This is a genomic window from candidate division KSB1 bacterium (assembly GCA_034506335.1).
Classification (GTDB): Bacteria; Zhuqueibacterota; Zhuqueibacteria; order JANLFK01; family Oleimicrobiaceae; genus Oleimicrobium.
The window spans coordinates 1-56,560 of the sequence record JAPDPR010000010.1; the positions used below are offsets into that span (position 1 = coordinate 1).

Consider the following 56,560-nt stretch of genomic DNA (forward strand, 5'->3'; position numbering starts at 1 on the left):
GATCTCCTCGAACTTGCGGATGTTGTCGTCCATCTCCGCAGGCGCGGCCATCAACGGCCACAACTCCCGGATCCTGTCCTTGCGGACGTAGAGAAACCCGGTGCCATGCGGTGCACAAAGCCACTTGTGCAGGCTGGTAGCATAAAAGTCGCAGTCCAGGTCCGCATGGCTGAAATGGAGGTGGGCAAAGGCGTGCGCACCATCGACAATCACCGGTATCCCCTTGCCGCGGGCCATCTGCACGATGGCCTTCACAGGGAGGATTTGCCCTGTGAGATTGATCACGTGGCAGATAAGGATCGCCCTTGTCTTCGCCGTGATATGCTGGGCAAAAAGGCTGACGATCTGATCCGGGTCCTCCGCAGGCACCGGAAGGGAAAACTGGCGCAAGACGATTCCTTCGCGCCTCTCGCGTTGTCTCCAGGTCGTGATCATGCGGGGGTAGTCCTGGTTGGTGGTGAGCACCTCATCCCCTCGTCGGAGGTCCAGTCCAAACTGGCATATCTCCAGCCCCTCAGACGCATTCCTTGTCAGCGCGATCTCTTCCGCATCACAGCCGAAGGCCGCGGCGATTTGGCGCCTCACCGATTCGCGCTGCGGCTCCAGCACCTGCCACATCGTGTAACACGGCGCCTTGTTGCCGAAATCCCAGTGCCGATGGAGGGCTTCGAGGACGGGCGCCGGTGAGGGCGATACCGCACCATTGTTCAAGTTGATGATGGTGCGGTCCACGGCGAAGGCCTGCTGCACCTCGAACCAGAGGGCCTCATCCTCTGCAGCTTCTTGAGGAGTGCCGGTATAGCCAGCCAGGGCCGTCAGGGCACGCCTTACACCCAACGGGTCCAAGCCGACCACCGCCGCCGCTGCGGGCACAGTGATCGCCCCCAAGAACTCGCGTCGTGTATACATAGCGATTCCCTCCGAAAGAGTCGGCACCGGAACCTCATGCGGTTATTGTGCTGGTGCTTTCCATGTCTCGCGCGCCAAAAGTCGCGCCACGCCCCAGAAACTGAGCCCAGTGACTATGAGCAGCACAACTCCGGCCAGCACTTGACCTAACACAAGTTTACCGATGCCAATAAGGGCAGAATAAACGGCCACGATCCCCAGCAAGGCGCCGAATACGTTGCGCCGATGGTAGAGACTGTCCCCTTGGTTCACCTGGGGAAGAAGAGCAGCAACCTTCCGCCACCCTGGCCCGCCCGGATGTACTCGCCGGTAGAATTCCATAAGATTTGCCATGTCCACCGGCTTGGTGAGCAGCGTGCTCGTGAGCCAAACGACCAGAGAAATGGGCACCGTGTAAAGGAGCGTCCAAGGGAATTGCCGTTGCGGCAAGGTAACCTTGCCTACTACCCACAGGGCGAGAAGACCTGAGAGCAGTGCGGCCACCACGCCTCCCCAATTATCGGCCGCTTCCTTGGGTCTGGAGAGCACATACCACGCCAGCCCAGCCAACGCGAGACCACTCAACCCCTGGAGCAGGAGGCGCACCGTGCCCGCGTTCGGAACAAACAACACAATTGCTACCACCGCCAGAATGCTCACAATGGCGGACATCTCCGACCAGGCGTTGACGCGCCACCAGTACCAGCGACAGATGTACACGATACCAATGCCCGCCACAATGGCGGAAAACAGCAGCCAGGCTTTGAAGATGTCGTTCATTAAGAAGGTCACTGCACCGCCGAGAATCGCCATGAGTGCAGTAGCCACTATCCCCACCACCACATAGTGGCGCTCGGAGGCGTGCGGCCGGACGAATGGGCGGTAAAAGTCATTGACCAAATAGGACGCGCCCCAATTGATCTGCGTGGCGATGGTAGACATGAAGGCGGCCAAGAATGAAGCCAACATCAACCCCAGCAGCCCGGGACGCAACAGATCCAGCATCACCGCGATATACCCCACCTCGGGGTCTGGGGCGTTGGTGTGAGGATTGATGATGCCCGGAAAGCGGACCGCCGCAACAATGCCGACCACGATCCATGGCCAGGGGCGGAGGCAGAAATGAGCGATATTGAACCACAGATACCCCAGAAAAGCATGCCGCTCGTTTTTTGCCGAGATCATGCGCTGGGCAAAGTAGGCCCCGCCATCCGTGTTCCCTACCGTCCACCACAGCAGGAGAATGTAGAGCAGAAAAATAGAAAACTCCTGACCGCTGGCAGTTGAAGGCACCACGCTCAACATGGATGCTGCCTTCTGCGGACCGTACAGCCGAGGCAGCTCTCCGAGCAACGCGCCCATTCCGCCCGCGTGACCCACGGCGTAGATAGCCAGAAAGATGGTCATGCCCATGGCCAAGAAGAACTGGAAAAAGTCTGTCACCAGCACGCCCCAGAGGCCCGAGACGGCCGAATAGGCCATGGTGATCAGGATGCAGGCCGGGACAGCGATGTTTTTCGGGATGCTGAAGGTCAGGCCCATGATCTTGGTCATGGACAAGTTCACCCACCCCATGATCAGGCAGTTGTAGGGCAGGGCGAAGTAGAGGGCGCGGAAGCCGCGGAGGATGCGGGCCGGCTTGCCGGAGTAACGCAGGGTGACCAGTTCCGTGTCCGTTATGATGCGCGCACGGCGCCAGAGGCGGGAGAAGAAAAAGACGCCGATCACAAACATGGGCACCTGCGACCACCAGAACCAGTTACCCCAGATGCCCTGCTTGACTACCAGGCCGCTGATGGCCAGGGGGGTATCTGCCGCAAATGTGGTAGCCACCATTGAGGTGCCCAGCAGCCACCAGGGGACCCCTTGCCCCGAGGCGAAGTAGTCGGCCATGCTGCGCGTGCCCCGCCGAGAAAAATACACGCCGATGAGCACGGAAAAGGCCAGGAATGCCGCAATGATCGCCCAATCCAGGAGAGTGAGCTGCCTGGCAAAGGAAAAGCGTGTGGTCATTTGCAATGCTTCGGCAGTTTGTTCAGTCATGCTTCTCTCCCACTTTTCTCTGCCCGAGACAAGAACTGCCATCCCTAGTCGCCACGGTGCTGCGCGCGCTCGCGATACTGCCGTCGAGAGGCATTGCGCGAGATTTACGTGACTTGTCTAGTCCAGATGTGACTCCCGGGCCAGGCGGATTCGCCCTCAGAACCCTCGAGGCAGCGGGTACAGCCGTCCTACGAACCGGAAGCCGACGGCCAAATTCTTAAAGAACTGCAAAGAGGCGGAAGGATAGCGCTGCACCCAAACTCCTCGCTTGCCTTGGATCGTATTGCATAACCCTCCCGGGTCACTTCGCAATGGATGGAGCGGAGGATAGAAAGTGCAAAGCCGTGCCGCCGTGAAAGGCAAGCGGGATCATGGCGCCAGCGCGTTGCAGCGCGCCGAGAAGGCGCGCCTGCAGATTGTCGCGCACCACGTTGCGATCCTGGGCCGGCGTGAAGCTGGAGCGGACCAGCTCAGCCAGATACTCCTTCATGGGGTCTCGTCCTCCTGCGCTTCGGCACGCGCCAGTTCCGTCACAGCCCCAGCCGCCCGCTTCAACTTGGGACGACCACTGCCCTCAGCCAGGCCCAGGAGCTTGTCCAGCTCGAGCCTCTCCAGATGTTGGAGGCGGAGTTCGCTGAGGTAGGTCGGCGAATCGGCACCAGGGTGGAGGTAAATCCAATCCAGCAAGGCCTTCTCCGGCGTGGCCAGGAATGCCTTTTGACCACCCCCAAGGTCCACCTTGCCGATAGCCGTGCAGCCAATCGGTCCTGATATGGCGAAACTCGAAGGCGCCTAGCGGCGTGTCCCAGCGGCCAGGGCCAGCCGTAGTGACGCTGACCAGGAGCGGCACATGCTCGCGGATGAGTCCGCAATGGGCGAGTGCGGACTGGCAACCGACGTACAAGCCGCGCACCAGCCGATTGGCGATGAGGAAGGGATGCGGCCTGACCTTCCGGAAAGGTGGCGCCAATGCGTCCAGGCCACGCCGCAGCTGGTACAGGCGACCCTCCTTCGCCCACAGGCATAACTGCCGGTGCACCTGGCGAGTGTCCACGTCTCCGGCCAGGAGGAGCGCACTCTCAAACACCGGCTCCTCACCCACAATTTCTACCAATCTTGGCGAATTCCATCGTAACAATATGCAAAAAATGTCCACTAACTGCAACGAATGTGCCCTTGCTCACCTTCTCAGCCCAGCCAGGGCTGCAACAATAGAATCAGAGCAACAGAGACGAAGTAACCCCCGTTCGTCTGACTATACCGCCTTATTCCTTTCCCAATCCTCCCTCAGAATCCCCATCACCCAAAAGTCCACGTAGCCACCCCGGCGATACATGGCCTGGCGCAATACCCCCTCCTTGACGAACCCCGCCTTCTCATAGATGCGAATCGCCGGGGTATTCTCCGCGCATACATGCAGCTGGATGCGATTCAAGTTCAGGGTGGCGAAGGCATAGTCGACCATGAGCCGCGTGGCCTCTCCGCCATACCCTTTGCCCCACGCCTCGGAGTCCAAAAGTGCCAGGTAGAACACCGCGGCCCTGCTCACGTAATCAATGCGGAAAAACGCAGTCACCCCGACTGCGCGTCCCGTTTCGTTGGTGCAGATGGTGAACAAGATTGCCTCACGGCTCTCCAGCTGCTGCGTGAGCCTGGAACGCAGTGCCTGGCGTGTCACCGGAAAGGCAAGGAAGAGCGCATCCCGTACGAGCGGATCGTTCTCCCCACGATAAAACATCTCCAGGTCTGCGTCCAAGTCCACCGGCCGGAGATGGATGAGGCTCCCGTTCAAGAAGAGAGGCGGCTGCATCCTTTCTTCACCTCGGTAGAGAGTAAACCATCACCTAAGCAGACCGCGGCGTATTGCCTCGCGCCGGACCGGCCCCCAGAAGCCGATGGGCCTGGACATGACGTAGTACTTCACCAGGTGGTCCATGTCCTCCGGCTTGGTCAGCAACGTGATTGGCACATAGATGATGGCGTTGAGCACAATCAGGGACCAGAACTGCAAGTAGTCGGGCAGCTCGGGTATGAGGCCAAATCGGGGCAGCACCCACACCACCAGCCAGCTCAAGCCCAGATTAGCGGCCCAGGCGCTCAGGTAGCCCCACGCGTTGAAGCGCCACCAGATCACCTGCAGGATGTTGGGCAACCACACCCCTGCGGCCATGATCCAGAGGGCAAAGATGAGCCAGGCGGTGATCTCTTCGCCGATGATCAGGCCGAATACGAACGAGCCGCCCAGGACCACCAGCGTGGCGATTCTGCCCACCCACACGAGGCGCTGCTCGCTGGCCTGCGGGTTCACGTAGTGGTGATAAAAGTCGCGCGTCGCATACATGGCGCCCAGGTTCAGATGGGTGGAAATGGTCGAAAGATGAATTGCAAGGATGCCGGCGAAGAAAAAGCCCACCATTCCCACGGGGAGGTACTTGAACCCGATGACGTACCATCCCATCTCATACTCCTTCTGCGTGGCGATGTGCGGAAAGAGCACGAAGAAGCCGAGGATCGCGACTGCCCACATGGCATTCCGCACCAGGCCAGCAAGGGTACCGGCCCAGATGCAGTAGGAGGCATCGCGCACGGTTCGTGCAGACTGGATGCGCTGGGCCTCGGTATACCAATCGATGCTGGTGCCCATGCCAAAGCCGCCCAGCAGAGCCACCACGAGCATGGTCACAAACCATGCCACTGGGAACTGACCGCGGAAAAACCCGGTGAAGCTCACAGGGTTGAGGCGCCAGCGCTGCCCCTGGTAATGGCTGCGCTCCACTACCTGCCAAGTGGTCCCTCCATCCAAGGATACCTCCACTTTCACGAGGCGACGGTCTTTTTCCGGCACCCACACTATCGTGTAGGTTCCGCCCGCCTGCAATGTGTCACTCCGCGCCGGAAAGAGCACCTGCCCTGGCTTGCCCCTTGCATAAAGTGCCTCCTTCGCTCGTTGCTGGAAAGCCTTTGTTCCACTGCTCGTTGCCGGTGCTACCACGAAGGGCTCCTCACTGCTGGCCAGCACCTCGCCAGTTGCCGGATCGGTGATGCGCACCGTCCCCATGGCCATAGGAGCCTTGACCTCCGGGAGAGTCCAGGCGCAGCTGCTGTTCATCGCGCTCAGCCTGCTGACGATGCCGCGTGGCCCGCCCGCAGCTACCACTCCCCATGCCGACACCAGGGTGATCATGATGAAGGCAATGACACCCTGCTGAAAATCGGCCATGACCACGCCCCAATAGCCGGCGGCCAGCACATAGATCACGCAGATTGAGGAAAAGGTAACCAGCCCCACCCACAACGGCCAGCCAAAGAAGACGTTGCACAGCTTACCCATGGCGATCCCGACCCACCCCAGGATGAACATGTTCATGAAAACCTGCCATCCTGCCACCCACCCACGCAGCATTTCACTGCCCAGGCCACTAAAGCGCAGGCTCTGCCACTCCGCTTGACTGTAAGCCAACGAGCGGCGGAAGATCCTTGTGGAGACAAACGAGCTCACCGCGGCCCAGGCGCAGAAGAAGGTGTACCACAGCCCTGCCAACCCGTACTTGTAGATCACGCCCGTCACCCATATGGGCGTGTCGGTGGCGGTGTGCGTGGCGTAGACCGAGGAGGCCGGAAGCCACCACGGCAAGCCCCGTCCAGCCAGGAAAAAGTCCGACTGCGAACGCTTACCCAGACGATAGAAGAAAACGCCACAGATCACCATTAAGAGCGTGAACAACACAAGCCACAGCCAGTCTAAGAAAGCGAAGGTTGTTGTCATAATCGTGCCTCCCAACGCATCAGTCGCACGCGCACCACACCTTACAAACCCTTCATGAAGCGCCTGATGAGAAGATAGGTAAGCACAAAGGATACGGCAAAGACCGCCGCAGGAAGCACCGCGCCCAAGATGGGGCTGCCAATGCGCACAGGTTGCAGGAACTCACTCATTGCCAGACCCTCCCTCTTGCTGTCGCCGGTACTTGCGGTAGTAGAGGTAGGCGAATACCATCCCCACCAGCGACGCCCCATACGCAATGGTCATGCCGATCACCACCGCCAGGCCCTTGTTCATGCCGACTCCTCCCAGCGCTGAATGCGCTCCAGTTGCGTGAGATGTTCTTTCTGCTTTTTCTCGTATTCGGTGGAAATCACGCGGAGTTTCGGATCGATAATCAGGTACATCAGTGCGGTAAAAACAACCCCAGCCGCCAGGAGCACAAAACCCCACGGGAGCAGCAAGAAACTCCCGGCCAGCCCACAGACAAGCGAAACATAGGCCAGCGCGGACAACAGTATGGCAAACCAGTCCTCTCTGCTCCATTCGTCCGCCTCCCGCGGCGCCCACCTGCGTCGTATCAGTGGCATAGTTCCTCCTTCCTACGTCCAGTTTTCACCACGCCTTGCTGGAGAAAACAAAACGGGTGCCCGCACACCGACCATTGCAGACAACGTGCGGGCTTTGAATGCCCTTCTCTGCCCCCTGCCTGTGTTCGAGCCGATTGAGAAACCGCCCCAAAGCCGCGCGAGTGTGGGTATTCCCTCTCTCACCCTCCCGGAGGGGCTGCCTCGTGTCGCGCGCTCTCTTCATGTGGAAACCGATAGCCTTCCAGGGGCCATGCATGGCTTCCGCCTGCATCGATGACCTTGAAAATCAGTGGCAGAGGCGGAACGGGCTCGGCAGCAACACAGTAGGCATCCAGAACCAACCGCGCCGCCTCATCCAGCACCGCGCTCCTGTTGGAATGGAGCGATGCCAGGACATCACCCACCCTTACCGGGTCTCCTATCTTCTTGTGCAGCACAGCCCCTGCCTGGTGGTCGATGGCGTCTTCTACGACTTGGCGGCCGCCGCCCAGAAGACAGACGGCCCTGCCGATTGCGCGCGCATCGATGCCGATAACAAATCCCTCGCGGAGACTGTGCACGTCCGCCTGAAAGCGCGGTTCAGGATAAGAGTCCACGTTGTCGATCACCGCCAGCTCCCCGCCTTGCGCAGCCACCATCTGCCGAAATTTCTCGTAGGCAGCGCCAGTGGCAAGGGCGTCCTGCAGAATCTGCTGGGCCTGTTCGAACGAGCGAGCCTGGCCTGCCGAGAGCAACATCAACGCGCCCAGTGCGGTGGTGACCTCCATGATATCGTTCTCGCCTGTGCCCCGCAGGCAGTGGACCGCCTCCTTGACTTCCAACCAAGGTCCCACCATCGTCCCCAAGGGCTGTTCCATGCTTGTCAGCAGGGCGATTGTCCGCAAGCCGCGCGCCTGTGCTGTTGAGACCAAGGTGCGCGCCAGCTCTTCTGCCTGCTCAGGCTGCTGGAAGAATGCCCCGCCGCCCGTCTTCACGTCCAGCACCAGGCTATCGATCCCTTCCGCTAGCTTTTTGCTGAGGATACTGGCCGTCACCAAGGGCACAGACTCCACGGTGCCAGTGGCATCGCGTAGGGCATAGATCTTCCGGTCTGCAGGAACCAGGCGGGCGGTCTGGCCGGCAATAAACACCCCCACCTCGCGGAGTAGACTCCTTAGTTCTTCCGGCTCAAAGTCGGTGCGAAATCCGGGGATTGCCTCAAGTTTGTCCAGGGTGCCGCCGGTATGACCAAGGCCGCGCCCTGAAATCATCGGCACATTCACGCCCGTAGCCGCAACCCAGGGGGCGAGCACGAGCGACACCTTATCTCCCACCCCGCCAGTGCTGTGCTTGTCGACCTTGGGCCCCGGCACGTCGCTAAAGTCGAGGGTCTCTCCGGACAGGAGCATGACTTCGGTAAGCCAGGAGGTCTCTGCGGTGTCCATGCCGCGCAGAAAGATGGCCATGAGCAGGGCTGCCATCTGGTAGTCGGGGATCCTTCCCTTGACGTAGCCACGCACGAAGTAGTCGATCTCTTCGCGCGTCAAGCGGTGCCCGTCGCGTTTGCGGCTGATGATGTCTCGGGCAGTCATGGGGTTAGGAGGTTTTCTGGCCGCTCACGATGCTGACGCTGGCGCTGGCGCCGATGCGGTCGGCTCCAGCGGCCACCATTGTCTGGGCGGTTGCCAAATCGCGGATACCGCCTGCCGCTTTTACGCCCATGCTCGTGCCCACCACCCGCCGCATCAGAGCCACGTCGGCAGCTGTAGCGCCGCCGGTGCTGAACCCCGTCGACGTCTTGACAAAATGCGCCCCTGCCCTTTGCGCCAAAAGGCAGGCATAGATCTTCTCCTGATCTGTGAGAAGGCAGGCCTCTATGATCACCTTCACCCGCGCCGGGCTTGCAGCCCGCACCACGCCACGGATGTCCGCCTCCACGTAACGGTGCTCACCAGACTTGAGCATGCCGATGTTGATGACCATGTCCACTTCCTGGGCGCCATCGCGTACTGCGTGCGCTGCCTCCAGAGCCTTTGTGACCATCGTATGGGCGCCCAGCGGGAACCCCACGACCGAGCAGACTAGCACGCCCGAACCCCGCACCGCCTCGGCGCAGAGTCGGACCCAGCAGGGATTCACGCACACACTGGCAAAACCATACTGGACCGCCTCCTGGCACAGACGTACGATCTGCTCCTTGGTGGCCTCAGGCTTGAGCAAGGTATGGTCAATGAGCTTTGCCAACTCCGCAGCAGGACGCCCCACGCCCAAGCTCGCCCCGATGCGCTCCGCCCCACTGCGCACGATTGACTCTACAGCGGTCGGATTGCGCACGCTGCAGTGCTGGCAGTTCGTGCATGTACCGGTGTTCAGCTGGCTGCACGAGGACCCAATATCGCCGACAAGGCGCCCAGCCAGGCGCTCGATGTTGTCCTGTCCGCTCTTCATGAGTCCCCTCACCCAGCTATGCGCATGAGATCATGCTTCAGCGAGTCCACCAGTTCCTGGGCCTGAGCGGCGCTGGGGGCCTCGGCGATGATGCGGATAATGGGCTCGGTGTTGGAGGGACGCACGTGCACCCAGGCGCGGTCATACAGGATCTTCACCCCATCCAACAGATCAAGGCGTTCATCCCGGCGCTCGGCGGCAAGCCGCTGGACAATGGGCGCCGGATTGGCACTGCCAGGCAGTTCGACCCTATCCTTGACCATCACGTACTGCGGCAGTGTCGCGTTAAGTGCGGAGATTGTGCCACCGAACTCCACCAGGTGCTGGAGCGTCAGCGCAATGCCCACCGGCGCGTCCCGGCCCAGGTGAAGCTCTGGCAGCATCACCCCGCCGTTCCCTTCGCCGGCAATGACCGCACCCACCTCTCGCGCCTTGAGCGCCACGTTGATCTCGCCGACCTTCGCGCGCACCACTTCGGCGCCGTGAGCCGCGGCAACGTCGTCAATGGCTCGCGTCGTAGAGGCGTTTACCACCACCTTGCCGGTCCGCTTGCTGAGGATGAGCTTGACCGCCAGCACCAGCGTATAGTCCTCGCCCAAAGGCTCACCCCGTTCGGAAACGATGGCCAGCCTGTCCACATCAGGGTCCACAGCGAAGCCGATGTCCGCCCCCAGGCTTTTCACCGCCTGGCACAGCTCGCCCAGGTGCTCGGGTCGCGGCTCTGGATTGCGGGGAAAGAGCCCGTTGGGTTCTTCATAGAGAAAGTGGGCCTCGCACCCCAAGTGCGCGCACAGTTGGGGCAGGATGACCCCGCCCGCGCCATGGCAGCAATCCACCACCACCTTGAACCGCCTCCTGCGGATGGCAGGCACGTCAAGGACCGAGAGTCGTTCGATGGCCTCAAGGTGGTCTGCCACAGCCCGCTCATAGCGCCGGACCTTGCCCACGCGGTCCCAGGGCACTAAAGGGAACTTTGCCTCGCGCGCGAGCCTGTTGACCACCTCTCCCTGGTCCGGCCCAAGGAAGAGGCCGTCCTCGGCCAAGAGCTTCAACGCATTCCACTGAATCGGATTGTGACTTGCGGTGATGACGATGCCGCCACGAGCACGCAACTTTTCCACTGCCAATTGCGTGGTAGGCGTAGGCACTACCCCAAGGTCGATCACGTCGCGCCCGACGGACAACAATCCAGCGAAGACCCCATGCATGACCATCTCGCCAGTCACGCGCGAGTCCCTGCCCACCACAATCGCCCCCTCGCCGACCGTGGTACCATAGGCCTGGGCATAGCGAAGCACCACCTCCGGCGTCAGGCTTCCTCCCACCGTGCCTCGGATGCCGGAAACCGACACCATTAGCCGCTCACTGCTCACTGTGACTCTCTCCTCCCGTACGACACATTCCATTTCTGGGCATTCAAGATAAGCAATTTGACCTGAAAACGCAACGGATTTTTGCCCCTCCAGCTGTCATACCGCGGGCAAGGAGTCGGGACTCCAAACGTTTCTCTTGACATTGTGCCTTCTGCCTGCTAAATTGCGTTCGGCGACAAGTCCACAGTGACCGGCGGAAGGCCCGAGACAGGCCGGTGCATGTGGCAGGCCCCTCGGTGCGGCAACAGCGTTCTGCCAGGCGCTTAACATGCGCACGTTACTCTCTTAGGGGAGGATAGAGATGCGAAAGGCAACTTTTCGTAGCCCCGTGTTTCTCGTGCTCATCCTTGTGTCAACCCTGGCGTGCAGCAGGGACAAGACGCCCCTGCAGGCCGAGGCGCCATTTTCACCTCCGCAAAGCGCCCTTGACCCGTTCGTGCAGAACACGCTTCTGGCGAAGGGCGTCAACCTGGGCAACGCCTTGGAAGCACCCCGGGAAGGCGACTGGGGAGTGGTCCTGGAAGAACGGTATTTCCAGCTCATCAAAGAGGCGGGGTTCACTGCGGTGAGGATTCCCACCCGCTGGTCCGCGCACGCCAAGGCCACCGCGCCGTTCACCATCGACAAGGATTTTTTCGACCGCGTGGAATGGGCGGTGAGGCAAGCATTGCAGCGCGGACTTGCTGTGGTCCTCAACATGCACCACTACGAAGAAATCATGCAGGACCCAGCAGGACACAGACAGCGTTTTCTCGCCATGTGGGATCAGATTGCCCGCCATTTCCGAGACTATCCGGCAGAGCTTTTCTTTGAGCTCCTCAACGAACCGAGCGGCAACCTTTCCCCGGAGACGTGGAACGCAATGCTGGTGGAAGGCATCCAGGTTGTGCGCAGCTCAAATCCCTATCGCATCCTCATCGTCGGCCCGTGCAACTGGAACGCCATGAGCGCGCTGGAATCGTTGCGCTTGCCCGAAGGGGAGCGCGGTCTCATCGTGACCGTTCATTACTACAATCCCTTCCAGTTCACCCATCAGGGGGCTGAGTGGGTCGAAGGGAGCCAAGCATGGCTGGGCACCACCTGGAGCGGGACGCCCCAACAGAAGAATGCCATCGAACTGGAGTTCGTCCGCGCAAAGCTCTGGGCCGAGCAGCAGAATCGGCCGCTTTTCCTGGGCGAGTTCGGGGCATATAGCAAGGCGGACATGAATTCGCGGGCATTATGGACTGCTTTTGTGGCGCGACAAGCCGAGAAGTACGGCATGAGTTGGTGTTACTGGGAATTCTGCGCCGGGTTTGGCCTTTACGACCGCAACGCTGGGGACTGGCTGTACCCTCTATTGCGCGCCCTCATACCGTGAGCCTCAAGCCGGAACATCGCTGTCCTGACCTGTGCCCAGGAACGTTCAAGGCGGGGGAGCGGGAACCCAGTAGCGCTTGATTGTCACTCTGGGTTACTCTTGTCCCTCCACTCCTGCCTCGGCCCCGCTCTTTCCGCTCACAGGTTGCCCCATGCCCCGCCGGAATAGATCGCGATGGCCGTCACTACGGCACCGACCGGCCTATTCCCGCCATGGAGCAGCGGAGGAAAAACCCTTTTGTTTTGTCGGCCCCCTTCGCTATATTTCTTTGGGTAGCAGAAATGCGAGCAGTATTTTCACTCTGCTTGGCGCGCTGTTGTTAGTCTTGTGGAGGATGTGCCTCTTGTTCACCTATGACCGCGGTATTCGGCTTTCGGGTTCTGAGCTTTGGCTGGATGCGGAACACAAGGTTGCTTTTTCTTACGTTTCACATGGCCATGCCGACCACCTAAAGGCTCACCACCACATTATCGCAACCCCGCCCACTATTCGCTTTTTTCAGCAGCGCCAACACAAGGTGAAGGCAACGCCCGTGGAATACCGTCAGCCTTTCGAGTTGGACGGATTCACCATCGAGCTTTTTCCTTCGGGTCACATCCTCGGTTCCTCCATGATCAGAGTCGAGCGCGATGGGGTCAGCTTGCTCTACACTGGCGACTTTAAGCTGCGGGCAAGTGCGACGGCAGAAGCGATCGAGATCCCACAGGCGGATGTGCTCATCATGGAGTGCACCTTTGGCCGACCGGAGTACCGGTTTGTAGATCGCGACACGCTTATCGAGGGGCTGGTGCACTTTGTGGAGGAGACGCTGCTCTGGGGTTCGGTGCCAGCAATTCTGGCCTACTCCTTGGGCAAAGGTCAAGAGGCCATGAAGCTCCTAGGCGACCGAGGGTTTAGGGTCACAGTCTGGCCGGCGATGTGGGAGTTAGCCCTGATCTACCAGGACTTTGGCATCGAGTTCCCAAATTGTGGCCCCTGGAACTATGACACGCCGCGCGGGGAGGTGCTGGTCATCCCACCGCAGGCTCTGCGCTATCGTTCGGTGCGCGCCATCCCGCGCCTACGCACCCTGTTGCTGTCAGGATGGGCAGCCGACCCAACGGCAAAATACCGCTATGGTGCCGACGAGGCGCTCCCTTTCAGTGACCACGCTGATTTCGACGAACTCATCCAATTCGTGCGGGCCGTGGGACCGAAACAGGTATTCACCACGCACGGTTTTTCCGATTTTCCGCACCATTTGCGCGCCGCAGGATTCCCTGCCCAAGCCCTGGCTGAAGGGGGCCAGCTTTCACTGTTGTAGCTTGACGATGCGCGCACCATGCCGATCACAGCCGCCAGGTAAGGGGTAAAGCCATGCCGATGGTCGAGGTGGCAGACTACATCGCCGAGGAGGCGGCGGTGGCGATGCGGCAGGCCATAGCCGAGGCGGGAGGCAACGAGGTCTTTTTTGTTGGGCACACTGACGACGACGGCGCGGTGCGCACGATAAAGGTGCTGGCACGCGGCAACCAGGAAGCCGTACCAGCAGTGACACGCGCCGTCAATCCCGGCGACGCGGTCATCCACAACCATCCCCATGGTCCACTCACCCCCTCCGAGGCAGATTTAGCTGTGGCTTCCCATGTGGGACAGCTCGGCGTGGCATTCTACATCGTGAACAACGACGTGGATGACATCTACGTTGTTGTCGAGCCGAGCCCCGTGGAGAGAGAGCTCCCCTTGGACCCGGAGGAGCTCGCGGCCCTCATCCGGCCCGGTGGGCCGATCTCCAGAAAGCTGAAAGGCTACGAGGACCGCCCTCAGCAGGTGGAGATGATCGAAGCCGTGTGCCGGGCGTTCAATGAGCACAGACTGGCGGTCATCGAAGCCGGAACAGGCACTGGCAAAACGCTGGCCTATCTTCTGCCCGCCATCTTTTGGAGCGTGCGCAACAAGCAGCGATGCGTGGTCTCCACCCACACCATCAACCTGCAAGAACAGATCGTCAAGAAGGACATCCCCTTTCTCCATCAAGTCCTCAAGGAGGATTTCAGCGCTGTCCTGGTCAAGGGGCGGGGCAATTACGCCTGCCTGCGCAAAGTGAGCGAGTTGGAGCGTGAACCCGAGCTGCTTGTGGACGAGGAAAACACCGCTGAGCTCCAGGCGCTGCTGGCCTGGGCAAAGGTGACTAAGGACGGCAGCCGTTCGGACCTTCCCTTCATGCCGCGCGCGGAGACCTGGGAGGCAATTGCCTCGGAGAGCGACACCTGCGCGCGCGCCAAGTGTCCGCACTTTGCCCAATGCTTTGTCAATCGCGCACGCCGAGAGGCGGCCAAGGCGCACATTCTTGTTGCCAACCACCACCTCCTCTTTGCAGACCTCGCCGTTCGCGAGCAGTTGGGTACCGCCGGTGAGGCTGCCGTGCTCCCGCCCTATCGCCACATAATTTTTGATGAGGCGCACAACATCGAGGAGGTGGCCAGCAGCTACTTCGGGAGCCGCATCACCCGCGCCGGACTGGCGCGCCTGCTGCGCCGTTTCCACCGCCCCGCAAAGGACGGCAACAAAGGCTTGCTCCACTTGGCAGGGGCCAAGGTGCACACCCACAGCGACGTCCTCCCCATAGAACTTCTCTGGGAGGCGACAAGCCTCATCGAGCGCACGCTTGTGCCGCTGGTGGACCAGCTCCTCGAGGAGAACAGCGCCACCATGGAGTTGCTTTACCAGGCTGTGCGGGCACGCGCCGAGGAACAGGAAGGGGAAGCAAAACTGCGGCTTACCCCGTTTGCCCAGCGCGAACTTCTAGCCGGTGAACCAGAGGAAAAAGTGCGCGCCCTGTGCTCGGGCCTTCGCCAGTTCGCAGCCAAGGTGGCAGGCCTCCTGCGGACGTTGGAACGCATTGCCAGGTACGCGGAACAGGACTTCTCTTCCCTTCTCATCGAACTGCGAGCCGCAGGCGAACGGCTTGAGGCGGCGGCAGATACTGTCGAAGACATCCTCTTCGGCACAGACGACGAGAATACGCGTTGGATCGAGGTCAAGGCAGGCCAGCGTGAGAACATTGTCCGACTCCTGAGCGCCCCGATCGAGATTGGCCCCATGATGCGCACCGCCGTGTTCGATCGCTTCCAGACCGTGGTCATGACCTCAGCCACCCTAACTGTAGCCGGGACTTTTGACTTTCTCAATGAACGCACCGGGGCAGGCCTAGTCCGGAAACGGCATGAGGTGATACTCCCGGCGCCTTTTGACTTTGAGCGGCAAGTCATTGTCGGGGTCCCCTTGGATATCCCAGATCCCAGGGACCACCAGTTCGCAGCGGTACTCAGCGAGCTCGTCTTTCAGGCCCTGCTCATCTCCGAAGGGCGGGCGTTTGTGCTCTTCACTTCTTACGGGCTTCTGAACAAGATTCACCGCGAGCTCGACCCCTTGCTGATGGAACATGGGATCGTCGCCTTGAAGCAGGGAACGGATGACCGGCACCGCCTGCTGGAGCGCTTCCGCAGGGATACTACCTCGGTGCTCTTTGGCACCGACAGCTTCTGGCAAGGCGTGGATGTCGAAGGTGAGGCCCTGGAGTCGGTGATCATTACCAAGCTGCCCTTTCAGGTTCCCACCGAGCCGCTAGTGGAGGCGCGCCTTGAGGCCATCAAGAATCGAGGTGGGAATCCGTTTACGGAGTACACGGTCCCGTGGGCTACGCTCAAGTTCAAGCAGGGGTTCGGGCGCCTGATTCGGCGCAAGACGGACCGCGGCTGCGTGTTGATTTTCGACAGGCGTGTGGTCCTGAAAAGCTACGGCAGCGTGTTCTTAGGTTCTTTGCCCAAGTGTCAGCTTGTCACGGGCACCACCGAGGAGGTGTTCGCGGCACTCCGGGAATTCTTCGCCCGAACCAGGCGAACCTGAAGCTCTCGCACAGAGGCATTTTCCTCGGGCGGACGCCACCCCCCTCTCCTCTGGCCACGCGATTGACCGCCGCAGCGGCGATTTACGAGCTCGCCGACCGCACCTTCACCGGCACCATTGCGACTCAGCTCGATGCGCTGCCCACGGACACCGGCTCCGATCCACAGACCTTACCGGGGGCGCCACACAACAGCCGCATCTCAATGCTCGTCCGCCTGCCTATATCAAGTTAGACGTATTCGATGCCCATGGGAGCGGCCTGGCGACCATCTTGGCACCTCTGGGCCTGACGACTCCGCCCTGCGATGGGAAGCGGACGACCTGCCCACCGGCCTGCACGTTTGACGTTTGAGCGCGCGAGACTTGGTGCACTCTCGAAAAGCACTCTTGCCCAGGTAGTCCCTCTCCATCCTTCAGGGCTCGTGCGCAAAGCAAGGTTCTCTCTGGCAGGGACCCCTTGCACCCCTTTTCTAGCACGGTGGACCACGCCAATGCTCCGTGACGCAACGCCGAAACACTCGTCGCTACCCTGCCTAGGCCCCGCGCTTTTCTACAATCCACCGCTGTATGGCCCCCGACCTCCTGTCATCTCCGCCTAGACGTGCGTCCTCCACAATGTGGTTGATTTCCTGCGTGTTATTTCATAAATTTGACGCGTCATTTTTCCGGCGGAGCGTGAATGATCAGCGATAAGATTCGCAACTTTTGCATCATCGCCCACATCGACCATGGCAAGTCGACCCTGGCTGACCGGCTCTTAGAGCTCACCGGGACACTGAGCAAAGAGGAGATGGTCGACCAGGTGTTGGACAACATGGATTTGGAACGCGAGCGGGGCATCACCATCAAGTCGCACGCGGTGACAATGGCCTACACCGCCCGCGATGGGCAGCAGTACACGCTCAACCTCATTGATACGCCCGGCCATGTGGACTTTTCCTACGAGGTGTCGCGGAGCTTGGCTGCGTGTGAGGGGGCCATCCTTGTCGTGGACGCCGCCCAGGGGGTGGAGGCGCAGACCATCAGTAACCTCTACCTGGCCTTGGAGAATGACCTCACCATCATCCCGGTGATCAACAAGGTGGACCTGAAGAATGCGCAGGTGGAGCTCGTCAAGCGCCAGGTGGTGGAAATTCTTGGGATTGCCGAAGAGGAGATCCTCTTGGTCAGTGCGAAGCTCGGACTGGGCGTGGAGGAAGTGTTGGAGGCCATAGTTGCCCGCATTCCTCCCCCGAAAGGGGACAGCTCCGCCCCACTGCAAGCCCTGATCTTTGATTCGATGTTCAATAGCTACCGTGGCGCAGTCGCCTACGTGCGAGTAGTCAATGGCGAGGTCGTCACCGGGTCGCACATTAGGCTCTTCTCCTCGGGAAAAGAGTTCGAGGTTGAGGAAGTGGGTATTCTCCAGCTACGGCAGATAAAGCGTCCCAAACTCTCTGCCGGAGAAGTAGGTTATGTGATTGCCGGCATCAAGGAGGTGCGCGACACCAAGGTGGGGGACACGATCACCGATGCTGCGCGGCCTGCCAGCGCGCCTCTGCCCGGGTTCAAGGAAGTCAAACCCATGGTCTTCAGCGGGCTGTACCCGGCGGTGGCCGAGAGTTATGACGAATTGCGCAAGGCGCTGGAGCGCCTTAGCCTTAATGACAGCTCGCTCTATTGGGAACCGGAAACATCCGCCGCGCTGGGTTTCGGCTTCCGCTGTGGGTTCCTGGGCCTTTTGCACATGGAAATTGTGCAGGAACGCCTGGAACGGGAGTACAACCTCAATCTCATCACCACCGTCCCCAATGTCAAGTTCCGGGTGACCACGAAGAAGGGAGAGACGGTCTGGGTCGAGAACCCTGCGCAGATGCCCCCAGCCGGCGATATCGCCCTAATAGAGGAGCCCTACATTGCTGCACATATTCTCACGCCGGCCGAATACATCGGCAGCATCATGAAATTGGCCCAGGAGCGCCGTGGGGTATTCATCACCACCGAGTACCTTGACCCCACTCGTGCCCACCTGCACTACGAGTTTCCCTTGGCTGAGGTCATTTTCGACTTTTACGATCGCCTGAAATCGGTCTCGCGGGGCTACGCATCGTTCGACTATGAGTTCTTGGACTATAAGCCAGGCGATTTGGTCAAATTGGATGTGCTCCTGAACGGAGAAGTGGTCGACGCGCTGTCGGTGGTGGTGCACCGGGACAAAGCTTACGACTGGGGCAGGCGGGTGTGCGAAAAGCTGCGGGAGCTAATCCCCAGGCAACTTTTCCAGATCGTGATCCAGGCGGCCATTGGCAGCAGGGTGATCGCCCGCGCTAGCATCAGCCCGCTGCGGAAAAACGTCACCGCCAAATGCTACGGAGGCGACATTACTAGGAAGCGTAAGCTTCTGGAAAAACAAAAGGAAGGCAAGAAGCGCATGCGCCAGCTGGGACGGGTGGAGGTCCCGCAGGAGGCATTCCTCGCAGTGCTCAAAGTCTGAATAAAGGCAGAAGATGATCGTTGCCGAAGGTTTGCGCAAGTGCTACGGATCCACAGTGGCGGTGGAGGACCTATCCCTCACCGTAGACGGAGAGTTGTTTGGCTTCCTTGGTCCCAATGGGGCGGGCAAGACCACAACCATCAAGATGATGACCGGCTTGCTCAAGCCTGACCGAGGCTCGGTGCGCATCAAGGGCTTTGACATCACCTCCCAGCCTCTGGAGGCGAAGAAATGTCTGGGCCTGGTACCAGAAAGGCCTTATGTGTACCCGAAACTCACCGGTCGGGAGTTTCTCTTCTTCATGGCGGACTTGTACCGGATCGATCGCCAGACGGCTTGCCGTCGGTTGGAACACCTGGTGGAGATATTTGACCTCGATACTCACATAGATCGGCTCATCGAGAGCTATTCCCACGGTATGAAGCAGAAAATAGCCTTGAGTGGAGCCCTCATCCACGACCCGCAGGTCTTGTTCTTGGATGAACCCACCGTGGGCCTGGACCCGAAAAGTGCGCGCAACTTGAAGAACCTCCTTCGCGGGCTCGTGCAGCGCGGCGTCACCGTATTCATGTCCACACACATTCTCGAGATCGCCGAATCGATGTGCGACCGCGTGGGAATTATCGACAAGGGACGACTCATCGCCCTGGGTACCATGAAGGAGCTACGCGAGAGATTTGCCGAGCACAAGTCGTTGGAGGACATTTTTCTGGAGCTGACCGGCGGGGACGAGTACCGCGAAGTGCTCAGGTACCTCCAGGAAAGTTAGGCCCCCGCCATGCTCGCCCTCCTTCTCCGCAACAAGCTGCGCATGTACGCAAATCTAATCCGCAGGGCCGATCGTTCCCGTCGGCTGCGCATCCTGCTCCTCATCGCGCTGTGGATGGGGTTTGTCTACTATCTGTTTCAGGGGGCACATGCGCTTTTTTCGGCCATAGTCCTTGGGGCGGGGACTCAGGTGGCCACCAGAGTGTTGGCGGCGGTGCTCCTTGCGCTGCTGGTGGCGTTGTTGCTCAGCGGAGCGACCATCTGCATCCATACCCTCTTCATTTCCCATGACCTCCCACTTTTGCTTTCTGTCCCGATACCACGGCGGACGGTGTTCATGTACAAGTTGCTGGAGGCAACTCTTAGCAACTCTTCCATGTTTGTGATGTTGGGCCTGCCGGTGCTTCTGGGCTTTGGGGCTGCGCACAAAGCAGCGTGGTGGTGGTACTTGCCAATGCTCATTGTAGCAACAGTGTTCGTTGGTGTGCCCACCAGTCTTTCGGCCATGGTGGCACTGGCAGCGGTGCATGTGGTGCCGGTACGGCGGGCGCGCGAAGTGATGAGCGTTGCCCTGGCCCTAGTCTTTTTGGCGGTGTGGAGTGGCATGCAGCTCCTGCGGAGTTCGCTGGATGCAGGACGCCTCGGTGGTATCGAGGAATTGCTGGCCATTGCTCGCCTGCAACTCTTTGGGCTGACCCCCGCCGGGTGGGCAGCCCAGACCATGGCCGGCATGTTGCGCGCAGATTGGGCGAGTGCTGCCACATTTGCCACCTTGCTCGTGACTTCCACGACGGGAATGATCCTCCTCAGTGTTTGGCTGGTGGACAGCGTTTACGCGCGTGGGGTGGGCAAAGAGGAGGCGGCGACGTTGGGTTCCCCTGCCCCTGACAGAAGAGCACGACCGATGGGTTCAGGCGTGGCTGCCTCACCAGTGCGGGCGGCCATGGCCCGAGACATCAGGCTGTTGCGCCGCGACCCCACTCAGCTCATGCAACTGATCATGTTGGCCGCGATGATGGCGGTGATGGCCATCATCCTCAAGCGCGACACAGAGGGCGAAGAGCTTTCCCGCTTTGAGACCCTCATGCCCTTTGCCTTCGTAGCTCTATTTGCCGCCATGAGCACGGTGGGCATTGCCGCACGCTTGATCCCGCTGGAAGGCAAGGCCTTTTACCTCAACAAGCTGGCGCCGGAACCTGCGGTGAATTTCTTGGCTGCGAAGCTGCTGGTGGGCTGGCTGCTGGGCACAGTGGTCTCCCTGTTCGGTGCCATCGTTGTCACCGTCATCTTCGGTCACCCGCTGTCCGTTGGCGCTGTCGGCTTCGCAGCAGCGAGTGTGGGGTGCATGGCAATGAGTGGGGTAGGCACTGCCCTGGGGGCATACTTCGCTGACTTTGACTGGGAGACCCCAAAGCGCATGATCACGGTGGGCGGCGGAGTGCTGTCTGCAGTGCTACCGCTGCTCTGCCTTGGCGCCCTCGCCGGCATGGGATTCGCTACCTATCTCGTCCTCGGAGCTGTGACGGGCGTACGCCAGAGCGTGGCGGTCGCCGGTGGAAGCTTGGTGGTTCTGGCTACCAGCATGGCCATAGCGGTGGGTTCCCTTTTGCTGGCCTCCCGGCGGATTGAGACAATGGGATGGACATATTGAACTGAGCTGGACATAATTGACCTGAGAAAGGAACGGACATGCAACAACCCACAGGGCGGAAGAAGAGCGTTATCCATGAATACGCAGAAGCAGTGGCCGTGGCAGTCATCGCCGCGCTCATCCTGCGCCTCCTCGTGATTCAAGCCTTCCGCATCCCTACTGGCTCGATGAAAGATACGCTGCTGATCGGCGATTTTCTCATGGTAAACAAGTTCATCTACGGCGTACGCACGCCCAGCACCTTGCCACTTGTCAAGGCCAACATCCCCCACTTCCGCTTCCCTGCGGTCAAGAAGCCAAAGCGAGGCGAGGTGATCGTCTTCAAATACCCGCTTGACCAACGGCTTGACTACATCAAGCGCTGCGTGGGCCTGCCAGGGGACACCATTGAAGTTCGCAACGGCGACCTATACGTGAACGGGAAACCCGAAGGGACCAAAGAACTCGTGGGACGGCGGTATGACCCAGAAGATGGGCACTATGTGGTGGAGTACCGCATTACCACGCCGCAGGGGCAGAAATACAACATCCGGCATTATGATTTTCGCGGTAGAACTTTTGACAACTTTGGGCCTATCGTGGTACCGCCCGGTCATCTGTTCATGATGGGCGACAATCGCGACAATAGCGCAGACAGCCGGTTTTGGGGGCCTCTCCCCTTCGACAACGTCGTGGGCGAGGCAATGGTCATCTACTTTTCGTGGGACTCCCGTGCGCCGGTCTACAACCTGCTCAAGAAAATCCGCTGGACGCGACTGGGGAAAATCATCCGCTGAGCCTGCACTCTGTGCAGGACTCTACGTCCACGTCCCCTTCTGCGTGCGCAAATGCCCCTATTGCGATTTCTATTCGGTCCCCCTCGACCACGAGTTGCAAGGGCAATACTTGCAGGCCCTTGAGCACGAAATAGCCCTTTACGCCGGCGACCCGCAGTTCGGGTCGCTTCGTTTTGTCAGCCTTTACTTCGGCGGCGGCACCCCCTCCCTGCTGCAACCTGCGCAGGTGGCCTCAGTCATTGGGGCGGTGAAATCGCACTTTTCCCTCACGCCGGACGCAGAGACCTCCTTGGAGGCCAACCCCGCCACCCTTTCGGGCTCTGATCTGGTTGAACTGCGTGCAGCCGGAGTGAACCGGGTGAGCTTGGGCGTGCAGTCGCTGCAATCTAAGGAGCTGCGCACGCTGGGGAGAATCCACAGCACAAAGGAGGCAGCTGAAAGCTTTTGCTCCGCACGAGAAGCAGGATTTGACAATCTGGGCGTCGACCTCATCTTTGGCATCCCGGGGCAGACACCGCGCACCTGGGAACGCACCTTGCGCGAGGTGCTGCGTTGGCGCCCAGAGCATGTCTCCACGTATGCTCTGACCATCGAGCCACAGACCCCTCTGGCGCGGGAAGTGGCCAGGGGAGCGATCGCGCCAGTCAGTGCAGAGACTGAAAGACGCATGTACCTCTTTGCTCATGAGCTGCTCACCGCTCACGGGTATGAGCACTATGAGATTTCCAACTATGCGCTGCCCGGCCGCCGCTGTCGCCACAACGAGCTTTATTGGAAGCGTCACCCTTACCTAGGACTCGGCCCCTCGGCCCACTCCTTTGTCGGGAATCGCCGCTGGTGGAATCACAAAGACCTTGGGGTTTATTGCCAAGCCCTGGCTCAGCGTACGCTCCCCGTGGCGGGGAGTGAACTTCTTTCCCCAGAACAACAGCATCTGGAAACCCTCATGCTCTCCCTCCGCACCGCGGAAGGCCTGGACATGCGCCGCCTGCCGGCTGACATGAGAGGTAGCCTCGCTCGACGCGTTGCCCAATTGCGCAGGACCTCTGAAGCGCCACTCCTGCAAGACGACGGGATGCACATCCGCCTCACGCCACACGGCTTCTGGTTGCATGAGGAAGTCTGCCGCCTGCTGAGCTAAGCTTCTCAACCCGCAGAGGTGGGCTTCCGGTGCGGCCTTATGAGCATGGAGAACATGCAAGAATGTGACCAAGATCACACGGGGTTCCAGGCGTTGTGTGTATCCTACAACAGCGATGAGGCCCAGAGCACCCGACGGCTGGGCTGGCCAAGATGCTAAGTGTCGTCCATCCCGAATTTGGGAAAGGAGAGCGCTATGAACAAAATCACGGTCTTGGGAGTGGCAGTGCTGCTGTGTGCTCCAGTGGTCGCGTCTGCCCGAGGGCCTCTCTCGCTAGGCCCACGTGTTGGCTACTATAAGGCGCCAGACGCCGATGAAGGCAAGCTGTTTGCAGGCGGAGCAGCGCGCTTACGGTTTGGCCCCGGACTCGCCATCGAGGGGTCCGTGGATTATCGCCGCGAAGAATACCAGAGGGGGCAGATGACCCTCACCAGTTGGCCAGTCATGGTCACCGGCCTGATCTATCCCTTGCCGATACTGTACGGGGTGATCGGAGCAGGCTGGCACAACCTCAAGGTGGAATATGAGCCCGTGGCGCTCCCTCACGCTAGCGTGCAGCAGCGCAAGGAACAGAAGTTCGGCTGGCACTTTGGCGTTGGGGTTGACCTTCCGCTGGGGAAAAACGCACACCTGGCGGGAGATGTCCGCTATGTCTTCATCGATTATGATTTTTCCGCTGTGCCAGGAAGCGAGGAGATGAAGGCGGACTTTTACGCCATAACTCTGGGACTGCTCTTTCGCCTCTAGGCCTGGTCGACAGGTCCGAACTGCTGCCGGGAGGCCTCGGAGAGAACCCTCGCACACCTCAGGCGCACCCCTCCGCCTGTTGAGGCCTCGGGTAGCGGTCGAGACAAAGAGGGCGGAGACGATCTCCGCCCTCTTTGCCCATGCTGGGACTCAGTGCAACTTCTTTTCCACTTCCTGGAGCTCTATCTTGGCCTCTTCTTTGTAAGTTGGGTCATCGGCATCGCTCACCGGCAGGGCGAGCACTTTTTCATAGTGCTCCTTCGCCGCAGCCCAGTTGTTCACCATCCGGTAGGTCCTTGCTAGCTCCAGGTGGTGATTGATGTGTTCCGGCTTGACGGCGATAGCCTTCTTGAAGTAGGCAATTGCCTGCTCATTGGAGGCTGGTGGGAGCCCACCATACAGCACCTTAGCAAATGCCTTGAGGACACCGCTCAGATTGGCCACCTCCCGATGCCAGCGCCCAAGGAGGTGAAGCGCGCCATCGTGCTCTGGGTCGAGCTCAAGTGCCTTTTCTCCTTCGGCCTTGACCTCTTTCGACAACTCAACCTTGGTCTTTCCGCCCACGTCCAGTGCCACGCGTCCCACAGCCACTGCCAACTCAAAATGGGCGTCGGCATTGTTCGGGCAAAGCCCCACCGCCTTCCGCGCCGCTTTTTCACCCAAGGAGTAGTACTGCCGTCTTTGAGTCTTGTCGGCCTGTTCGCCCACATCCACGTAGGCACGGGCCAGTTTCCACCATGCCTCGCAGTTAGTGCTATCGGCAAGAGTAGCCCGCCTGTAGGCCTCTAAAGCCCCTTTGTTGTCAAAGTTCTCGTAGCTCTTGTCGCCCCGCGCCAACCATTCCACCGCGCTAGGCGCGGTCTCTTCTTGGGCAAACACCGGCCATGCCACAGCCAATAACATGACGGCTACCGCAACGATCAGCTGCCTCATGACGCTCCTCCTTGCATTGGTTCCCTACGGACTCCGCAAAATGCTGCGAATTGTACGAATTTTTCGGGAAAAAGTCAAATGTTATTTGAACGCGGTTCAGGAGAGGCGCGGACAGGAGCTTCCAGGGGAGTACGGTGGCAGTCCCAAGCCGGTCCCCTCACCCCGAGGAGATCTCAATGCGGCTGAAATGAAGGCCTACCCGCAATGCGCTCCACAGCGCTTCAGCCGTCCTCGACAAGGTTACGGGCCGGCCTTGATCCAGCCTCTCAGCGGCAGGACGGGGGGACCAAGTGGAGGTCTGCAGTCTGTGGTGGCCGTGCTGGAAGGCGATTACCGGGCGATCACCAACTTGCCGATTGCCTCGGCCGACACGGGTCCATCGCTCCCCTGTGCGCGGGCCACAATGCGGTAGAGGTACAGGCCATTCGCCAGTTCGTCCCCGTCTTCGTCCCGCCCGTCCCAGGGCACCGCGTTGAAGTTGCTCACGGCGTGCAGACGCAGTTTCTTTACCATGCGGCCGGCGAGGGTGTAAATGCTGATGGTGACGTCCGCCTCGCGGCTCACGAGGAAGGTGAAATCGGTGCGATCACGGAATGGGTTGGGGAAGTTGACCACCTCGCTGAGTTTCAACTCACGCTCTGCCACAACCGTGAACGTTGCCGTGGCCACGCTGGAGTTGTTTGAGTTGTCCCAGGCCTTTATCTCCACCGAGTGCGGCCCTTCCGCAAGGTCGAAAAGCTGATACTCGATACTGCCGCTGGTGTAGCTGTCCTGGTCATAGTTGAAAAACTCCGTGAGGTCTTTCCGCTCTTCCTCCCGCCCATCCAGCACCATGGTGATCTTGTGCCCCACATCGCCCGCAATGTTCACACCGCTCAGCGAGTCACTGATTTGTACGCGCACGGTCGGATTGGGACCTACGTACTCCCCACTGGCAAAGAGGCGGTCGCGGAAGCCGATGGTAATGTGCGGCCCTTGGGAATCAGCCACCTGGGCCCCGGTGCCGCCCACGCGCAGTCCGCTGCGGAAGCCAGCGCCGTCTCCCTGGTGCCCCCAGAAATAGACGCTCACGCGGGCATCAGTCCCACCATACGAGATGTCCTTAGGCACGATGAATTTGATGGCAAAGCGGCCCTGTTCCACCTTTGCCTGGCCACGAAAGAGCACATTGCCGGGGAGGACGTAGTTGATTGTACCACCCCCGCTGGCACTGTAGCTACGGGGCCGACGGGTGTCGAATACCTTGACCAGCGCCAGGCCCGTAAAGTCATCCCAGGGTGCGCCGTTGCGGAACACTCTGCCAGTCACCGTGGTCACCGCCAGCGCGGCCAAGCTGTCTGGTTGCAGTGACTCAATCACTGCCTGATAACGAGGAGCACCGATGCGGAGGCTGGGGTCCCCGAGGATGAGGTACCGGTCTTCATTCTCTGCCGAGGCCGTCATCAATTTGGCCAACCATAGGGCCTCCCCCAGCGTACGCACCTGTCCTCTTGTGGCATATTCGGCAAACAGTTTCACCAAGAAGCGCCTGTTCAGGTCGGCGTTCTGGTGGGACCATGCGTCGCGTGCGGCAGCTACGACAGCAATCGCACCTCTCCCTTCGACCGTCACCAGCTCCTCTGCCATCGACTGTTCATACGGATCATCGAAGCGCCCAAAACTACAGGTAGCGGCAATCCACAAGCCATACTTCTCGCCGTTCTGAATCTTTGGAAAATCAACCGGCAAGTTCAGCACCCGCTCGTGGGTCCAGAGCTGCGGGTTCCCGTGCCCGACAAAGTTGATAATCAGGCTCCCCTTATTGATCTGGTCTAAGAGCGCCTGGTTGGCCGCGGGCTTGACCACGCCAGAAATAGCTGGGCTGCGCACCGCGGGGTATTCCACAAGGTAGACTTTGTTCACATCGAACGACTTCGGGATCGCCTCTTCAGCCAGTGTCTCCGCCTGCTGGGTGTGGATCAGCTCCGTTCCCGCCCCACCCAGTACAAGCTCGTCGTCGCCCACCATGGTCACTGCGTTGCGCCAGTCGCCGTGGTGGGGCATGGTCTCGTAGGCCACAATCTTGTTTACCATCTGCTGGGCCTCTGCGGGGGAACGTGCCGGCAGGCGACCTATGGCCATGTCTGGCTGCTCGTCGGTTCCGGAAATGTAGGTGAACCAGTCATCGGAAGTGATGGAAGCTGTCTTGTCGGTGTGGCCACTCTCGTAAGGCGGGACCCAGTTAGCATCTGCCTGGCTCAGCACGTTGCGATAGTCATAGTCGCCGTCCCCGAAGAGCAGGACGTGCGTGGGCGCCTGCGACCAGCGCTCGTACGCATACCGCAAGAAGTCGCGAATTGCTGTTGGGTCAACCAGCCCCCAGGAGAATTCGTCGTACACATCAGAGATACGCACCACTTGGGTGGACATGCGGGCTGATGAGTTCCAGTTTTCGCGCAAGCTCTTGAGCTGCATCGCCTGGTCGTAAAAGTCATCCGGCGCAATAATCACCAGGTCTGCACCGTTCTGCCGGTCGCGCAGGTTGGAGACAGCGTCGGCACGAATCGAGACCGGCGTCCTAAACGCCGAGCTGGCGCAAAGCAAGTACCGCCGTCCGTCTGGGACACGCGCCGAGTCCACAAAGGTGACGACCCCGGAACTCACGCTTAAGGGTTCGATTCGCCGGATGCGCCAAAAGTCAGACACGTCAAGCACGAGAACATCGCTCTGGCTGAACCCGCGCACTGTGAAGCGCTGGAGCCCCTGGCCTGGCGGGGCATAAAGGAGAAGTTGGTCATTCACTGCCACCGGCGCCCGGCGGTAATGGACCTCAAACCAATCCAAATACCCCTGGGCGAGTGCCGAGCTCCCGGTCAAACGCACCGCAATGGCGTTGTTCCCGCTGGCCAACTTTCCTACTGCGCTGGTCTCCCATTTTCCAATCCGCAGCACGTCCTTAGTATAGTTCGCCAGATCCACGCTCCCGAGCACGTTCCCATTCACCGAGAAAGTGAACAAGTGCTGACCCACGGAGGCGGCAACAACATTGAAGACGTAGCGCGCCGAATCCTCTGGGAGGGCATTGGGAAGCTCGATTCTGAACGTGCGCGTATCTCCATGGGTGAAGAGCGCCCCGAACCAGAGCAAGCCACTCCCGAAGGGGTTGGTGATGTCCTGTTCGAAGAAAGCGTGGTCGGTGAAGCTGGTGACCTCGTGGGCCTCCAGCGGCGAGGCAGAGGGCACAGCTGGCACCCGTTTGCCGGTTACGTTTTGACCCCAGGTAAGCCAGTACACGTTCTCGCTCGTATAGCGATTGACATAGTGCTTCCACGTCAGCAACCCCGGGTCAAACGTCCACCCCCGCACCGATTTGCCGTAGAAAATGAGGTAATCGTTGCTGTCGAAGCGGTTATCGCCACCGTCGTAAACCAGGATGGGATTCTCAATCAGGCTATCAGGCCTTGGTGCGCCAAGAGGCTGAGGGAGTTCTAGCCCGCCATTGTTGTAGAGCCGGAGCGTTTTCGGGTCGATGCTGGCAAGATTGACGCCTGCAGCGGCCAGCCGGGCCCCGTCAAGGCGATACAGGCCTTCCTCTTGCACGACAATCTTGTACCACGGACCGCTCTCGGCGGGCTTTCGTAGGCCAGCCTCGTGAGCAACCCTCCTCACCCGCCAGGGGCGACACTGCTCATAGTTGACGAGCAGCTCGCGGTAAAAGTCTTCTTCGCGGGGCGAGGAAACCACGGGGCTGTCTGGTCCCCTCTCCCTCCGCGACCAGGTAAGGCGCACCGAGATGCGCTCGTACCGCCTTATTCGCTGCGTGGACGGCAGGTATTGTACAGGGATAAAGGTTACTTTGACCACCCGCTGCTGCCGCACCATGCCAGGGCTCCCTACCAGCACAGGCGATTCCGGCCACGCCTCTGGACGTCCGTAGATGAGGCTGTCAGGCACAAACTCTTCTTTCGGCAAGCCTTCCTCATCCCGGCCTAACCGCGGAGTCGGCAGAATCTGCCCCACTTCAAGCTCTTTGAAGGGTGCATCCAGCACCCTCGCGGTCACCTCCGCATCCAGCGGGATACCGACCAAGAAAGCGCGCGCAGGAAGTTGGGGCTGCCCCGGCTTACCCACAAGCTGGGCATAGCGGAAGCTGAGGAGTGTGTACTCCTTTTCGCTCCGCACTACGGTGGAGGTAGTCCAATCGTGAGGCGAAAAAGTGATGGTTACCCCATCAAGATGGGTCACCGCCAGAACACCTTGCTCGGGACTTTGCTGCGCAGTAGGCGGTGGTACGTCCACAAATCCTTGCAGGACACACAAGGCGATGACGGAGGAGGCGAGGGTAGAAAGTCTCCAGCTTTTCATCGGTCATTGCCTGTTCAGGAAGGGAGCGTGGGGTCTTGAGCTACCGGCATGGCAAAGGCGACCACCTGGGCAGGTTCCTCGTGTCGGCGTGCGTACCAGCGGTCATAAGCACGCACAAGGAAAAAACTCAGCGTCAAGAAGAGGAAGGCGCCCAGGATGCCGCGCATCTCAGCCCCTCCGGTCGCCGGCCAGGGGAGCGCACGACCGAGCACATAACCGAGCATGAGAAAAACCAATGGAACGATGAAGAGCAACATCGAGTGACCCACCACCGTCTTGGGACTCACCTCCACCTCCACCAGGTCGCCCACTGCTGCCCCGATCCGGTTCCGGGCCTCCATTATCCCCCCACCTTCCCCGAAGGCCCGGCACACTTGGCACTCGCCACATTTGTCCCCTCGCACCACCTTCACCTGCGCCCGGTCCCCATCGACGGCCACGACTTGGCCATACTCGCGCATGTTTTCTCTCCGGGAAGGATCCGTCCTGTGCCGCTCAGCCCGTTAGCTTGCTTACGAAGTACTCATGGATGCGGGGGTCCTCGGTCAATTCGGGGTGAAACGTGGCCGCTAATACCAACCCCTGTTCAGCCATGACCACATCCTCTCCGTGCCAAGCCAGTGGGCGAACGCCCTGGCCCATTGCAATGACCTTCGGGGCGCGGATGAACACCCCTTCGTAGTCAAAGGCACCGTTGCCAAAGTCCACCTTGATGGTGTCGACAAAAGAGTTCACTTGCCGTCCGTAGGCGTTGCGTCGGGCGTGGATGTCGATGAGCCCCAGGCTCTCCACCGGAGCGCCTTCGATCGTGGCCGCCAGCAGGATGAGTCCGGCACAGGTACCAAACACCGGGTGCTCACGCGCATAATCCTTCACCTGGTCCCACAGACCATGCTTGCGGAGTAACAGGCTCAGCGTTGTTGATTCCCCGCCGGGGATGATGAGCCCCTGGCATTTGCGCAGCTGTTCTGCGGTTTTCACCAGCACTGGAATCACATCCAGGCGCGCCAGCATCTGTTGGTGCTTTTCGAAGTCGCCCTGCAGTGCCAGCACGCCCACCCGCACTTGCTTCACGCCACACCTCCTACCAGCCGCGCACCGCCATGCGCTCCTGCTCTGGGAGGCTGGCCACATCGATGCCGCGCATTGGCTCGCCCAGGCCTTCGCTCACTCGCGCGATGAGGTCAAAGTCCAGGTAGTGGGTGGTAGCCGAAACAATCGCTTTCGCCCGCTTTGCCGGGTCGGACGATTTGAAGATACCGCTCCCCACAAAGACCGATTCTGCCCCCAGTTGCATCATGAGCGATGCGTCGGCAGGGGTCGCTACCCCACCCGCAGCAAAGTTGGGCACCGGCAGCCGCCCGTGCTCCTTTACGTAGCGCACCAGCTCCAACGGCGCGCCAAGGCGCTTGGCCTCCGCCACCAGCTCCTCATCGCCTAACGTGGTGATGTGGCGAATGGCCGACTGCACCATGCGCATGTGCCGCACGGCCTCAACAATGTTTCCGCTTCCCGCCTCGCCTTTGGTCCTGATCATGGCTGCCCCCTCGGCGATGCGCCGCAAGGCCTCGCCCAAATCCCGGCAGCCGCAGACGAAGGGCACCTTGAACTTCCACTTGTCGATGTGGTGCTCCTCATCTGCCGGCGTCAGCACCTCGCTCTCGTCGATGAAATCCACGCCAAGAGCCTCCAACACCTGCGCCTCCGCAAAGTGGCCGATGCGGCACTTGGCCATCACCGGAATGGAGACTGCCTTCTGGATGGCCTTGATCACCGCCGGATCCGACATCCGGGCCACGCCCCCTTGGGCGCGAATGTCCGCCGGCACACGTTCCAGCGCCATCACTGCAACGGCCCCAGCATCCTCGGCAATCCTTGCCTGCTCGGCGTTAGTCACGTCCATGATCACCCCGCCTTTGAGCATTTCGGCGAGGCCAACCTTGAGCTTCATATCTTCGGCTGTTCTCATCTATCAGAACCTCATTGCAAATCCGCTACCCCTTTTTTGACCGCGTTAAATATACGAAATCGGGGGGCAAAGTGCAAGCGACAATCGCTTTCTTCACATAAGGCAGCCGGCCTAATCCTGTGAGAGTTGCGGTGCACAGACCTGCCAAGAACGCCAACACGGCCTTCCAGGTTCCGAGCCCCTGGCAAGAGCCCGGACTACTTTCCAGAGACCCGAGAAGCCTCCGGAGGCGTCACCGGCACTCCAACGGGGACCTGGCAAAGCAGGTTCTTGCGCCTCGTGTTTGTTTATGGCCGCACGAGCAGAGACGTTGACGGCCGAGGGCAAAAAGGTTCCCGGGTAGCCAAAAAGCGAGGTGGAAGCTTGTGTGGCCATAGGTGGATGGAGATTCCCCCGCACTGCCGCACGCAAACACAAACCCTGGCCGAATCCGTGCACCCAAATGAGAGTGTGCGGTGCTGGAGCCAGGTGTCGGCCAATCCCTCCGCCGACCACAACACGCCGTGCCCAGGACGCCCTCAGTACACCCTGTCCCAACCTCATCGTGCCGCACAATGGCACCACTCTTCTGGCGCAAGCGAGTAATCGAAGGCCCATGAGAGCGCGTACTTGTCGAGGCCGGCACAAAGAAGATGTATGATGCCCAACTGCTGCTCTTCAGCCGGTCCACGATGCCATAGTTGTTGTTTCATCTCTTCTTCCCTTCCTATGCAATACCCCTGCCAGAGCTCCACTCCACCTCAAGCGAGGTGCACTTGTCCTGCCCGCACCCGATCCCACAGGACAGATTCACCAGACTACGGCAAGCCGTAGAATACTTACGCGTCTACACGCTGGAACCGTCATCATAGTTCTCGCAGGCGGTGCCGCCGGAGTGTCGGGGCCCTTTTCGGGCCGTGTGGCAACGGGAAGCGTTAGTTCCGTGGCCCCAACCGTTGACAGACTCGAAGGCGCCAAAAACCGCATACCTACATGCCGCAACGGAAGAAACGTCGCCAAGTGGCTTCCTCTGCGCGATGACGCAAAGGAGGGCACAAATCGGTTGACGATTTGGGAAGAAATTTGTACATTGCCACCTTGCGTATTCGGGGCCCACTGTTTCAGCCCCCAGCGCGACCTTGACACACCAAGATTGAGGGTTCATATTTCGAGGAGATTGCCATGAAACGCTTTGAGAAAGCTTCGATGGATGGCAACACCGCCGCCGCGCATGTGGCCTACGCATTCAGCGAGGTGGCGGCCATTTATCCCATTACGCCCTCCTCGCCCATGGGCGAGCTCGCAGATGAATGGGCGTCCAAGGGGCGCAAGAATATCTTTGGCCAGGTGGTCGACGTGATCGAGATGCAGTCGGAAGCCGGAGCGGCCGGAGCCGTGCACGGGTCCTTATCCGCCGGCGCCTTCACCACCACCTTCACGGCATCGCAGGGGCTCATGCTCATGCTCCCCAACATGCACAAGATCGCCGGCGAGATGTTGCCCACCGTGTTCCACGTGTCGGCGCGCTCGCTGGCCTGCCAGTCCCTGTCCATTTTCGGCGACCACTCCGACGTGATGGCGGCACGTAACACGGGCTTTGCTCTAATGGCGGCGGCTTCCATCCAGGAAATCATGGACCTGGCAGTCGTTTCCCACCTTGCGACGCTGAAATCCAAGGTACCCTTTTTGAACTTCTTCGACGGGTTCCGCAGCTCCCACGAGATCCAGAAGATCGAAGTCATCGACTATGATACCATGCGTGAGATGTTGGACTGGCGCTATGTGGAGGAGTTCCGCAAGCGCGCCCTGAATCCTGAGCGACCCTTCGTCAAGGTTGGGGCCGAGAACCCGGATGTTTACTTTCAGGGAAGAGAAACCGTCAACAAGTATTACCAAGCCTGCCCGGCCATTGTGCAGGAGTACATGGACCTCCTGGCGAAGCACACCGGCAGGCAGTACCACCTCTTCGACTACGTGGGCGCACCCGATGCGGACAAGGTGATTGTAGCCATGGCCAGCGGCTGCGAGACGATCGAAGAGACGATCAACTACCTCAACGCCAAGCGCGGCACAAAACTGGGACTGGTGAAGGTCCGCCTGTTCCGCCCATTTGCGGCCGAGGAGTTCGCCAAGGTGGTGCCCAAGTCCGTGCGCAAAATCGCCGTCCTGGACAGGACCAAAGAGCCAGGTTCGGTGGGCGAACCTCTCTATTTGGACGTGGTCGCGGCACTCAAGCACAGACCGGACATCACCATCATCGGCGGTCGCTACGGGCTCTCCTCTAAAGAGTTCACCCCGTCGATGGTCAAGGCGGTGTACGATCACTTGGACAACAAGTGCACGCACGGTTTCACCGTGGGCATCACCGACGATGTCACCTTTACCTCCATCCCGATCACCGAGCGCCTCAACACGGTGCCAGAAGGCACCATTTCGTGCAAGTTCTGGGGACTGGGGGCAGACGGGACGGTGGGTGCTAACAAGAATTCCATCAAGATCATCGGCGACAACACCGACATGTACGCGCAGGGATACTTCCAGTACGACTCCAAGAAGTCGGGCGGCATTACCCGCAGCCATCTGCGCTTCGGGCACTCGCCCATCCAGTCGGCCTACCTGGTGGAGGACGCTGATTTTATTGCTTGCCACAATCAGGCTTTCATCGGGCGGTACGACGTGTTGGAAGGAATCAAAGAAGGCGGTGTCTTCTTGCTCAATTCCAACTGGTCGCGCGAGGAGGCCTTCGAGAACCTGACCGAGGACATGCAGCGCACTATTATCGAGAAGAAGGTCAAGTTTTACAACATCGACGCGCTGCGCATTGCCGAGGAGGTGGGATTGGGCCGCCGCATCAACACCGTGATGCAGGCTGCCTTCTTCATTATCTCCCGGGTATTGCCTCGCGACACAGCTATTGCCATGATCAAGGAGGCCATCAAGAAGACCTACGGCAAGCGTGGCGAAGAATTGGTGAAAATGAACTGGGAGGCGGTGGACCGCGCTGCGGCCGCGCTGCAAGAAGTGCCGGTGCCGGCTACACTTCCGAAAAAGCACATGGAGCCCAAGAAGCTTATCCCGGATGATGCTGATGACTTCACCAAGAACGTCATCGAGCCTATTATGCGCGAGAAGGGAGACCAGATCCCGGTATCGCAAATGCCTTTTGACGGTTCTATGCGCTCCGGCACTACGGCCCTGGAGAAGCGCGGCATTGCGCCCTACGTGCCGCATTGGATTCCGGAGAACTGCATCCAGTGCAACCAGTGCTCATTCGTGTGCCCGCACGCCGCGATCCGCGCCAAGCTCATCGACCGTACGCTGTTGGGCAACGCGCCATCCACGTTCAAGACACTCCGCGCTACCGGCAAGGACGGCGAGAAGTACGACTACAAAGTGCAGGTGTTTGTCGAGGACTGCGTGGGCTGCCTCAATTGCGTGAACGAGTGTCCTAAGCAGGCGCTGGTTGCCAAGACCATCGAAGAGGAACGGGCTGCAGGCGAAAATGATAACGTGGCGTTTTTCACTTCGCTGCCAGAGAACGTCCTGAGCACGGTGGTGAAAGAGACCACGGTAAAAGGGAGTCAGTTCAGGCAGCCCCTGCTGGAGTTCTCCGGGGCCTGCGCCGGATGCGGGGAAACGCCGTATGTGCGCCTCTTGACGCAGCTCTTCGGCGAGCGGATGATCATTGCCAACGCCACCGGCTGCTCCTCCATTTGGGGAGGCACCTTCCCGAGCATCCCCTACACCAAGACCCCAGAGGGCTACGGTCCGGCATGGGCCAACTCCCTGTTCGAGGACAATGCGGAATACGGGTTTGGCATGCGGCTGGCAGTTGACGCCAATCGCCGCCTGCTGCGAAGCTATGTGGAGCAGGCGCTGTCCATGGGCGTGGATGGTCAGCTGAGGGGCGCGCTGCTCAAGGCCCAGGAGCTGTGGGAAGACACCAGCGCCGCCGCGATGGACAACGCGCGCCTCATCAAGAGCCTGCTGCCTGAAGCAATAGCACGCGCCGGGGAAGAGGCAAAAACCCTGCTCACCCGCATCCGCGAACTGGACACCTACTTCGTAGACAAGAGCATCTGGGCTATCGGCGGAGACGGCTGGGCGTACGACATCGGTTATGGCGGCCTGGACCATGTGATGGCCGCCGGCAGGAACGTCAATCTGCTGGTGCTGGACACCGAGGTCTATTCCAACACTGGTGGACAAGCTTCCAAGGCCACGCCTCTCGGTTCGGTGGCACGCTTTGCGGAATCTGGCAAGCCAACCAAGAAGAAAGACCTTGGCCTCATGATGATGAGCTACGGCTACGTCTATGTGGCCTCCGTCGCGATGGGCGCGAACAAGAATCAGCTCCTCAAGGCGCTAGTCGAGGCAGAGGCCTACAAAGGGCCGTCGATTATCATCGCCTACGCCCCGTGCATTAACCACGGTATCGACATGGCCTTCACGCAGCTAGAGGAGAAAAAGGCGGTGGATTCGGGCTATTGGGTGTTGTACCGATACAACCCCCTGCTCAAGAAAGAGGGCAAGAACCCCTTCATTCTCGATTCGAAAGAGCCCCAAATCCCCGTGCAGGAGTTCTTGCAGGGCGAGAAGCGGTATAGCTCCCTCAAGATCAGCTTCCCGGAGAAGGCGCAGACCTACTGGCCCCAGTTCCAGGAGGTGGTCAAGGAACGCTATGCCTTCTACAAGAAGCTCGCAGAATAGATAGCCAAAGCTCAGTCCCCCTGCGAAAGCAGGGGGACTTTTTTTTTCGGTTTGCGAGCCGCATCGAAAGGCCAATGCGGGCTTTTCGGCTCAACTCCGCGGGAACGCCAGGTCGACCCTACCGGGAAGAACGACTTCCCAGAGTCAGTGGGCAGGATGTGCACTTTTCGCTGAGCCGACCGCTATTCATCTGCGTTCACCATGGCCCGCTCGTGAGGGACGAACGGATTCCCTGCGAGGGGTGCCCGGAAAGCTCGTCCGCATGTATTTGTCGCTATCTGCGGCCCGCGAGAATCCGCGACCGCGCACATTGCACCTGCAGCTGACCGCCTTCAGCCAGATGGAACAGAAAATACAAAGGGGAAGCCATAGCCGGCTTCCCCATCTGCGGCAACGTTCTGTCCACAGCTACTTCTGTTCGCTTTTCTTGGGCTGAGCTTTTTTGCAATGCCCCTCTTTGTCCTTGCAAGGACCAGACTCGTGTCCCTGGCACTGTCCGCTGGCGTGTTTCTCGTCGCAGGAGTTCTTGCACTTCTCGCTGCATGTCTTGGTAGAGTCAGCTTTGCATTTCTCCTGGCACTGTTCCTGGCACTTGCCAGCACAGGTCGCCCCCTGATCTTTCTTGCAGTCGTCCTTCGCGTGCTTCTGCTGGCAGTCGCCAGTCACCTGCTGTGCAGACTGAGCAGATTGTGCCTGCGTGGTGTGCTCGACGGCGGTGAAGCCAAACAGAAAGCACGCCACGGCGAGGACTAGGCCCGCAACAAAGACATTCCTTCGCATCCGTTACCTCCTCTGGTTTAGGCAGTTAGTACCTTGCAGATCATTGTCCAAGCATGTATCCGAATCCGCACACTCAAGATGCCGGCACGGGGCCTCTTCCGCCAGTCTCTGGCGGATCATGGCAAGGTAGGCAGCAGCCTGCTCGGGCGTCATTACTTCCCGTTCCCGCAAAATGGCCCTTACTGCCCTCCGCTGCAGCACAGACTGCAACGAATCAATCCGATGCAAGCAGGAAGCGATGGTCACACTGTCCGGAGGGTTCGCGCCAAGCAGTTCCACTAACGATTGCTTCTCGCGATAAAGCGCCAAGCATACTCCACCCGCTTCGACCGCAAAACAGCGACGCGTACTATCAATGGCCTGCGCCTGCCGAGGGGATAAGGTCAACCCTTCGCAGAGGGGTCGAGCCTTCCGCGCCTCATCCCTTGAAGCTACCAGCACCCTTGCGCTCATCGTGGCCAGCAACACAACGTTGACCGTAACCGAGAAAAGCAGCGTAAGAAAGAGCGCTCTCTGTTTCATCGTCCCCCTCCTGTAGCCCCAATGTCCGCCAGCTCGGCGTAGAGGCGCGGCAGTGACCCCGGGGTAAGAGGTTCGAATACCAAACGGTAGCTCGGGGCCTCCAGCCTAAATTCGGGCCTGCTGCCGCTACGGTCAACAGGGGCAAATCCCACTCTGCTCAGCAGAATTGCTGCCGCAATGCCCAGAACTACCACACCAGCAGTGGACAACGCCGCAGCCCAGCGGGGTTGTGCCGAGGCGGTGGGCCGACGTGGCGCGGCAGCAAGGGTCTTGGCTCTGATGTGCCACCATAGCCTTGCTGAGGGTTGCAAAACGGGGGGTAGCACGGCCAGCTGCCAGGCCTCCCTAATGAGCTCCGCCTGCCGCGCACAAATGCTGCACTTCGCCAGATGGCTTGCAACCCTGCGCGCCCTGCGCTCCGGAAGCTCACCGTCAATAAACAGGAGAAACCACTTTTGGGCAGTCACACACCGCATGTTACTGACCTCATCTATCTCATTAGACACGCCACCCCGCGATAACGTACGCTCATTTCTCCCTCAAGAGCGGAATAAGAATCTTGGCCAGATTCTCCTTCGCCCTATGGAGTCGCGCCTGCACCGCACCCACCGAACAGTTCATCACCGTGGCAATCTCCTCACAAGAAAGCTCCTCGTACTTCTGCAACACCAACACCGCTCGCTGCGGGGGAGGGAGGCGTTCAAGGGCCTGCCACACCAGGGCCCTGGTTTCGTTTCGTTCAAGTTCCACGTCCGGGCGTTCGCGGGCATCGGCAACTACTGCCTCTGCATCCGCCTCCTGGGACAAGGCGTTGCCGTCCCGATGTTTCTTGCGCCTCAGGTGGTTCAAACACAGGTTGGTGGCAATGCGATAGAGCCAAGTAAGAGGGCGGGCGTCATGGCGGAATGAACCTGCGTGGGTAAAGGCCCGCACAAAGACCTCCTGCGTGAGGTCATAGGCATCATTACGGTCCCTGACGAGGCGAAAACAAAGGTTGAGCACACCCTGCGCGTGCTGCTGGTAGAGCTGCGCACACGCTTCCACCTCGCCCCCTGCGATCCTCTGCATCAAGTCGTCCTTCACTGCCCTCAAACCCAGCACCAGATGGGACTCTCACGAGAATATTAGACACCCGGGCAGGTGAAAACATACGCTGAGAGAATGAGGAGGCCGGAGTAAGCAGGGGGCATATTTCCGTGCTGACGGGGAGGCCGCTCACCCGCTTTTGCCTGTCACCTGCTGGATCATTGCCTTCAACTGCAGGCGAGAAGGGGCTCTTCCTGCGGCCATTACCTGGCCGTTGATGACCAGCGCCGGTGTAGGGATGGGCCCAAAGCGCGCGATCTCCTTTAGGTCGCGCACGTGCTGAAAATCGGCGGCAATTCCCAGTTCTGCCAGAATTGCTAAGATGTCCGCAGTCATCCGCTCGCAAAGGGCACAGCCAGGACCCAGCACGCGAATGACCAGGCCCTTGCTCTCCTCCTCGGCAACGGCCACCCCGAGGGCCTTCTGATAGAGCCGGAAAAGGGCCTGGGCGTAGTCCGCCTCGCGCTGCGGCGGCACATAGTTCTCAGCCTTGATAGCCGCCAGGAGGAAGCGCTTTACCTCTTCATCATCGGTGAACTGGCGTGCCTTAGCTGCGGCGATCGCTTCCTCGACCCCTATCAGCCCAACCGCCTGGCCCCCAATCGTCACGGTAGTAACGCCATCCATCTCCGCGACCCCCAATGAGCTACGCAGCCTCGATCAATCCTGCGACGTCGCAACCGTGCTCAGCAGTTGTTTTACCTCCTCCACCGAGAGCACCTTGCCACTTGCTACCACTTTGCCCTCCACAATGAGGGCGGGAGTGAAGACCACACCTAGTTTGCCGTATTCCCTTAAGTCTCTCAGATGGACAATTTCTGCTGGTAGGCCCAACTCAGCGCATGCCTGGCGGACGTGCTGCTCAAGCGTCTCGCACCTCGGGCAACCGGGACCGGCCACTTGGATCAGCAAAGAACGTGTAGTGTCGCCCATCGTTTCTACCTTCTCTCGTTCGTGAACGCCTCATCGCGCGCGGGAACAAGGGCCTCCGCGGACTATGCCCGCGGGACGAATCTCCTTCTCAAACGCAATGCCACGTTAACTAAACCAATCAGAATCGGCACCTCTAGCAGAGGGCCGATAACGGTAGCAAAAGCTTGACCTGATTGGATGCCAAATATAGCCACGGCTACCGCAATAGCCAGTTCAAAATCGTTGCTTGCCGCCGTGAACGAGACCGCCGTGACCTGTCCATAATCGGCCCGCAGGCGACGAGCAAGGAAAAAGGTCACAAACCACATGAAGAAAAAGTAGACCACCAGAGGAATCGCCACGCGCACCACATCCAGAGGAAGCCGGATAATGTACTCACCCTTCAGTGAGAACATAACCACGATGGTGAACAGCAGCGCCGCCAGGGTGAGGGGACTTATCTTCGGAGTAAACACGTTCTCATACCAATCCCGCCCCTTGGCCCGAAGCAGGCTGTAGCGAGTGATTAGCCCTGCGAGAAAGGGGATCCCCAGATAGATGAAGACCGTCTTGGCAGCCTCCAGAATGGAGATCCGCGCCTCGAGCCCTTTCACAAGCCCCAGCCAATTCAGAGCCAAGGTGACGAACAGATAGATGTACACGGCATAGAACAGCACCTGAAACACCGCATTGAAAGCCACCAATCCAACCGCCAATTCTCTGTCCCCCGCCGCCAGTTCGTTCCAGACAATAACCATGGCGATGCAGCGTGCCAACCCCACGAGGATCACCCCCACCATGTAGTCCGGCTTATCCCGGAGCAAAAGGATTGCCAGCAGAAACATCACCAGGGGGCCGATCACCCAGTTTTGCAGCAGAGAGAGCACGAGCAATCGTTTGTTTCGGAACACACGCCCCATTTCCTCATACTTTACCTTAGCCAATGGCGGGTACATCATCAATATGAGCCCCACGGCGATGGGGACCGAGGTGGCACCGACCTGCAGGCTGGCAGTCACGCGCGTCACCCCGGGGGCGAAGTAACCGATTCCTATGCCGAAAGCCATTGCCAACAAAATCCACAAAGTCAGGTATCGCTCCAATGGCGACAGCCGCTTGCTCGCGTTCTCAACCATCGTGTCTCCTCCACTTTGCATTCCGGCCCTATCCCACAATAGCATGGACTCGAAAAAAGGATTTCAGCCTGGAGATCGATTCTGCACCGCCTCGGGTAGCGTCTCGACGAACGCACGGATGTCATCCCTCACCCGGCGATAGATCTCCAGCGCCTCCTGCTCGCTCCGGGCCTCACGTGCCAGCTCTGGCGGGTCTGGAAAACCCACATGGAGCTTCTTCACCGGGCCAGGAAAGACCGGACACGTCTGTCGGGCATGGTCACACACGGTTATCACATAGTCGAAAGGGATGTCCATCACTTCAGCCAAGTGCTTTGAACGCTGATGAGAAATGTCCACTCCTGCCTCGGCCATTACCGCCACCGCACGGGGGTCCAGACCGCGTGGCGCGGTTCCTGCAGACCACACCTCGATGCTATCACCTTTCAGATGGCGGGTCCACCCTTCGGCCATCTGACTACGACAGGAGTTTCCTGTGCACAAGAAAAGCACCTTCAGCTTTCTGCCCATAGGCCCTCGCTTCACGCGGCACTCCACAGCAGGTACAGCCCACCCGCAATGACCAGCACTCCACAGGCGCGCCGCACCATCACGGCGGCGCGCGAGCGCTCATTCCACTGCAGGTAGTTCTGCACGGCCCCACTGAATGTCCCAGCCACAACAATCAGAAAACAGTGTCCCAAGGCATAGGCCAAGACCAGGGATACGGCATATGGGAGGTTGGAGGAGGCCACACGAAAGACCAGGCCAAGCATGGGGGCCATAAAGGCGAAGGTGCACGGACCGAGAGCCAGCCCAAAGACGAGGCCGATGGCCAAAGCGGCCCAGGTGCCTCCCCTTCGCACATGTGAGTGGGCACCCCCACTGAGCCAAGGAAGCTCGATCACTCCCACCAGATACAGCCCGATGACAAAGAAGATCACTGCGACCACATAGTTCCCGACCGGGCCCACGTCGCCTAGGAGGCGGCCAGCCAGGCCAGTGATAAGCCCCACTAGGGCGATAGTGGTTAAGATGCCTACCGCGAAAAGGGTAGCTAGCACACATGCCCTCCTGGTGGAAATCTGCCCCTGACCACCAATGAAACCTACTACCAGCGGAATGCTGGCCAAGTGGCATGGACTGACCAGGATGCTCAGCACGCCCCACAGCAGGGCACCGGCGATGGCCAATGCCGGTGAACCAGCCATCGCCCCCGAAAGCCACTCCAGAACCGCCCGCATCTACTCCACTCCTAACTCGCGCAGCTTGCTGACAATTTCCTCTTTGGACATGAACCCTTCGTGACGCCAGTAGGCCTCGCCCTGACGGTCAAAGAATACCTGCGTGGGGATCACGCGCACCTGGTATTCGCGCGCCAAACGCCGATGCTGGTACACGTCCAGGACCAAGATGTTCGCCTTGCCATGGTACTCTTTTTCCAGTTCCGCGAGAATCGGCTTCATCATCTTGCAGGGCACACAGGTGTCTGACCCCAAGTCGAGCACTGTGGGCTTCCCACTGCGCAGCGCCGGCTCCAGCGGATCCGGCGGGAGCGCCGCTCGCTGCGCAGCCAGCCACTCCTCGCTCTTCACGATCTTCGCCGCACTGCGCAAGCTGTCGATGAGGGAAGAGACGCTGGCCACAAATTTCTGCTGTCCCAAGTAGTCGCGGATGCTCTTTTCCACCTGCTCGAAGGTGGCGCCTTGAACCTCCTCTGCATGTTCGGCGTAAAAGCGGCGCGCCTCTTGATCGGACACCTGCACCGCGCTGCCCAGAGCATTGATTAGCGCCTGGATGGTGCCGTCCTGGTTTTCGCCACCGGAAGAGTCCACAACCCCGAGCCCGCGTCTCTTGGCCTCGTGCAAAAGCAGGTCCCGGACAATCAGTTGATCCAAGAACGCCTCCATGTCGCCCTGGAATTCCTGCTTGTACTGAGCTGGCAGACTCTCGAAGGTCGTCCGCAGGTAGTCTTCACTGATTGCCCTACCGTTAACCGTGGCTACCGTGCCTTTGGGAAGCGGAGGAGGCGTCTGCACAGGGACGGACTCTCCTGAGGCCTCCTCGGTAGAGATTTCCTTCGCTTCTCCCTGAGCCGCTTGCTCATTCTGCCTTTGGCTAACCAGTTCCGCCACCGGGACCCCTTGACGGGCGCCTTTGCCGCCTCTGCCCCGGAGCACCAATACAGCGGCCGCCGCCAGCACCAACACCGCAATCACCGCGATTCTCGCCGTACGATTCATTCCTTTGCCTTTCGTTTGTCGGTATCGAGAAGCGTTGAGCACGCCGCATCCTCAAGCGCGCCACCACAACAGACTTTCGAACTCCTAGAACTTGAGTACCAGCTTTGCGACAGTGAAGTAGATAAACAAGCCAAGCGCATCAATTAAGGTGGTGATAAGCGGACTACTGACCACGGCTGGGTCCAGGCGGATCTTGGTCATCACGATGGGAAGCAAGCTTCCGAGCAAGTTGGAAATGAAGATGATGCAGACCATGGAGAGGCCCACGACCACGCCCACTTGCGGGCCGCCTTTCCAGAATTCGCCCCACACGAAAAGAATGATCCCTAAGGTCGCTCCCAAAAGAAGCCCCACGAGCAGCTCTTTGCGCACCACCTGAAACCACCGTTTCGGCGTCAGCTCCCCGAGCGCCAACGCACGGATGATGAGTGTAGCCGACTGGGAACCGGTGTTGCCACCGCTGTCGATCAGCACGGGGATGAAAAAGGCCAGTGCCACGATCTTGGCCAGCGTCTCCTCGTAAAGGGCAATCACGCTCGAGGAAAGGAACCCAGCCACCGCCAACAGCGAAAGCCAGCCCACTCGCTTACGATAAAGGCTCCAGAAAGAAGCCGCCTCGTAGGTGGACTCCAACGGCGTGATGCTTGCCCCCTTGTGCACGTCCTCGGTGACCTCCTCCTGCAACACATCGAGCACATCGTCGACCGTCACGATGCCTAAGAGGACGTTTTCCTTGTCCACCACGGGGAGCGCGCTCAAGTCGTAGTGCTGGATCAACCGGATAGCCTCCTCCTGGTCCGCATTGGCCTCAATGGCCACATACTTGTGGTCCATGATGGACTCGACCTTCTCCTGCGGGTCGGCAAGGATGACGCGACGGATGGGGAGGTCATCGACAAGGTGGTCATCGTCGTCCACGACGTAGATGACGTTGATGGTTTCGGCGTCCTTGCCGTGGCGGCGGATGTGTGCAATCGCCTGCTCGATCGTCCAATGCGAGCAGATAGCCACATAGTCCGGCGTCATCAGTCGGCCAACGCTCTCTTCCGGGTATCCCAGTAGCTGCAGCGCCTCCCGCCTCTCCTCCGGCGAGAGCAAGTTAATGAGCTGCTGCGTGACCTTCCCCGGCAGTTCCTCAAAGAGCTCGGTCCGGTCATCCGGAGGGACTTCCTCCAGGAGAGCCTTCACCTGCTCATTGGTGAGCCTCTGGAGAAGTTGGTGTTGCTTGTCAGGTTCGAAATAGGCAAAGACCTCGGCTGCCTGCTGCCGAGGCAGCAAACGGAACAGGAGAATTCGATCCGCCTCGTGGAGGCTTTCCAAAAGGTCGGCAATATCCGGTGTGGGCCAGTCGACGATGGCCTGTTTGAGCGTCCGCCAGTCTTTGGCGTCTATGAGCTCCTTAATCTCCGGCAACAGCAGTTCTTTCAGCATAGGCCACCTCGTATGGCATCCTGGGTGCATCTGCCGGCGTAGGCATCCGGCCATCCGCTCTGCGTGCGGGGGCACATTTCTTCCCCTTGGCTCCGGCTGCGCGTCACCCCCACGTCGAAGGACTTTGAGAGCTCGGAACTGAGAAGAAGCCACGAAGGTCACGGCTCTCCTCCTGGGCAACATCGCTTTGCTGCGGCGTGAAGACCGGCCAGGGGCTCGCTGCTGACAGCAGAGACGATGAAAAGGAATGAGCTGCCCCAGGAAGTCTCCGCAATCAGCTTTCTCAAATATAAAACATTTCCCCATACATGCAAGGGGTAAATGGCATGTGCACTGACCATCCGCAGACGAAAACGCGCCTGAGCCGTCTTGTAGCCACTTCGCCCTCCTGCGCTCTTTCTGTCCAGGTAGACTGGGCCCTCTTGCAGACCGTGCCGGCCTCAGATTGCCGTGCCCGACTCCGGAGGCACCGATAGTCAATAGTCTGCGTCGTTCTCGAGGTTATGGAGAAGCGCGGTGGGAACGCCAGGGAAACCCGCTACAACAACCGGCCCTCACGGCTGTGGCCACGCGCTCGGGAATCTCCCGTCCAGCAAGCTGGAACACAGGGGCCCCCTATCCCTCTCGGGGCTCAACTACCAGATTCTTATGCCGAAAAACCTGGCAATAAACTTGAGTGAGACATAGAGAAAGTAGAAGCCAAAGATCAACTTCAAGGTCGTGGGCCTGAACCTCTTAATAGTGGCGGCGCCGATTTGGGCTCCGACTACCGTTCCTGCGGCGAGAATTAGCCCTGCACCCAACGCCACAGACCCCTGCGCCAGCTTAATGCCCCCGCCCACTACTGTCAGTGGGATCATCGTCGCCAGCGATGTGCCCATGGTGATATATACCGGTGCGCCGAACAAATAGATGAATCCCGGACCCAGGGCATAACCGCCGCCCAACCCAACCACACCGGTCAGGACACCCACAAGCACGCCCATGATTGCCCAGCCCCAAGTGGGCCCGGGGATTCTGTCGCCCGTTGCCTGCGGCTTCCTGGCCTGCAGCAGTCCTTCCCAGATCATGCGGACGGCCGGCCAGACAAATGCTAGCCCCAGAATCAATCCCAACAAGGCAACGTGCGTCGTGAGCAATTCAAACAGATAGGAACCGATGATGACACCAGCGATACCGGAAATGCCAACCCAGACTCTGGCTCTCACATCGAGATTCTTCCGAATGAGATGGCCATAACCCCCGGATATGGCCGTGAAAACCAGCGCAAAAAGCGTGGTGCCAACGGCAATGGGTGCTGGATACCCTAACCAAAAATGAATGGCTGGCAGCATGACGCTACAGCCGCCGGTGCCGATCAAACCACCCACTAAACCTGCCAACATACCGATGACGATGAGCCATATAGAATGGCTGATGGTCATTGCGGTAGATTCGTACCCCTCATGACATTCGCAGATATCGACCAAACCAAAATAATCACAATGATGAGTTTCAGCGCCAGAACCGGGCCGTAGGTTTTCCATAAATTGGTTGTTTCTTTCATGCCCTCCTCCTTGAAATAACTGATGGTCTATTTTGTTTTTTCATTTCTCCGTCATTATTTTGTGACTCTGAAAAGTATGTTTTAGAAATAGAAATTCATTTCTAAAAAATACCAACTGGCCTGAGGACTTTTTCCAGTATGTTGGACAAACTTGCCCGGCACAAAACAAAGATGAACCGACCAGCAGTTCCAGATATTTTGACACTTCTATTCTGGCAGTCACATCGATCTCCTGTCCCAGCTCGCGCCCCGAAGCGCCACTCTTGTCCCGACGGACCGCTTTGCCCGGAAAATACCAGGCGTCACTGGCTTGGTCTAATGCAAAATAATGATACTCGCCTTTTAAACCCGACCGACTTAGCTGGCGTCAGTTTAAGATCGAGCCGGTACTCCCGCAAGTTCTGCCAGAAGAACATATTCATCCAGCCGTAGAGATCGGTACCGGCGCCGCCGAACACGCCATCGAAAGTTCCATGAATCCCATCAGTGGGATTCCGATCTCCTGATCCAATAATGCCCTGAACTTTCAGCAGCGTCTGCCAGCGGATTTGCCACTGATAGGCGAGCGAACCGACCGAGCCGTAAGCCTGAATATCATCGGCACCCCACTTTCCTAACTGCGCAACCGCGGTGACGCCATATTCCCACGCTTGCCATTTGCCGTTGAGCCAGAAGCCAATGCTGTGAGAAGTGAGGTTTCCGGTTCCTTTTTCGCCCGATGTCATGCCACGATCATCCTGTTTGAAAACATAAAAGACGTCCAGCAGAAAGGGCAGATGGCTGAATGAATTGTAGCTGGCGAAAGCCGTTGGACCTTCCGCCCATCTATTGGGCCATCGATCGGGATCGTGCAGGATAAATCGCCCGGCAATCCAGTGGCTTTCGAGCCAATGATTGGTCAACTTGATGATGGCAGCATCCCAGGTATAACATCCCGTATTCCCCCAATCGTCGGGACCAAAGACCCGGCGATCACGGAACGAAATGGCCTGCCGACCGATTTTGAGCTGCAACGGTTTCATAGGCTGACATTCAAAATATGCCTGATTGATGTCCAGCGGATCGTGAATGAAAAGGATTGTTGCCGGCGGCAAAATCCTGATCCGAGAACGATAATCCGAAGGCGCGCGCATCCTGCAATTGAAGATGCAACCTCGCTTGCTGACTGAATCGAACATCCGTTTCCAGACGCAGGCGGCAGAGTAGAAAATCTTCGGTTTCACCCGTACCGAAATTTTTGACATGAAATTCGTCCTGCCATTCTCCTCGAATACGATAGGTGCCGCTCACAGCCAGGCTGGCCCTACCAATGTTCCAGCTAAGCCAGTTGATTTCCTTAGCGTTTGCCATTGACTGGTCAAAACCAATCGCCAGGATAGCCGACACGACATAAAAAATAATGCTTCGCATAATTTTCATCACTCATTCAATCCCCAATATTGTCAAATTATATCTGATTCATTCAGCACTGTTTAAGGCAACGGCTTTAGCAAATCCCAGATCATCTTCAGCGCAATGAAATAAAGAATGATGCCGATGGCGGTTTTCACCTGTTGACGACTCAATTTTTTTCTCATCAAATAGGCACCCAATAGCGCTCCGGAAACCGATCCCACCGCGCACAGTGATAACAGCCAGATATGAATATTTCCGGTGGTGGCATGGCCTAAAAATCCTGCCAGCGATGAAAAGATCACGATAAAGGCGGTGGTCGCCGACGCCTTTTTGGGATTGAATCCCAGCCAAACCAGCACGGGAACGATAAAGTTGCCGCCGCCCACGCCTAAAAGCCCGCCCAGGTATCCGGCAAACGAGCCGACGCCCACACCATAACCTACCAGTTTTTTGGTATCGACCTCGACCTGTTTTTCCTTCGCCTTGTAGAAAAGCATCATCGAACCGGCGAACAGCAAGAAGCCCACAAATAGCCACAGCAACACTTCGCGGGGTAAATGTTCAGCCGTCCGTGCGCCCAGCGGCGAGAGTATTGTTGCCACAACTAAAATAGGCAGCGCGGTCTTGAACACGATCAGCCGATCGCGGGCAAAACTGATCGAGGCAAAGATCATGGCAATGGAATTCAATAACAGCGCGGTGGACATAGCGGTCAATAAGGGGATGCCCAACGCTAAAAAGATAGGGATCAAAATAAATGCCGCACCCACGCCTGCGATGGTTAAGACGGTGGTAAAAAGAAAGGTCACAAAAGCAGCGATAGCATAGGTTCCCATTTATTGTCGTTTCATTTGCCATTTCGAAAGCCTGAAGCAATCACCGGCTAAAGTCGAGGTAGCGGATTGCGACAGGCTTTCATTTGTCCCTGTTATTTGCCATACCCAGAACAGGGAATACAGACTGGCTGTCCGTCTTTGGTGCGCAAATAGCGCTCAAAAACGTACTCCCCGCACAGGCTGCATTTGGCTTTGTTGAACGAGCCCTTGGGCGGAGTAAACTTGAAATCCGGTTTGGACTCCACCTTGAACATATCATCATCCGACTGGTTGTACAGCCACTCAATGACCTCTTCGGTGACATTCGACGGAATGAGCGATGGTTCCACGCCGCGTTTGCGGTAGGCAAAGAACTCGAATTTGCCCATGGCATCGACAAAGTCCGCTTTAAGTGAATAGCGCACCGCACCCTTTTTAGGATGATAGAAGGTGGCAGCCAGCTTACCCCAGTAGGTCTTCTCCATGAGTACTTTGCCATACGTAGCACTAGTGGCGGCTTGAATGCCGTCCATCATACAGGTCTGCGGATGGCCTTCGCCCAACTCGGGAAAGACAAAGAATCCATGATCTTTCTCCGGCTCAATGCCCAGATGCTTTAAAGCCAGTTTTCCCATGCGATAGCCAATGGGCATAAACGGACAACGATGGCCGTGAAACTCGAACGCCCAGTCGGGAGGATAGTTCTTTTTTGAGTTCATCTTTCATCTCCTTTCATTAGAAACAATTCACGAGTGCCAGCCGTCCCACCAGCAGGGACATAATCAAGATTTCCTCTTGTCACGTCAATCCGTTCAGTCTTACGGGATGTCACCGTGTTGCTGTCTTCAGCTTCTGATACAGACTGCCCAACCTGTTCTGGAAAATCTGCCGGATGGTCTCTTCATCGTTTTTCAGCGGGTGGACGGGAATCAAATCCAGCACCTCTTCGGCAGGCAGATCTGATCGGGATAGCAACTCCATCGCACCAGTGATCATGGCAGTCAGAGCCGGCCGTAAATGGGTCTTTGGTATGCCAAAGTCCGACCCCAGCCGCTCAAGTTCCAGCCACTGGAACCAGAAATAGGTTGGACCCATGCCGGTGATGATGGCGTAGGCTTCCAGATGCTCTTCGGGCACCTCGGGCGACTCGCCCCAATGTCGGAACAGGCTAACGAGGGACGAACGGTCACCCGTCGTGAGGGCATCTGAATAAACGACCGGATTGTAACCCCTGCCGATCACGGAGGGTGCATTGGGGATCATGCGCACGATGCGGTTGAAACCGTTGAGCATCCCAGATAGATGGTGGAGCCTGATCGTCGGAATCAACGAGATGAGAATCGCATCTTTTTTCAGCTCGGATTTGATCTGACCGCACACCTCAGCCGCGATTGGCGGATGCACGGCCAGAAACACCCAATTGGCCGCCTCCGCTACGGCCCGATTTGTGTCGGCTTTGACCAGGCCATCGCCAACGATAGTCGATAGTCTTTCGAGATTCTTCGCTTCCGGATCATAGACCACGACTTGCTTTGGCAGGCCATCGGCTCGCCGCAGAGCCTCCAGCAGCAGCCGGGTCACCCGTCCACCGCCAATGAAACCAACAATTGTCTCCATTCTCATACGCTTCTCCTCGTTTTAGCTTTCATGTTCAGTCAACTGTTATCGCCGTGAGCAGCAGCTTCCGCCGGTAGGCACGACCTCCCCGCTCTTGTGCACGAAGATGAGGCTACCGAAAATCTCACCCACCTTCTCGCTGCCGCATTTCGAGCACTTTAGCTCCAAGCCTTTTTCCTTCTGACTGATCGAGGTAAAGATCTCAAACTGATGCCCACAATCGAGACATTTGAATTCATAGGTTGGCATATCATATCCTCCATGTTTCTATACTAAAATTAAAACATACGGAGTTTCAGAATATTAGGAAATCCAAGGCTATAAACATTGTACCCCTATGGCAATGCTCGCTTAAGTTAACGCCAAAGCGCTCCCTCAGCACGCCTTTCGCCTGGTTCAATCCCAGCCGGCCACATAGCTTGTTTTTGCCTCCTCACGAGGCTTCGCTGGAGCCGAGCACTTGTCCCACAGCAGCGATGATAGCATCCACCACCCGGTTGACTTCATCACTGGTGAACGCCAGACTGCTGAAGGGCCCTTGCTTGGTCAGATTCGCCACTACCCCCTCTTTGCTCCAGAGCGGCGATGTCAATGTAATCGTTCTGTGTGATCCACGAGCCGGCCTGCCAGGTATGCGTGGACGGCCTCGTCAATGTTCGAGATGTCAGTCACCAGCGGGCGGATGCCGGCCTGGCGCATGCTCTCATAGGCCCCGGCCCCCATGCCCCGAGCCAGGAGCACCTCGCAGTCACCAATGGCCGCTGCCATACGGGTATGGCGATCTTGCGCCGCAGGGGCAAAGCCGTGGCCGCCCGGGTCGGTCCCATGGGCCCTTTCCGTATGTGGCTTGCTGGCAAATTGGGCATGACCCATCTTGTCGCGTATCTCCCGGCCCACGATCTGGCCCTTCTCCACGGTAACAACCACGTAGAACGGCGCACGGCCAAAGTGCTGGCTGATGGTCACACCATCTTCAGAGACAGCTGCGACCTTCATTCTGTTCTCCTTCATTTTCTTTCTCCTTTGGAACAGGCTGGACACAGGCCTTACCCTCAGCGCTGTTCTTTAACGGCACTGGGGATTGCCTTGTTTGCCAGAGGTCATTATCCGAGCGCCTCCTTGGCGATTTTCTCGGAAATGCGTTGCACATCTTCCATGTCAAAGTCGAGGGTGGGTACTTTCTCCACCCCTTCTTTGGCAATCACCGTCTCATAAGTGTAGGGGATGTTCAGCCTCTCCAGTACCTTGCTGGCGCAACGATTGGCACAGCCATTGATGACGATGAGCTTCCTGGCCCGCCTGGCAACATCCACATGGGCCTTGGACTCCGCGGCAACGGCCGTGATGCAGCACATACGAGCCGCTTCCTTCGAGTTAGTCAACTCAACGGCTACTGCGTGTCCTACCTGCCCCACACTGGCTGCTCCGTCACAGGCCAGAATGATGTCCAGGTTCTCGGCTTCTTTGGCACAGAGAGGTAGCAACCTGATAGGTGCTTCCTTGGTCTCTGTTTTTGTCATTTTAGACCTCCTTGCCTTTTTCTTTTAGGCACCTATTGAAAAGACAAGTGCCCCTGCTTCAAATCACAAAACTTCTAGCCCCCAATCAGGTGGTTTCTTCGATCTTCTCCAGTCCAGGTGGTGAGCGTGTAATCCGATATCTGCCGAAACCCGAGATCGAAAGGCGTTGGATACGCCGCGGCCTCTCCAGTTTCTTTCATTCCCGCCAGAATCTCGTCATATGGGCCATAGGGGGAGGCTCCCGTCACTTCATCTTCCTGTGCCGATGCTGTTTTCGGTCTCCGAAGCAGGGCGGACCCAGAGCCGTATCTTGAGAGACATATTCCTGGGCAATGCCCTCTGTACAGAGGCCCTATTCGCCGCCAGTGAAAAATTCAAGCCTTCCCCCGCCCCGATCCAGGTATCCTTGAACAGTCCTCAGGGTGTTTTCGCCTCTCAGCAAGCGTTCTATACCTCTCTTGCATGGTCTCACCTCACTCGATCGGTTTGCCCAGGACGCGAGGAAAACCAGTTCTTGGATCATTCCCTCTTTGTCCCAACAGAAACATCCTGGGTACCGGTTGCCGCCTTCTCATTCAGAAGACCACCCCCTGCTTGGACGATCAACTTTTCCGGCAACTTTCTTATCACCTATCTTAGTTCGTGCATTGTGGAAAAGCTGACGGCATTTGCTGGTGAAATCTGGGCACAGGCACTGCAGCCCACCAGACAATCATGAGGCGGGCCGTTTTGTTCTTCCCATTCAAGCACGTCGTTCTTACAGAATTCCAGACACTCCTGATCCCCAACGCACCTTTCCGTATCAATAGTGGGATACTCGGCTACTTTCTCACGAGGAATTTGCGGAAGTGACCCTATTACCCTCTAGTCTCAAGACACTCAGGTTGGTCGAACCAAATGAGCTCGTGTAGGTCATAGCTCTCTTAGGCTTTTGGAACAGTGAACTTGGCTCTTGCTCCCGTACCTTCTCCACCGCCTCCTCGAGGTTAGCCATGGCCTCGTCGGTGGCCATATTGCGCAGGTCCAGATGCACCACCTGGCGGTCCAGATCAATCTCATTTTTCGAGAAGGACTCGCGGAACACTTTCTTTTACGTCCTGGGGTCACCGGCGCCAGTGGTGTAGGTTCCACCCTCTTCCAGCAGCTCGTCGAAGAAGCGCTCCCCATCATCGACGCACAATTGCGCATGGATGACAGCGCACGCCACATCCAGCTCGTGCCGGATATAGTGCAGCAGGCCCCAGAAGTCTACTTTTGCAAATCCCGGGCACTAGCCCGTACCGTTGCACATCACGAATGCTGGTTTGCCTTTCATCTCGGACCTCCAATTGGTTAGTCGCCCACCTTAGGGGGTAGGCTCTCTGTCACTCCCCGAAAGTGGACAAGAACAGGAAGTGAAGAGGTAACACGGAGAGGGAACCATAAGTGTCCGCGCCGTTTGCCGAGGCCGATCGTTTCGTTGTCACTTTGTCACAGGGGGGCTTGCCCTGAACCCCGTCTTTGCTGGCAAGACCTATAACCAGCTTCTCGGTCACCGGTTGCACGTTCACTGCTTCTTGATCCGCTCCATCTCCTTTTCAACTTCGGCCAGTTCTTTTTCCAAATCCTCCTTGTACGACTTGAGCCACTCCAACCGTTCCTCTTTGCTGGGCCGAAACCAGCCCCAGGGCCCGCAGCAACATCCAGTGATTGGGTAAGGGCCATGGACGCGAGGCCCATAATGCCTACACAAGTTGACCACCTCCTCCTGCTGTAATGACGCTCGCCAAAGCCCCCCGCAGGTCGGCCGCGAACCGGCCCTTCGCAAGTCTATCCACGTCCCCCACCGCCTGCTCCAGTTCCTCATCGAACGCTATCGTGCCCAGAAACGGCACGTGGAGGGCTTCTATGGACCCCTGCGCGGCTGGCAGCGCATCAGTCTTCATATTTTCCACGACACCGATGATGGGGCTGCCCAGTTCTATCAGCATCTTCACGAGTTTCTTTACCGTTTCCAACGCGACCTTCGAGGGTGTGGTTATGATCAAGAACTCTACCCCTTTCATGAACCGAATGATATCGAGCGTGGGGTCGCCGATGCCGGGCGGCATATCGATGATCAGGAAATCCAACGGGCCCCACCGGGTAATGGTGAGTAGTTCTATGATGAGATTCGAAATATCCTCACCCCGCATGGGTGAGGGGTTGTCCCCGGCGTAATAGATGATGGACATGAACCTGATACCGTGCACAAGCGGAGGAACAATCCCCTTATCCTCCATGGGGGCAACGCCACTTATCCCTAAGATCACGTGGGAGGATGGCCCGCAGATGTCCAGGTCCAAAAGGCCCACACGATGGCCGGCCCGGGCGAGCATAAGGGCGAAAGTGGCTGCAACGGAGCTCTTGCCGATCCCGCCCTTCCCACCAGCCACCGCAATGACCCTCTTGACGTCCTTCAGCCTCTCTTCGATGATGCCGAGTCTCGGGTCCATAGCACGCTACCTCTCCCCGGTGATCGATTCAAGCCACACGCCGCGCCCTTTTGTGACTTCAAAGTCCGGGCTGTGGCAGCTTGGGCATCTCACGTACACGTGGGCGGTTTCCGGCAAGAAGTGAATAGATTCCGATTCTCCCTCATCCAACTCCTGGAGCGACTGCTTGAAAGGCCACTCAGCGGCGCACACCCGGCACTTGAGCATCGCCGGTTCGTGCTCAAAGACAAACTTGGCCCGTTTCAGCAAGGCGGTTTGCGGACGGACGATCTCCTTCAACGCGAACTCGAAGATTTCCATGTCCGTCTGCTGCAGTTCCCCGATTTTGACCCTGATCTCGGTGATCTCCCTCAGCCCTTCTCTCTGAGCAACCTTGATGGCGGTTGCCACAACCCCTTCTGCCAAAGCCCATTCATGCATGTTTTACTCCTCACTACGGCGAGCTTCTGGGAGCGTTTGCACGCCGGCCCTGCTCAAACCGACGCCCCACGCCAGAAGACAAATCCCTCTCTCGGCGCACAGTAGCACGACTATCTGGTCCCCTTGCTGAGTTCTGCTCGTGGGCTAGCGGACCCGTGCCCAAACTGGGCGTCCTTGCGGTGGCACGGTGCAACCCCAAGAGGTCGTTGGCCAACACGAGACACCCGCAACGGCGCCACACGGCCACGCGCCCCGGCCTTCCCTCGTCGGATCGATCGGTAGGGCCCTAGGAGCTTCGCCCCCGCCGTCCGGCGCTGCGTTCCTCCCAGGGACTGGTTGTGCCAACGCCCTGGCTTAGCGGAGGATAACCAGCCCTCGAGCCGTCCGCCCAGCCGCTGTGCCTCCTGCGACAGATGGTCCCCACCGGACACCCACGACGAAGCACGTTTGACCCCAGAAGAGTACGCGCGTCCTGTATCATTTCCACCGATGAAGACCCCGGGGGTATCCATACCAGATCCACCCCCGGGCCGCGGTCTCCTCCGCTGCCCTTTCCGAATTGCGGGGGCCGCCGGGCAGATCGCCACCTCAGGCCTTTCAGGCAAATCGCCCAGCGAAGCAAGACATGGCCGGCCGTCGATGAGCTGGTGCTTGGGATTAATCGAGTACAGCGCGTAGCCAAATTGGATAAGAGTGTGACAGAGCTCGCAGCTGCACTAATGGATGTCCTGCCAGGCAGTCATTAGGGGATAGACCTTTTTCACCTCCGAAACTTCTTCTGCGGTGGTCATGGCCATCCTTTTCCATCTCACTGCGCCTTTCCACGGACACTGGTGGGCCCTCCCTACACCGTGATTTGGAGTTCTCCCGCGACCTCGAAGTTCGGGCAAGGCCTCCCCAGTTTCACAAGGTTCCGTCCTGCCGCGAGCTGTCCTTCGCACTCCCACGGTCCCTCTGCGGCGATATACGCCACTACCGCAACAAGCCTTGCACAACGACTTCCACCGCCTCGCTTTCCGTCAGCCCCCGGGCCATCAGGGTCTCCACCTGTTTTTTGTCCACGCTCCCGATGGCGGCTTCGTGGGTTAGTTTCGCCGTCTCGTCTACCACCCGCAGCATGGGTACCGCACTGGCGCGCGCTCCTGTACTTTGAATGATCTCCACGCAGTCCACATGCCCCCGCGAGAAGGGCGCGTTGCCCACAATCTCACCTACCACCTCGCTCTCCGCGCGGTCAGCCACAACGATGCGGCTTTTGGCCAAGCCCCGGGCATGCGCTCCGTCCAAGTAAATGGACTCCTTCACACGGATGCGGTCGTCACCCTTGCCATAGACCTTCGCATAGAGCTCACAAAGGCCATAGTCAGCGAGTCGTACCTCGTAGTCGATGTGCAACTGCCCAACGGCCCCCTGAGCCAGCCTAAATTCACTACGGAACTCTCCCCGCTCCTTCACATTCACGCGCATGAGGGGCAGGACCACCACCCCGCCTTGGGTGCCGTGATAGTGCGTCTCGTTGTAGGTCATGGAAGCGCCTTTCCCCACCTGCACCGTGCCCTGCATGATGTGTCTGACCCTCTCGGCATTGGGAAAGGAGCAGTGGGCGAGAAAAGTCGCCTTTGCCCGGTCTTCCATCACAAACTCGGCCACGATCTCCTGCACCCCCTCCTTAGGGAGGACCCCGAAGCAGAGGTGCACGGGATGTTCAATCACCGTGCCTTGCGCAACGGTGATTTGAGCCCGAACGCCGGTTGTCGTCTCTTCACCTTCGATGGTCAGTCCGGAAATCTCGTTCTTGCCCAGGATCTTGTTCAGGCTCACGACCAGACTGGCGATTCGGGCGTCTTTCAGTGCCTCAAGCTGGCCTCCGCTTTGCTCATATGCCTCGGCCAAAAGCTCAAATTCCCTGCGGCGGTCACGCATAGCGGTACACTTCTCGGTCTGGTTCGTTCACATGCGGGCACTCCCGACAGTGGTTGCGAAAGAATCGGGCCACCTCCTCGGGCAGGCCAGTTTTGAGAATGGTGCCTCCGCACAACGATGATGCGCGGTCCGCCATCCTCGCCACGTCTTCGTGATGGGTGATGAGGAGTACGGAGCTGCCCTGGCGCACAAAGGCACGAATGTCCTCGACAATGTAGTCGATGGAGAGAGCATCAATCCCTGAATCGGGTTCATCCAGGATCACCAGCTTGGGCTGCATAGCCAGTACCGAAGCCAACTCAATTCTCTTGCGCTCACCACCGCTTAGCGTATTGTCCACTATGCGCCGCAAGTAGCGTTCTGGTCTCAGGCCTACCATGCGTAGACACTCCTCCGGCGGCAGTGCCCTCTGCGCATTGCGGCTGCTTATTCGCAAATACTCCTCCACGCTCAGGCCCTCAAAGCGTGCTGGCTCCTGCCAGGCCAGCGTAATGCCTAGCCGCGCCCGCTCCTGTACCGGCATAGCCGTGATGTCCTGGCCCTCAAAGACGATTCGCCCGGACTGCGGTTGGTAGCCGCTCAGTCCCATGATGGTGTAAGCCAGCGTGGATTTGCCGGTACCGTTCATTCCCAGGATGCTGTGCACCTCCCCACGCCGTACCTCCAGATTCAGATCGCGCAGGATACGCTCTCCGTTGCGACTGAGATTCAGGTCGGAAATGCGCAACGACTCCCTTGGGTCACCGACCGCACGCATTCTCTCCTGCCTCCTTGGGCACCGGGGCCGCGTGAACCCAGCACTGGCCCCGGTGGTTCTTCACGCTTCCCCCTCCGGGTGGCCTCACCAGAGGCAACTAGTCCCCACAAAAAGAGTGAGGTTTGCTCGCTTCTCGAGTGCCGGACGCGAACCCGAAACACAAGACCCCCTTCCTGGTTCT

General features: G+C 58.8%; 57 protein-coding genes. 12 read left to right on the forward strand and 45 right to left on the reverse strand.

Going from position 1 to position 56,560, the window contains the following annotated elements; genetic code table 11:
- The 4 genes from ONB25_04975 to ONB25_04990 all read right to left on the reverse strand — a co-directional run.
- A partial coding sequence (locus ONB25_04975) for an aminotransferase class V-fold PLP-dependent enzyme (GenBank protein ID MDZ7392244.1) occupies nt 1–909 on the reverse strand: 909 nt, incomplete at its 3' end.
- A 42-nt stretch (nt 910–951) separates the two neighbouring features.
- The gene (locus tag ONB25_04980) at nt 952–2,931 is read right to left on the reverse strand and encodes a Na+:solute symporter (GenBank protein ID MDZ7392245.1); all 1,980 of its coding nucleotides are present in this window, start codon (nt 2,929–2,931) and stop codon (nt 952–954) included.
- A gap of 301 nt (nt 2,932–3,232) precedes the next feature.
- A complete protein-coding gene (locus ONB25_04985) occupies nt 3,233–3,421 on the reverse strand; it encodes a hypothetical protein (protein ID MDZ7392246.1) in 189 nt (62 codons plus the stop codon).
- On the reverse strand, nt 3,418–3,618 hold the full coding sequence (locus ONB25_04990) for a hypothetical protein (GenBank protein MDZ7392247.1): 201 nt from the start codon (nt 3,616–3,618) through the stop codon (nt 3,418–3,420). Before ONB25_04990 ends, ONB25_04985 begins: the two co-directional genes overlap by 4 nt.
- A 163-nt stretch (nt 3,619–3,781) precedes the next feature.
- Here ONB25_04990 and ONB25_04995 point away from each other — a divergent pair, with 163 nt between their 5' ends.
- A complete protein-coding gene (locus tag ONB25_04995) occupies nt 3,782–3,958 on the forward strand; it encodes a hypothetical protein (GenBank protein ID MDZ7392248.1) in 177 nt (58 codons plus the stop codon).
- Between the two features lie 228 nt (nt 3,959–4,186).
- Here the strand turns inward: ONB25_04995 and ONB25_05000 are convergent, their stop codons facing one another.
- The 8 genes from ONB25_05000 to glmM form a co-directional block, all read right to left on the reverse strand.
- Nucleotides 4,187–4,741 (reverse strand): GNAT family N-acetyltransferase, encoded by a 555-nt coding sequence (locus ONB25_05000; protein ID MDZ7392249.1) that lies wholly within the window; start codon nt 4,739–4,741, stop codon nt 4,187–4,189.
- Between the two features lie 30 nt (nt 4,742–4,771).
- Nucleotides 4,772–6,697, reverse strand: a complete 1,926-nt coding sequence (locus tag ONB25_05005) for a sodium:solute symporter (protein MDZ7392250.1) — start codon at nt 6,695–6,697, stop codon at nt 4,772–4,774.
- A gap of 41 nt (nt 6,698–6,738) precedes the next feature.
- A complete protein-coding gene (locus ONB25_05010; protein MDZ7392251.1) occupies nt 6,739–6,867 on the reverse strand; it encodes a hypothetical protein in 129 nt (42 codons plus the stop codon).
- Complete coding sequence (locus ONB25_05015) at nt 6,860–6,991, reverse strand: hypothetical protein (GenBank protein ID MDZ7392252.1); 132 nt, start codon at nt 6,989–6,991, stop codon at nt 6,860–6,862. The genes ONB25_05010 and ONB25_05015 overlap by 8 nt, the downstream gene beginning before the upstream one ends.
- On the reverse strand, nt 6,988–7,284 hold the full coding sequence (locus ONB25_05020) for a hypothetical protein (protein MDZ7392253.1): 297 nt from the start codon (nt 7,282–7,284) through the stop codon (nt 6,988–6,990). The genes ONB25_05015 and ONB25_05020 overlap by 4 nt, the downstream gene beginning before the upstream one ends.
- A 179-nt stretch (nt 7,285–7,463) precedes the next feature.
- A complete protein-coding gene (locus ONB25_05025) occupies nt 7,464–8,855 on the reverse strand; it encodes a thymidine phosphorylase (protein MDZ7392254.1) in 1,392 nt (463 codons plus the stop codon).
- A 4-nt stretch (nt 8,856–8,859) separates the two neighbouring features.
- On the reverse strand, nt 8,860–9,507 hold the full coding sequence (gene deoC, locus ONB25_05030; GenBank protein ID MDZ7392255.1) for a deoxyribose-phosphate aldolase: 648 nt from the start codon (nt 9,505–9,507) through the stop codon (nt 8,860–8,862).
- A gap of 212 nt (nt 9,508–9,719) precedes the next feature.
- On the reverse strand, nt 9,720–11,084 hold the full coding sequence (glmM, locus tag ONB25_05035; protein ID MDZ7392256.1) for a phosphoglucosamine mutase: 1,365 nt from the start codon (nt 11,082–11,084) through the stop codon (nt 9,720–9,722).
- A 301-nt stretch (nt 11,085–11,385) separates the two neighbouring features.
- On the opposite strand from glmM, the gene ONB25_05040 reads away from it, so the two are divergent.
- The 9 genes from ONB25_05040 (at nt 11,386) to ONB25_05080 (ending at nt 23,888) form a co-directional block, all read left to right on the forward strand.
- On the forward strand, nt 11,386–12,444 hold the full coding sequence (locus ONB25_05040) for a glycoside hydrolase family 5 protein (GenBank protein ID MDZ7392257.1): 1,059 nt from the start codon (nt 11,386–11,388) through the stop codon (nt 12,442–12,444).
- A gap of 343 nt (nt 12,445–12,787) precedes the next feature.
- The gene (locus ONB25_05045; GenBank protein MDZ7392258.1) at nt 12,788–13,747 is read left to right on the forward strand and encodes an MBL fold metallo-hydrolase; all 960 of its coding nucleotides are present in this window, start codon (nt 12,788–12,790) and stop codon (nt 13,745–13,747) included.
- 53 nt (nt 13,748–13,800) lie between these two features.
- A complete protein-coding gene (locus ONB25_05050; protein MDZ7392259.1) occupies nt 13,801–16,332 on the forward strand; it encodes a DEAD/DEAH box helicase in 2,532 nt (843 codons plus the stop codon).
- A 679-nt stretch (nt 16,333–17,011) separates the two neighbouring features.
- Nucleotides 17,012–18,805, forward strand: a complete 1,794-nt coding sequence (gene lepA / locus ONB25_05055) for a translation elongation factor 4 (protein ID MDZ7392260.1) — start codon at nt 17,012–17,014, stop codon at nt 18,803–18,805.
- A 13-nt stretch (nt 18,806–18,818) separates the two neighbouring features.
- Complete coding sequence (locus ONB25_05060) at nt 18,819–19,574, forward strand: ABC transporter ATP-binding protein (protein MDZ7392261.1); 756 nt, start codon at nt 18,819–18,821, stop codon at nt 19,572–19,574.
- A gap of 9 nt (nt 19,575–19,583) precedes the next feature.
- Entirely contained in the window at nt 19,584–21,224 is a 1,641-nt protein-coding gene (locus ONB25_05065; protein ID MDZ7392262.1) for a hypothetical protein, read from the forward strand.
- Between the two features lie 38 nt (nt 21,225–21,262).
- Nucleotides 21,263–22,000, forward strand: coding sequence for a signal peptidase I (gene lepB / locus ONB25_05070; protein ID MDZ7392263.1), 738 nt, complete (start codon nt 21,263–21,265; stop codon nt 21,998–22,000).
- Entirely contained in the window at nt 21,936–23,141 is a 1,206-nt protein-coding gene (gene hemW, locus ONB25_05075) for a radical SAM family heme chaperone HemW (protein ID MDZ7392264.1), read from the forward strand. The genes lepB and hemW overlap by 65 nt, the downstream gene beginning before the upstream one ends.
- Nucleotides 23,142–23,336: 195 nt before the next feature.
- Nucleotides 23,337–23,888: a porin family protein gene (locus tag ONB25_05080; GenBank protein MDZ7392265.1), complete on the forward strand. Its 552-nt coding sequence runs from the start codon at nt 23,337–23,339 to the stop codon at nt 23,886–23,888.
- A gap of 150 nt (nt 23,889–24,038) precedes the next feature.
- Here ONB25_05080 and ONB25_05085 read toward each other — a convergent pair whose 3' ends face one another.
- The 6 genes from ONB25_05085 to ONB25_05110 form a co-directional block, all read right to left on the reverse strand.
- Nucleotides 24,039–24,821, reverse strand: coding sequence for a hypothetical protein (locus tag ONB25_05085; GenBank protein MDZ7392266.1), 783 nt, complete (start codon nt 24,819–24,821; stop codon nt 24,039–24,041).
- Between the two features lie 330 nt (nt 24,822–25,151).
- Entirely contained in the window at nt 25,152–29,165 is a 4,014-nt protein-coding gene (gene porU / locus ONB25_05090) for a type IX secretion system sortase PorU (protein MDZ7392267.1), read from the reverse strand.
- Nucleotides 29,166–29,179: 14 nt separating this feature from the next.
- A complete protein-coding gene (locus ONB25_05095) occupies nt 29,180–29,626 on the reverse strand; it encodes a SoxR reducing system RseC family protein (GenBank protein ID MDZ7392268.1) in 447 nt (148 codons plus the stop codon).
- Between the two features lie 34 nt (nt 29,627–29,660).
- Complete coding sequence (gene pdxT / locus ONB25_05100) at nt 29,661–30,239, reverse strand: pyridoxal 5'-phosphate synthase glutaminase subunit PdxT (protein MDZ7392269.1); 579 nt, start codon at nt 30,237–30,239, stop codon at nt 29,661–29,663.
- 10 nt (nt 30,240–30,249) lie between these two features.
- On the reverse strand, nt 30,250–31,134 hold the full coding sequence (gene pdxS / locus ONB25_05105) for a pyridoxal 5'-phosphate synthase lyase subunit PdxS (GenBank protein ID MDZ7392270.1): 885 nt from the start codon (nt 31,132–31,134) through the stop codon (nt 30,250–30,252).
- Nucleotides 31,135–31,673: 539 nt separating this feature from the next.
- A complete protein-coding gene (locus tag ONB25_05110) occupies nt 31,674–31,826 on the reverse strand; it encodes a hypothetical protein (protein ID MDZ7392271.1) in 153 nt (50 codons plus the stop codon).
- A 469-nt stretch (nt 31,827–32,295) separates the two neighbouring features.
- Between ONB25_05110 and nifJ the strand changes: the two genes are divergently transcribed.
- Nucleotides 32,296–35,823, forward strand: a complete 3,528-nt coding sequence (gene nifJ / locus ONB25_05115) for a pyruvate:ferredoxin (flavodoxin) oxidoreductase (protein MDZ7392272.1) — start codon at nt 32,296–32,298, stop codon at nt 35,821–35,823.
- A 408-nt stretch (nt 35,824–36,231) separates the two neighbouring features.
- Here nifJ and ONB25_05120 read toward each other — a convergent pair whose 3' ends face one another.
- The 22 genes from ONB25_05120 to ONB25_05225 all read right to left on the reverse strand — a co-directional run bounded on the left by ONB25_05120 (nt 36,232) and on the right by ONB25_05225 (nt 50,805).
- Nucleotides 36,232–36,603, reverse strand: coding sequence for a hypothetical protein (locus tag ONB25_05120; GenBank protein MDZ7392273.1), 372 nt, complete (start codon nt 36,601–36,603; stop codon nt 36,232–36,234).
- 3 nt (nt 36,604–36,606) lie between these two features.
- Nucleotides 36,607–37,125: a periplasmic heavy metal sensor gene (locus ONB25_05125; GenBank protein ID MDZ7392274.1), complete on the reverse strand. Its 519-nt coding sequence runs from the start codon at nt 37,123–37,125 to the stop codon at nt 36,607–36,609.
- Nucleotides 37,122–37,601 carry a zf-HC2 domain-containing protein gene (locus ONB25_05130; protein ID MDZ7392275.1) on the reverse strand — a complete coding sequence of 160 codons (480 nt, stop codon included), beginning with the start codon at nt 37,599–37,601 and terminating at the stop codon, nt 37,122–37,124. The genes ONB25_05125 and ONB25_05130 overlap by 4 nt, the downstream gene beginning before the upstream one ends.
- Nucleotides 37,602–37,653: 52 nt before the next feature.
- Nucleotides 37,654–38,193, reverse strand: a complete 540-nt coding sequence (locus ONB25_05135) for a sigma-70 family RNA polymerase sigma factor (GenBank protein MDZ7392276.1) — start codon at nt 38,191–38,193, stop codon at nt 37,654–37,656.
- Nucleotides 38,194–38,340: 147 nt separating this feature from the next.
- Nucleotides 38,341–38,838 carry a thioredoxin family protein gene (locus ONB25_05140; protein MDZ7392277.1) on the reverse strand — a complete coding sequence of 166 codons (498 nt, stop codon included), beginning with the start codon at nt 38,836–38,838 and terminating at the stop codon, nt 38,341–38,343.
- A 33-nt stretch (nt 38,839–38,871) separates the two neighbouring features.
- Nucleotides 38,872–39,144, reverse strand: a complete 273-nt coding sequence (locus tag ONB25_05145; GenBank protein MDZ7392278.1) for a thioredoxin family protein — start codon at nt 39,142–39,144, stop codon at nt 38,872–38,874.
- A 62-nt stretch (nt 39,145–39,206) separates the two neighbouring features.
- Entirely contained in the window at nt 39,207–40,259 is a 1,053-nt protein-coding gene (arsB, locus tag ONB25_05150) for an ACR3 family arsenite efflux transporter (protein ID MDZ7392279.1), read from the reverse strand.
- 63 nt (nt 40,260–40,322) lie between these two features.
- Entirely contained in the window at nt 40,323–40,769 is a 447-nt protein-coding gene (locus ONB25_05155; GenBank protein MDZ7392280.1) for an arsenate reductase ArsC, read from the reverse strand.
- An 11-nt stretch (nt 40,770–40,780) separates the two neighbouring features.
- The gene (locus tag ONB25_05160; protein MDZ7392281.1) at nt 40,781–41,482 is read right to left on the reverse strand and encodes a cytochrome c biogenesis protein CcdA; all 702 of its coding nucleotides are present in this window, start codon (nt 41,480–41,482) and stop codon (nt 40,781–40,783) included.
- The gene (locus tag ONB25_05165; protein ID MDZ7392282.1) at nt 41,483–42,481 is read right to left on the reverse strand and encodes a thioredoxin domain-containing protein; all 999 of its coding nucleotides are present in this window, start codon (nt 42,479–42,481) and stop codon (nt 41,483–41,485) included.
- Between the two features lie 84 nt (nt 42,482–42,565).
- On the reverse strand, nt 42,566–43,912 hold the full coding sequence (gene mgtE / locus ONB25_05170) for a magnesium transporter (GenBank protein ID MDZ7392283.1): 1,347 nt from the start codon (nt 43,910–43,912) through the stop codon (nt 42,566–42,568).
- Nucleotides 43,913–44,547: 635 nt separating this feature from the next.
- Nucleotides 44,548–45,336, reverse strand: a complete 789-nt coding sequence (locus ONB25_05175; GenBank protein MDZ7392284.1) for a sulfite exporter TauE/SafE family protein — start codon at nt 45,334–45,336, stop codon at nt 44,548–44,550.
- Entirely contained in the window at nt 45,333–45,458 is a 126-nt protein-coding gene (locus tag ONB25_05180) for a hypothetical protein (GenBank protein ID MDZ7392285.1), read from the reverse strand. Before ONB25_05180 ends, ONB25_05175 begins: the two co-directional genes overlap by 4 nt.
- A 302-nt stretch (nt 45,459–45,760) precedes the next feature.
- The gene (locus tag ONB25_05185; protein MDZ7392286.1) at nt 45,761–46,480 is read right to left on the reverse strand and encodes an alginate export family protein; all 720 of its coding nucleotides are present in this window, start codon (nt 46,478–46,480) and stop codon (nt 45,761–45,763) included.
- 10 nt (nt 46,481–46,490) lie between these two features.
- The gene (locus ONB25_05190; GenBank protein ID MDZ7392287.1) at nt 46,491–46,868 is read right to left on the reverse strand and encodes a hypothetical protein; all 378 of its coding nucleotides are present in this window, start codon (nt 46,866–46,868) and stop codon (nt 46,491–46,493) included.
- A 62-nt stretch (nt 46,869–46,930) separates the two neighbouring features.
- Complete coding sequence (locus ONB25_05195; GenBank protein MDZ7392288.1) at nt 46,931–47,689, reverse strand: sulfite exporter TauE/SafE family protein; 759 nt, start codon at nt 47,687–47,689, stop codon at nt 46,931–46,933.
- 92 nt (nt 47,690–47,781) lie between these two features.
- Nucleotides 47,782–48,387 (reverse strand): FmdE family protein, encoded by a 606-nt coding sequence (locus ONB25_05200; GenBank protein MDZ7392289.1) that lies wholly within the window; start codon nt 48,385–48,387, stop codon nt 47,782–47,784.
- A gap of 109 nt (nt 48,388–48,496) precedes the next feature.
- On the reverse strand, nt 48,497–49,291 hold the full coding sequence (locus ONB25_05205; protein MDZ7392290.1) for an NAD(P)-binding domain-containing protein: 795 nt from the start codon (nt 49,289–49,291) through the stop codon (nt 48,497–48,499).
- A 39-nt stretch (nt 49,292–49,330) separates the two neighbouring features.
- A complete protein-coding gene (locus ONB25_05210; protein MDZ7392291.1) occupies nt 49,331–49,534 on the reverse strand; it encodes a zinc ribbon domain-containing protein in 204 nt (67 codons plus the stop codon).
- A gap of 184 nt (nt 49,535–49,718) precedes the next feature.
- A complete protein-coding gene (locus ONB25_05215; GenBank protein ID MDZ7392292.1) occupies nt 49,719–49,844 on the reverse strand; it encodes a hypothetical protein in 126 nt (41 codons plus the stop codon).
- Between the two features lie 29 nt (nt 49,845–49,873).
- Nucleotides 49,874–50,296 carry a NifB/NifX family molybdenum-iron cluster-binding protein gene (locus tag ONB25_05220; GenBank protein ID MDZ7392293.1) on the reverse strand — a complete coding sequence of 141 codons (423 nt, stop codon included), beginning with the start codon at nt 50,294–50,296 and terminating at the stop codon, nt 49,874–49,876.
- Between the two features lie 92 nt (nt 50,297–50,388).
- The gene (locus tag ONB25_05225; GenBank protein MDZ7392294.1) at nt 50,389–50,805 is read right to left on the reverse strand and encodes a putative zinc-binding protein; all 417 of its coding nucleotides are present in this window, start codon (nt 50,803–50,805) and stop codon (nt 50,389–50,391) included.
- Nucleotides 50,806–51,832: 1,027 nt separating this feature from the next.
- On the opposite strand from ONB25_05225, the gene ONB25_05230 reads away from it, so the two are divergent.
- Nucleotides 51,833–52,141 (forward strand): hypothetical protein, encoded by a 309-nt coding sequence (locus ONB25_05230; protein MDZ7392295.1) that lies wholly within the window; start codon nt 51,833–51,835, stop codon nt 52,139–52,141.
- A 210-nt stretch (nt 52,142–52,351) separates the two neighbouring features.
- Here the strand turns inward: ONB25_05230 and ONB25_05235 are convergent, their stop codons facing one another.
- The 5 genes from ONB25_05235 to ONB25_05255 all read right to left on the reverse strand — a co-directional run bounded on the left by ONB25_05235 (nt 52,352) and on the right by ONB25_05255 (nt 56,379).
- Nucleotides 52,352–52,537 (reverse strand): hypothetical protein, encoded by a 186-nt coding sequence (locus tag ONB25_05235; protein MDZ7392296.1) that lies wholly within the window; start codon nt 52,535–52,537, stop codon nt 52,352–52,354.
- Complete coding sequence (locus ONB25_05240; protein MDZ7392297.1) at nt 52,530–53,279, reverse strand: P-loop NTPase; 750 nt, start codon at nt 53,277–53,279, stop codon at nt 52,530–52,532. Before ONB25_05240 ends, ONB25_05235 begins: the two co-directional genes overlap by 8 nt.
- Nucleotides 53,280–53,285: 6 nt before the next feature.
- The gene (gene hypA / locus ONB25_05245) at nt 53,286–53,699 is read right to left on the reverse strand and encodes a hydrogenase nickel incorporation protein HypA (GenBank protein ID MDZ7392298.1); all 414 of its coding nucleotides are present in this window, start codon (nt 53,697–53,699) and stop codon (nt 53,286–53,288) included.
- 972 nt (nt 53,700–54,671) lie between these two features.
- Complete coding sequence (locus tag ONB25_05250; GenBank protein ID MDZ7392299.1) at nt 54,672–55,622, reverse strand: SufD family Fe-S cluster assembly protein; 951 nt, start codon at nt 55,620–55,622, stop codon at nt 54,672–54,674.
- Nucleotides 55,615–56,379, reverse strand: coding sequence for an ABC transporter ATP-binding protein (locus tag ONB25_05255; protein ID MDZ7392300.1), 765 nt, complete (start codon nt 56,377–56,379; stop codon nt 55,615–55,617). The genes ONB25_05250 and ONB25_05255 overlap by 8 nt, the downstream gene beginning before the upstream one ends.
- Between the last annotated feature and the right edge of the window lie 181 nt (nt 56,380–56,560).

Excerpts from the sequence above, each read along its gene's own strand:
- arsB (MDZ7392279.1), bottom strand. The coding sequence starts at position 40,259 with ATGGTTGAGAACGCGAGCAAGCGGCTGTCGCCATTGGAGCGATACCTG.
- ONB25_05135 (MDZ7392276.1), bottom strand. The coding sequence starts at position 38,193 with ATGCAGAGGATCGCAGGGGGCGAGGTGGAAGCGTGTGCGCAGCTCTAC.
- ONB25_05165 (MDZ7392282.1), bottom strand. The coding sequence starts at position 42,481 with ATGAATCGTACGGCGAGAATCGCGGTGATTGCGGTGTTGGTGCTGGCG.
- ONB25_05140 (MDZ7392277.1), bottom strand. The coding sequence starts at position 38,838 with ATGGATGGCGTTACTACCGTGACGATTGGGGGCCAGGCGGTTGGGCTG.
- ONB25_05095 (MDZ7392268.1), bottom strand. The coding sequence starts at position 29,626 with ATGCGCGAGTATGGCCAAGTCGTGGCCGTCGATGGGGACCGGGCGCAG.
- ONB25_04995 (MDZ7392248.1), top strand. The coding sequence starts at position 3,782 with ATGCTCGCGGATGAGTCCGCAATGGGCGAGTGCGGACTGGCAACCGAC.
- ONB25_05110 (MDZ7392271.1), bottom strand. The coding sequence starts at position 31,826 with ATGAAACAACAACTATGGCATCGTGGACCGGCTGAAGAGCAGCAGTTG.
- ONB25_05155 (MDZ7392280.1), bottom strand. The coding sequence starts at position 40,769 with ATGGGCAGAAAGCTGAAGGTGCTTTTCTTGTGCACAGGAAACTCCTGT.
- ONB25_05060 (MDZ7392261.1), top strand. The coding sequence starts at position 18,819 with ATGATCGTTGCCGAAGGTTTGCGCAAGTGCTACGGATCCACAGTGGCG.
- ONB25_05005 (MDZ7392250.1), bottom strand. The coding sequence starts at position 6,697 with ATGACAACAACCTTCGCTTTCTTAGACTGGCTGTGGCTTGTGTTGTTC.
- ONB25_05050 (MDZ7392259.1), top strand. The coding sequence starts at position 13,801 with ATGCCGATGGTCGAGGTGGCAGACTACATCGCCGAGGAGGCGGCGGTG.
- ONB25_05020 (MDZ7392253.1), bottom strand. The coding sequence starts at position 7,284 with ATGCCACTGATACGACGCAGGTGGGCGCCGCGGGAGGCGGACGAATGG.
- ONB25_04980 (MDZ7392245.1), bottom strand. The coding sequence starts at position 2,931 with ATGACTGAACAAACTGCCGAAGCATTGCAAATGACCACACGCTTTTCC.
- ONB25_05250 (MDZ7392299.1), bottom strand. The coding sequence starts at position 55,622 with ATGCGTGACCGCCGCAGGGAATTTGAGCTTTTGGCCGAGGCATATGAG.
- porU (MDZ7392267.1), bottom strand. The coding sequence starts at position 29,165 with ATGAAAAGCTGGAGACTTTCTACCCTCGCCTCCTCCGTCATCGCCTTG.
- ONB25_05195 (MDZ7392288.1), bottom strand. The coding sequence starts at position 47,689 with ATGGGAACCTATGCTATCGCTGCTTTTGTGACCTTTCTTTTTACCACC.
- ONB25_05175 (MDZ7392284.1), bottom strand. The coding sequence starts at position 45,336 with ATGACCATCAGCCATTCTATATGGCTCATCGTCATCGGTATGTTGGCA.
- ONB25_05085 (MDZ7392266.1), bottom strand. The coding sequence starts at position 24,821 with ATGAGGCAGCTGATCGTTGCGGTAGCCGTCATGTTATTGGCTGTGGCA.
- ONB25_05065 (MDZ7392262.1), top strand. The coding sequence starts at position 19,584 with ATGCTCGCCCTCCTTCTCCGCAACAAGCTGCGCATGTACGCAAATCTA.
- ONB25_05125 (MDZ7392274.1), bottom strand. The coding sequence starts at position 37,125 with ATGAAACAGAGAGCGCTCTTTCTTACGCTGCTTTTCTCGGTTACGGTC.
- hypA (MDZ7392298.1), bottom strand. The coding sequence starts at position 53,699 with ATGCATGAATGGGCTTTGGCAGAAGGGGTTGTGGCAACCGCCATCAAG.
- ONB25_05205 (MDZ7392290.1), bottom strand. The coding sequence starts at position 49,291 with ATGAGAATGGAGACAATTGTTGGTTTCATTGGCGGTGGACGGGTGACC.
- ONB25_05120 (MDZ7392273.1), bottom strand. The coding sequence starts at position 36,603 with ATGCGAAGGAATGTCTTTGTTGCGGGCCTAGTCCTCGCCGTGGCGTGC.
- ONB25_05145 (MDZ7392278.1), bottom strand. The coding sequence starts at position 39,144 with ATGGGCGACACTACACGTTCTTTGCTGATCCAAGTGGCCGGTCCCGGT.
- ONB25_05000 (MDZ7392249.1), bottom strand. The coding sequence starts at position 4,741 with ATGCAGCCGCCTCTCTTCTTGAACGGGAGCCTCATCCATCTCCGGCCG.
- ONB25_04985 (MDZ7392246.1), bottom strand. The coding sequence starts at position 3,421 with ATGAAGGAGTATCTGGCTGAGCTGGTCCGCTCCAGCTTCACGCCGGCC.
- ONB25_05190 (MDZ7392287.1), bottom strand. The coding sequence starts at position 46,868 with ATGCGAAGCATTATTTTTTATGTCGTGTCGGCTATCCTGGCGATTGGT.
- ONB25_05025 (MDZ7392254.1), bottom strand. The coding sequence starts at position 8,855 with ATGACTGCCCGAGACATCATCAGCCGCAAACGCGACGGGCACCGCTTG.
- lepA (MDZ7392260.1), top strand. The coding sequence starts at position 17,012 with ATGATCAGCGATAAGATTCGCAACTTTTGCATCATCGCCCACATCGAC.
- ONB25_05180 (MDZ7392285.1), bottom strand. The coding sequence starts at position 45,458 with ATGAAAGAAACAACCAATTTATGGAAAACCTACGGCCCGGTTCTGGCG.
- nifJ (MDZ7392272.1), top strand. The coding sequence starts at position 32,296 with ATGAAACGCTTTGAGAAAGCTTCGATGGATGGCAACACCGCCGCCGCG.
- ONB25_05010 (MDZ7392251.1), bottom strand. The coding sequence starts at position 6,867 with ATGAGTGAGTTCCTGCAACCTGTGCGCATTGGCAGCCCCATCTTGGGC.
- ONB25_05240 (MDZ7392297.1), bottom strand. The coding sequence starts at position 53,279 with ATGGACCCGAGACTCGGCATCATCGAAGAGAGGCTGAAGGACGTCAAG.
- ONB25_05080 (MDZ7392265.1), top strand. The coding sequence starts at position 23,337 with ATGAACAAAATCACGGTCTTGGGAGTGGCAGTGCTGCTGTGTGCTCCA.
- ONB25_05185 (MDZ7392286.1), bottom strand. The coding sequence starts at position 46,480 with ATGAAACCGTTGCAGCTCAAAATCGGTCGGCAGGCCATTTCGTTCCGT.
- ONB25_05160 (MDZ7392281.1), bottom strand. The coding sequence starts at position 41,482 with ATGCGGGCGGTTCTGGAGTGGCTTTCGGGGGCGATGGCTGGTTCACCG.
- ONB25_05015 (MDZ7392252.1), bottom strand. The coding sequence starts at position 6,991 with ATGAACAAGGGCCTGGCGGTGGTGATCGGCATGACCATTGCGTATGGG.
- ONB25_05040 (MDZ7392257.1), top strand. The coding sequence starts at position 11,386 with ATGCGAAAGGCAACTTTTCGTAGCCCCGTGTTTCTCGTGCTCATCCTT.
- ONB25_05200 (MDZ7392289.1), bottom strand. The coding sequence starts at position 48,387 with ATGAACTCAAAAAAGAACTATCCTCCCGACTGGGCGTTCGAGTTTCAC.
- lepB (MDZ7392263.1), top strand. The coding sequence starts at position 21,263 with ATGCAACAACCCACAGGGCGGAAGAAGAGCGTTATCCATGAATACGCA.
- ONB25_05230 (MDZ7392295.1), top strand. The coding sequence starts at position 51,833 with ATGCACCACCTGGCGGTCCAGATCAATCTCATTTTTCGAGAAGGACTC.
- ONB25_05210 (MDZ7392291.1), bottom strand. The coding sequence starts at position 49,534 with ATGCCAACCTATGAATTCAAATGTCTCGATTGTGGGCATCAGTTTGAG.
- ONB25_05130 (MDZ7392275.1), bottom strand. The coding sequence starts at position 37,601 with ATGCGGTGTGTGACTGCCCAAAAGTGGTTTCTCCTGTTTATTGACGGT.
- ONB25_05220 (MDZ7392293.1), bottom strand. The coding sequence starts at position 50,296 with ATGAAGGAGAACAGAATGAAGGTCGCAGCTGTCTCTGAAGATGGTGTG.
- pdxS (MDZ7392270.1), bottom strand. The coding sequence starts at position 31,134 with ATGAGAACAGCCGAAGATATGAAGCTCAAGGTTGGCCTCGCCGAAATG.
- ONB25_05225 (MDZ7392294.1), bottom strand. The coding sequence starts at position 50,805 with ATGACAAAAACAGAGACCAAGGAAGCACCTATCAGGTTGCTACCTCTC.
- mgtE (MDZ7392283.1), bottom strand. The coding sequence starts at position 43,912 with ATGCTGAAAGAACTGCTGTTGCCGGAGATTAAGGAGCTCATAGACGCC.
- ONB25_05255 (MDZ7392300.1), bottom strand. The coding sequence starts at position 56,379 with ATGCGTGCGGTCGGTGACCCAAGGGAGTCGTTGCGCATTTCCGACCTG.